Origin of the sequence: Pseudomonas sp. MF7453 (assembly GCF_016405455.1) — a bacterium.
Classification (GTDB): Bacteria; Pseudomonadota; Gammaproteobacteria; order Pseudomonadales; family Pseudomonadaceae; genus Aquipseudomonas; species Aquipseudomonas paralactis.
On record NZ_JAEKCN010000009.1, the window covers coordinates 229,214 to 281,585 of the forward strand.

A 52,372-nucleotide genomic window follows, 5' to 3' on the forward strand; every position below is an offset into this window, starting at 1 on the left:
GACGAGATCGATGCCGTTGGTCGCCACCGTGGCGCTGGCATGGGCGGTGGTCATGATGAGCGTGAGCAGACCCTCAACCAGTTGCTGGTAGAGATGGATGGTTTCGAGATGAATGACGGCATTATCGTCATCGCCGCGACCAACCGTCCGGACGTGCTCGACCCAGCCTTGCTGCGTCCGGGCCGTTTCGACCGTCAGGTCGTGGTTGGTCTGCCGGATATCCGCGGTCGTGAACAGATCCTCAAAGTTCACATGCGTAAAGTGCCAATGGGTGACGACGTAGCTCCGGCCGTGATCGCTCGTGGTACGCCTGGCTTCTCCGGTGCCGACCTGGCCAACCTGGTCAACGAGGCTTCGTTGTTTGCTGCCCGTACCGGCAAGCGCATCGTTGAAATGAAAGAGTTCGAATTGGCAAAAGACAAGATCATGATGGGCGCTGAGCGCAAATCCATGGTTATGTCCGAGAAAGAGAAGCAGAACACCGCTTATCACGAAGCCGGTCACGCCATTGTGGGTCGCGTTGTGCCTGAGCATGACCCGGTCTACAAGGTGTCGATCATTCCTCGTGGCCGGGCGCTGGGTGTGACCATGTTCCTGCCTGAAGAGGATCGCTACAGCCTTTCCAAGCGCGCACTGATCAGCCAGATCTGCTCGCTGTACGGTGGTCGAATTGCTGAAGAGATGACGTTGGGCTTCGACGGCGTTACCACAGGTGCTTCCAATGACATCATGCGTGCCAGCCAGATCGCACGAAATATGGTGACCAAGTGGGGCTTGTCGGAAAAACTCGGTCCTTTGATGTATGCAGAGGAAGAGGGTGAAGTGTTCCTGGGGCGCGGTGGTGGCGGGCAAAGTGCCAGCTTCTCCGGTGAAACAGCCAAGCTGATCGACTCTGAAGTTCGCAGCATCATTGATCAGTGCTACGGCACGGCCAAGCAGATCCTGACCGACAATCGTGACAAGCTGGATGCCATGGCTGATGCGTTGATGAAGTACGAGACGATCGATGCGGATCAGATCGACGACATCATGGCGGGCCGTGCGCCGCGTGAGCCTCGCGATTGGGAAGGTGGTTCAGGAACTTCGGGCACCCCGCCCGTCGTTCAGAATGAGCGTCCTGAGACCCCGATCGGCGGCCCGGCAGCTGACCACTAAGGTTTGAAATGACTTCTGCTTTGTCCTCTACCCGGTTGCCTTGCGGCAATCGGGTTCTTGATTTGGCCCATACGCACGTCATGGGCATTCTCAATGTAACCCCTGATTCCTTTTCCGATGGTGGCCGTTTCAGCCAGCAGGATGCCGCGTTGCGTCATGCCGAGGCGATGGTGGCTGCCGGCGCGACCTTGATCGACGTGGGTGGCGAGTCCACTCGGCCCGGGGCTCGTGTGGTTTCCCCGTTGGAAGAGCTTGAGCGGGTAGCGCCTATCGTCGAGCGTATCGCCCGTGAGCTGGATGTGATCATTTCGGTGGACACTTCAACTCCCGCGGTAATGCGTGAAACAGCGCGCTTGGGCGCGGGGCTCATCAATGACGTGCGTTCGTTGCGGCGTGATGGTGCTCTCGATGCAGCCGCAGCGACCGGCCTGCCGGTGTGCCTGATGCATATGCTGGGGGAGCCCGGCAACATGCAGGACAATCCTCACTACGACAATCTGATCGGTGAGGTCACGGGGTTCCTGGCAGACAGGATCGCTCAGTGTGTCGGGGTGGGCATCGCGAGCGAAAAGATCATCCTTGACCCGGGGTTTGGCTTTGCCAAGACCCTGCAACATAATTTAAGCCTGTTCAAGCATATGGAGGCGCTGCACGCCCTTGGTCGACCGCTGTTGGTCGGTGTGTCGCGCAAGAGCATGATAGGTCTGGCCTTGAATCGTCCGGTGGGCGAGCGCTTGTACGGCGGCCTTGCGCTTGCAGCGCTTGCCGTGACCAAGGGCGCGCGTATTTTGCGTGTGCATGACGTTGCCGAGACGGTGGACGTGGTGCGCATGGTTGCTGCTGTAGAATCAGCCGAATAAGAATGATGGAGTACTTATGACTAAAAAATATTTTGGTACCGACGGCATTCGTGGTCGGGTCGGCGAATTTCCGATTACCCCTGATTTCATGCTCAAGCTGGGTTGGGCGGCAGGCATGGCGTTCCGTAGCATGGGCGCGTGTCGCATCCTGGTGGGCAAGGACACCCGTATTTCGGGCTACATGTTTGAGTCCGCGCTGGAGGCCGGCTTGTCCGCCGCCGGAGCTGATGTGATGCTGCTGGGGCCTATGCCCACGCCGGCGATCGCTTACCTGACGCGTACCTTCCACGCTGAAGCTGGTATTGTGATCAGCGCGTCGCACAATCCCCATGACGACAACGGCATCAAGTTTTTCTCGGGGCAGGGCACCAAGCTGCCGGATGAGATCGAGTTGATGATCGAAGAGCTGCTGGATGCGCCGATGACGGTGGTTGAGTCCAGCAAGCTGGGCAAGGTGTCGCGTATTAACGACGCGTCAGGTCGCTATATCGAATTCTGCAAAAGCAGCGTGCCTAGCAGCACCAATTTTGCCGGGCTGAAGATCGTTGTCGATTGTGCCCACGGTGCGACCTACAAGGTGGCGCCAAGCGTTTTCAAGGAGTTGGGTGCCCAGGTTACCGTGCTGTCGGCTCAGCCTAACGGTTTGAACATCAACGACAACTGCGGTTCCACGCACATGGAGCAACTGCAGGCGGCGGTTCTGGCCGAACATGCGGATCTGGGTATTGCGTTCGATGGCGACGGCGATCGTGTGCTGATGGTGGATCACACCGGCATGATTGTGGATGGTGATGATTTGTTGTTCATCATTGCCCGTGATCTGCATGAGCGTAACAAGCTGCAAGGCGGCGTCGTGGGTACCCTGATGAGCAATCTGGGGCTTGAATTGGCGTTGGCTGAGTTGGGTATTCCGTTTATCCGCGCCAATGTCGGCGACCGTTATGTGATCGCTGAGCTTCTGGAGCGTAACTGGCTGGTAGGCGGCGAGAACTCGGGGCACGTTGTCTGCTTCCAGCACACCACCACGGGGGACGCCATCATCGCTGCGCTGCAGGTGCTTCTGGCCCTGCGTCGCCGCGAGGAGAGCCTGGCCCAGGCGCGCCAAGCTCTGCGCAAGTGCCCGCAAGTGCTGCTCAATGTACGTTTTGCCGGTGGCGAAAATCCGATTGAGCACCCAGCCGTCAAAGAGGCTTGTGAGCGTGTCACCCAGGCAATGGCCGGGCGTGGGCGCGTGTTGTTGCGCAAGTCGGGCACCGAGCCTCTGGTGCGTGTCATGGTCGAAGGCGAGGACGAAACCCAGGTTCGCGGCCATGCCGAAGACCTGGCAAAACTGGTAACTGAAGTTTGCGCCTGAATTCGGCTTGCCAGTGATGGTGTGGTTGGGTAACATCTGCGCCCACTTTGACCGACGGGGTACAGCATGCGTCGCACTATGGTAGCTGGTAACTGGAAGATGCACGGTACCCGCGCCAGTGTCGCTGAGCTGATCAATGGCCTTCGTCACTTGGCCTTGCCTAGCGGTGTTGATGTCGCGGTTTTCCCGCCTTGCTTGCATATCAACCAAGTGGTTGATGGCTTGAAGGGTAAGTCGATCCAGGTCGGCGCGCAGAATTCTGCGGTGGAGCCCATGCAAGGTGCGTTGACCGGTGAGATTTCGCCGAGTCAGCTGGTTGATGCGGGTTGTGCCTATGTACTTGTCGGGCACTCCGAGCGCCGTCAGATGATGGGCGAGCGGGATGCAACGCTCAACCGCAAATTCGCCGCAGCACAGGCTTGTGGTCTGGTTCCAGTGTTGTGCATAGGGGAAACCCTTGAGCAGCGTGAATCGGGCAAGACTCTTGAAGTTGTCTCGCGTCAGCTGGGCAGCATCATCGAGGAGTTGGGTGTTGGTGCGTTTGCAAAGGCGGTTATTGCTTACGAGCCGGTCTGGGCCATTGGCACCGGGCTGACTGCTACACCGCAACAGGCGCAGGATGTGCACGCAGCCATCCGCGCGCAGTTGGCGGCAGAGAATTCTGAAGTCGCGCAAGGTGTGCGGCTTCTATACGGCGGCAGCGTGAAGGCGGCCAATGCGGTCGAACTGTTCGGCATGCCGGATATCGATGGGGGGCTCATTGGTGGAGCTTCCCTGAATGCAGATGAGTTCGGTGCGATCTGTCGCGCCGCGGGAAACTGAAAAAATGCTGGAAACAGTCGTAGTCGTTTTTCATCTGTTGGCTGCCCTGAGCGTAGTTGCTCTGGTTTTGTTACAACAGGGTAAAGGTGCGGATGCTGGTGCGTCTTTCGGTGCAGGTGCTTCAAATACTGTGTTCGGAAGCCAAGGTTCCTCTACCTTTCTTAGTAAGTTTACTGCTATACTTGCCGCAGGTTTCTTCATAACCAGCTTAGGGTTAGGTTACTTTGCTAAAGAGAAAGCTCATGTGCTGACTCAAGTAGGTTTGCCAAACCCAGCAGTGTTGGAAGTTCCAAAAGCAAAACCGGCTTCTGATGATGTCCCGGTGCTTCAAGAGCAAAAGTCGGCTACTCCAGCGACTGACGTACCTCCAGCTCAAGAGCAAAAGTAAGAAGGGTTGTAAGCGCTGTATTGCCGAGGTGGTGGAATTGGTAGACACGCAACCTTGAGGTGGTTGTGCCCATAGGGTGTAGGGGTTCGAGTCCCCTTCTCGGTACCAATTATCAGGAGAGCCCGCTGTTGCGGGCTTTCTTGTAGGTGGAAGGTTACATTGACCCTGTAAGGGATCGGTCGTATACTTCCGCCCCAGCTTTGTCGCGGGGTGGAGCAGTCTGGTAGCTCGTCGGGCTCATAACCCGAAGGTCGTCGGTTCAAATCCGGCCCCCGCAACCAGTTTTAGCGGAGCCCCTTTTAAGGGGCTTTTTGTTAGCTGGACACTTTCAACGCCGCTGTTCGACGGCGTTTCAAGGATGGGCGTTTCGCCCATTTTTTTATTTTGCACAGCATGCACATACATGCACGAGGGGGTTCAGGTGTCGAGCAAGCTAGAAGAGTTGCAGGCCTTGCTGGCCCCGGTGGTCGTGGCCCTAGGCTATGAATGCTGGGGTATTGAGTTTTCGGCTCAAGGTCGCCACTCAATGTTGCGCGTTTATATCGATAAAGAGGGCGGCGTGCTGGTGGACGATTGTGCCATTGTCAGCCGTCAGATCAGCGGTGTGCTGGATGTTGAAGATCCAATCTCCGTTGAATACACCCTTGAAGTTTCCTCGCCAGGCATGGAACGCCCACTGTTCACTATCGAGCAGTTTGCTAAATATGCCGGTGAACAAGTGAAGATCAAGCTGCGCTCCCCCTTTGAAGGGCGACGCAACTTTCAGGGCCTTCTGCGCGGTGTAGAAGAGCAGGATGTCGTGGTGCAGGTAGAAGACCATGAGTTCCTGTTGCCGATCGATATGATCGACAAGGCCAACATTATTCCCAGTTTTGACTGAGACGCGGATCCCGCGGATCCAATGGCTTGCGAAAGGCGAGGCGTACGATGAGCAAAGAAGTACTGCTGGTTGTGGAGTCGGTATCCAATGAAAAGGGTGTACCGGCAAGCGTGATTTTTGAAGCGTTGGAGCTGGCCCTGGCCACTGCTACCAAGAAACGTTTTGAAGACGAAGTAGATCTGCGTGTGGAAATCAACCGCCACACCGGTGCCTATGAGACTTTCCGTCGTTGGACGGTGGTCGAAGAGGACGATCTTGATGATCCGGCCATCGAAACCTGGCCAAGCAAGGTTGCGCAAACGCATCCGGGCGCCCAGGTTGGCGATGTTGTCGAAGAAAAGATCGAGTCGATCGAATTCGGCCGTATTGCTGCACAGACCGCCAAGCAGGTCATCGTGCAGAAGGTTCGCGAAGCCGAGCGCGCTCAAGTCGTTGACGCCTATCGCGAACGCCTGGGTGAAATCATCTCCGGCACCGTGAAAAAAGTTACCCGCGACAACGTGATCGTCGACCTGGGCAACAACGCCGAAGCGTTGCTGGCCCGCGAAGACATCATCTCTCGCGAAACCTTCCGTGTCGGCGTGCGTCTGCGTGCGCTGCTCAAGGAAATCCGCACCGAGAACCGCGGCCCTCAGTTGATCCTGTCGCGTACAGCGCCGGAAATGCTGATCGAGCTGTTCCGCATCGAAGTGCCGGAAATTGCCGAAGGTCTGATCGAAGTCATGGCTGCGTCCCGCGACCCGGGTTCGCGCGCCAAGATCGCGGTTCGCTCCAAGGACAAACGCATCGACCCGCAAGGCGCTTGCATCGGTATGCGCGGTTCGCGCGTCCAGGCAGTGTCGGGCGAATTGGGCGGTGAGCGTGTGGACATCGTCCTGTGGGACGATAACCCGGCGCAGTTCGTGATCAACGCCATGTCGCCGGCTGAAGTGGCGGCAATTATCGTTGACGAAGATGCCCATGCAATGGACATCGCCGTTGGCGCAGACAATCTGGCTCAGGCCATTGGTCGTGGTGGTCAGAACGTGCGTCTGGCCAGCCAACTGACCGGCTGGACCCTGAACGTGATGACCGAATCGGACATCCAGGCTAAGCAGCAAGCTGAAACCGGCGACATCCTGCGCAACTTCATCGAAGAGTTGGAAGTCGATGAAGACCTGGCACAGGTACTGGTTGATGAAGGCTTCACCAGCCTGGAAGAGATTGCCTACGTACCGTTGGAAGAAATGCTCAACATCGACGGCTTTGACGAAGACACCGTCAACGAGCTTCGCGCTCGGGCCAAGGATCGTTTGTTGACTAAAGCCATCGCTACTGAGGAAAAGCTGGCAGACGCCCATCCGGCCGAAGACCTGCTCTCGCTTGAGGGTATGGACAAGGATTTGGCGATGGAACTGGCGGTGCGCGGCGTAATTACCCGCGAAGACCTGGCCGAGCAGTCTATTGACGATCTGCTCGACATCGACGGCATTGACGAAGATCGTGCCGGCAAGTTGATCATGGCCGCCCGAGCCCATTGGTTCGAGTAATTAGGCGCGGCCTGAGGAGAGAAGTGCATGACGCAAGTCACGGTGAAACAACTGGCCGATGAGGTCAAAACACCGGTAGAGCGCCTGTTGCAGCAGATGCGTGAGGCAGGTCTGCCGCACACCGCCGCCGATGAAGGTGTGAGCGATAGTGAGAAGCAGTCTTTGCTGACTCACTTGAAGAGCAGCCACAAGGCGAAAGTGGAAGAACCGCGCAAGATTACATTGCAGCGCAAAACCACCAGCACCCTGCGTGTTGCGGGTAGCAAGAGCATCAGCGTAGAAGTACGCAAGAAGAAAGTCTTCGTACAGCGCAGCCCGGAAGAAATCGAAGCCGAGCGCAAACGCGAGCTGGATGAACGTCGCGCAGTAGAAAATGCTGCTCGCCAGAAGGCTGAAGAAGAAGCCAAGCGTCGCGCCGAAGAAGAAGCGCGTCGCCAGCCTGCTGCTGCGCAACCTGCTGCCACTGACGCGGTCGCCGCCCCTGTTGAAGCTGTGCGTGAGGCCGCCCCGGTTGCCGCCGCACCAGCTCCTGCAGCAGACGCCCGCAAGCGCGACGAGCCTCGTCGTCCGGACAAACCACGTGCCGACGATAACAATCGTCGCGGTGGTGGTGGCGATGGCGAGCGTAAAAACGCTCCGCATCGTGCCTCGGTCAAAGAGAAAGCGCCTGCTCCACGCGTTGCCCCACGTACTACCGACGAAGAAAGCGATGGCTTCCGTCGCGGTGGTCGCGGCAAGGCCAAGCTGAAAAAACGCAACGCCCACGGTTTCCAGAGCCCAACCGGCCCTGTCGTGCGTGAAGTGAAGATCGGCGAGACCATCACTGTGGGCGATCTGGCTCAGCAGATGTCGGTCAAGGCTGCTGAAATCATCAAGTTCATGTTCAAGCTGGGCACTCCGGCCACCATCAACCAGGTACTGGATCAGGAAACTGCCCAACTGGTTGCTGAAGAGCTGGGCCACAAAGTGACCCTGGTCAGCGACACCGCCCTGGAAGATTCCCTGGCCGAGTCCCTGAAGTTTGAAGGTGAAGCGGTTTCCCGTGCGCCGGTCGTGACCGTAATGGGCCACGTTGACCACGGTAAAACTTCCCTGCTCGACTACATCCGTCGTGCCAAGGTTGCCGCAGGCGAAGCCGGTGGTATTACCCAGCACATCGGTGCATACCACGTTGAAACCGAACGCGGCATGGTCACCTTCCTCGACACCCCAGGTCACGCCGCGTTTACCGCAATGCGTGCCCGTGGTGCCAAGGCGACCGACATCGTGATCCTGGTGGTTGCAGCGGACGACGGCGTAATGCCGCAGACCATTGAAGCTGTCCAGCACGCCAAGGCTGCCGGTGTTCCTCTGGTTGTAGCCGTGAACAAAATCGACAAGCCGGGCGCCGATCTTGATCGCATCCGTAGCGAACTGTCGGTTCACGGTGTGACGTCCGAGGAATGGGGTGGCGAGACGCCATTCGTATCGGTCTCGGCGAAAATGGGTACCGGCGTTGACGAACTGCTCGAAGCCGTCCTGTTGCAAGCTGAAGTCCTGGAACTGACCGCTACGCCTTCGGCCCCAGGCCGTGGTGTTGTGGTTGAGTCCCGCCTCGACAAGGGCCGTGGCCCAGTCGCGACCGTGCTGGTTCAAGACGGTACCCTGCGCCAAGGCGACATGGTACTGGTCGGTTCGAACTACGGCCGTGTACGTGCCATGCTCGACGAGAACGGCAAGCCAATCAAGGAAGCAGGTCCTGCTATCCCGGTCGAGATCCTCGGCCTGGACGGTACGCCGGACGCTGGCGACGAGATGAGCGTAGTTGCCGACGAGAAGAAAGCCCGTGAAGTGGCTCTGTTCCGTCAAGGCAAGTTCCGCGAAGTCAAGCTGGCCCGTGCTCACGCCGGTAAGCTGGAAAACATCTTCGAGAACATGGGCCAGGAAGAGAAGAAGACGCTTAACATCGTCCTCAAGTCTGACGTTCGTGGTTCCCTCGAAGCGTTGAACGGCGCCTTGAATGGCCTGGGTAACGACGAAGTGCAAGTGCGCGTTGTCGGTGGCGGTGTCGGTGGTATCACCGAGTCCGACGCCAACCTGGCACTGGCTTCCAACGCTGTACTGTTCGGCTTCAACGTGCGTGCCGATGCCGGCGCTCGCAAGATCGTCGAGCAGGAAGGCCTGGACATGCGTTACTACAACGTCATCTACGACATCATCGAAGACGTCAAGAAAGCCCTTACCGGTATGCTTGGCAGCGACGTCCGGGAGAACATCCTGGGTATCGCCGAGGTGCGTGACGTGTTCCGCTCGCCGAAATTCGGCGCGATTGCCGGTTGCATGGTTGTTGAAGGCACCGTGTACCGTAACCGTCCAATCCGTGTACTGCGTGAAGACATCGTTATCTTCGAAGGCGAGCTGGAATCCCTGCGCCGCTTCAAGGATGACGCTGCCGAAGTACGTGCCGGCATGGAATGCGGTATCGGCGTCAAGAGCTACAACGACGTCAAGGTTGGCGACAAGATCGAAGTCTTCGAGAAGGTTCAGGTTGCTCGCAGCCTCTAACTCGCGCACTTCAGGAGCCACACAGCGCGTGGGCATGTACATGCCTCGCGCCGTGTCCGGACTCTAAACGCAACGCCCGGTCTGGCTTTTGTCAGGCCGGGCGTTTGCCGCTTTCAGACCCCACGGGTTTCACCGTGTGGCAGTAACAGGTAACAAGACATGGCAAAAGAATACAGCCGTACCCAGCGTATCGGCGATCAGATGCAGCGCGAGCTGGCCCAACTGATCCGTCGCGAAGTCAAAGACCCGCGCGTTGGCCTGGTCACCATCACCGCCGTTGAAGTGAGCCGTGACGTGGGTCATGCCAAAATCTTCATCACCGTGATGGGGCAGGACAACAGCGAAGAAATCGCGCAAAGCATCAAGGTGCTCAACTCCGCCGCAGGTTTCCTGCGGATGCAGCTGGCCCGTGAAATGAAGCTGCGCAGCGTTCCGCAGTTGCACTTCCATTACGACGAAAGCGTCGTGCGTGGCGCGCACCTGTCAGCACTGATCGAACGCGCCGTGGCTGAAGACAGCCAGCATCCGTCTACACCTGAAGACGCCAAGGAGTAAGCGGTGGCTCAGGTCAAACGTATCCGTCGCAACGTCAGTGGCATCATTCTGCTCGACAAGCCCATTGGTTTTACCTCCAATGCGGCACTGCAGAAGGTCCGCTGGCTGCTTAACGCCGAGAAGGCGGGGCACACCGGCAGTCTGGATCCACTGGCCACCGGCGTACTGCCGTTGTGCTTTGGTGAGGCCACCAAGTTCTCGCAATACCTGCTTGATTCGGACAAGGGTTATGAAACCCTCATGCAACTGGGCAAGACAACCACCACGGCCGACGCCGAAGGTGATGTTTTGCAGGTTCGCGACGTGACCGTTGGTCGTGCGGATATCGAAGCTGCCTTACCCGCTTTTCGTGGGCAAATCAGTCAGATACCGCCGATGTACTCGGCGCTCAAGCGCGATGGGCAACCTCTTTATAAGCTGGCACGTGCGGGCGAAGTGGTGGAGCGCGAACCGCGTTCTGTTACTATTGCCCGGCTGGAGCTGCTCGCCTGTGAAGGTGACACTGCTCGATTGGCGGTGGACTGCAGCAAAGGCACCTATATCCGTACCCTGGTGGAAGATATTGGTGAAAAGCTCGGTTGCGGCGCGTACGTTGCAGAACTGCGACGCACCCAGGCCGGGCCTTTCAGCCTGGCCCAGACGGTCACGCTGGAAGAGTTGGAAGCGGTACACGCCGAGGGCGGCAATGAAGCGGTTGATCGCTTCCTGATGCCATCGGACAGCGGTTTGCTCGATTGGCCGCTGCTGCACTTCTCGGAGCACAGCGCGTTCTACTGGCTCAACGGCCAGCCGGTACGCGCCCCGGATGCCCCGAAGTTCGGCATGGTGCGAGTACAGGATCATAACGGTCGCTTTATCGGTATCGGTGAAGTGAGCGAAGACGGGCGCATCGCGCCGCGTCGACTGATTCGGTCAGAATGACCGAACGAGGGTGGCTGTTAATAGGCATGGTCACTTCTCATTTATAGATACGGGGGTATGCCCTCGGCCTATTGAGATCACCCCTTGGGTGGTTTCCTGAAAAAAGGATTGCCTCATGGCTCTCGACGTTCAAGAAAAAGCACAAATCGTAGCTGACTATCAGCAAGCTGTTGGTGACACTGGTTCGCCAGAAGTGCAAGTTGCACTGCTGACCCACAACATCAACAAACTGCAAGGTCACTTCAAGGCCAACGGTAAAGATCACCACTCCCGTCGTGGTCTGATCCGCATGGTAAACCAGCGCCGTAAGCTGCTGGACTACCTGAAAGGCAAGGATCTGGGTCGTTATCAGACTCTGATCGGTCGCCTGGGTCTGCGTCGCTAATCAGCGATTGCGCTAGAGGTTGGTTGTCTGCCGTGTGTCAGTGGGATTCCCGCTGGCCCATGGTAGGCTCCCAGCCTCAAGTTTTATCTGGATACACGTTTTACCCTGGACGAGCGTCGGGCCGATTCCCGTCATTGCCCAAGAATTTCGCAAGAAGACAAGTTCCCCCAAGAGCCACAAAGAAGGTAGGACACCGTGAACCCGGTTATCAAAAAATTCCAGTTCGGTCAGTCGACCGTTACCCTCGAGACAGGCCGTATCGCCCGTCAAGCCTCCGGCGCAGTGCTGGTTACCGTTGACGACGACGTGACCGTACTGGTGACCGTGGTTGGCGCCAAGACCGCTGACCCGAGCAAGGGCTTCTTCCCTCTGTCCGTTCACTACCAGGAAAAAACTTACGCTGCCGGTAAGATCCCTGGCGGTTTCTTCAAGCGCGAAGGCCGTCCTTCCGAGAAAGAAACCCTGACTTCCCGACTGATCGACCGTCCGATCCGTCCGCTGTTCCCAGAAGGCTTCATGAACGAAGTGCAGGTTGTCTGCACCGTCGTTTCCACCAGCAAAAAGACCGATCCGGACATCGCTGCGATGATCGGTACTTCGGCTGCGCTGGCTATTTCGGGCATTCCGTTCGACGGCCCTATCGGTGCCGCTCGCGTTGCTTTCCATGAAAGCACCGGTTACCTGCTGAACCCGTCCTACGAGCAACAGAAAGCTTCGAGCCTGGACATGGTCGTTGCCGGTACGTCCGAAGCCGTACTGATGGTTGAATCGGAAGCCAAAGAGCTGACCGAAGACCAGATGCTGGGCGCCGTGCTGTTTGCTCACGACGAGTTCCAGGTGGTAATCAACGCGGTCAAGGAATTGGCTGCCGAAGCTGCCAAGCCAACCTGGACCTGGGCTGCTGCCCCGGAAGCCACCGACCTGCTGGGCGCTATCCGCTCCGAGTTCGGCGCAGCCATCTCCGACGCTTACACCATCACCGTCAAGGCCGACCGTTACGCTCGCCTGGGCGAGTTGAAGGATCAGGTTGTCGCCAAGCTGTCCGGTGAAGAAGGCCAGCCTTCGGCCAGCGACGTTAAAGCTGCATTCGGTGAAATCGAATACCGCACCGTTCGCGAAAACATCGTTAACGGCAAGCCACGTATCGACGGTCGCGACACTCGCACCGTGCGCCCGCTGAACATCGAAGTTGGCGTGCTGCCCAAGACTCACGGTTCGGCGCTGTTCACCCGTGGCGAAACTCAGGCCCTGGTAGTCGCGACTCTGGGTACTGCCCGTGACGCCCAGCTGCTGGACACCCTGGAAGGCGAGAAAAAAGACCCGTTCATGCTGCACTACAACTTCCCTCCGTTCTCGGTGGGCGAGTGTGGCCGCATGGGTGGTGCTGGTCGTCGTGAAATCGGTCACGGCCGTCTGGCCCGTCGTTCGATTGCAGCGATGCTGCCGGCTGCCGACGTGTTCCCGTACACCATCCGTGTCGTGTCGGAAATCACCGAATCCAACGGTTCCAGCTCGATGGCTTCCGTTTGCGGTGCTTCCCTGGCGCTGATGGACGCTGGTGTGCCGATGAAGGCGCCGGTTGCCGGTATCGCCATGGGTCTGGTTAAAGAAGGCGAGAAGTTCGCCATCCTGACCGACATCCTGGGTGACGAAGATCACCTGGGCGACATGGACTTCAAAGTAGCCGGTACCGCTAAAGGTGTGACCGCGCTGCAGATGGACATCAAGATCAAGGGCATCACCGAAGAGATCATGGAAATCGCTCTGGGCCAAGCCCTGGAAGCGCGCCTGAACATCCTCGGCCAGATGAACCAGATCATTGGCCAGTCGCGTACCGAACTGTCGGAAAACGCTCCGACCATGATCGCGATGAAAATCGACACCGACAAAATCCGTGATGTTATCGGTAAAGGCGGCGCGACTATCCGTGCGATCTGTGAAGAGACCAAGGCTTCGATCGACATCGAAGACGACGGCTCGATCAAGATCTTCGGCGAAACCAAGGAAGCGGCTGAAGCTGCACGTCAGCGCGTCCTGGGCATCACCGCTGAAGCCGAGATCGGCAAGATCTACGTTGGTAAGGTTGAGCGCATCGTCGACTTCGGCGCATTCGTCAACATCCTGCCAGGCAAAGACGGTTTGGTTCACATCTCCATGCTGAGCGATGCTCGTGTTGAGAAAGTGACCGACATTCTTAAAGAAGGTCAGGAAGTGGAAGTACTGGTACTGGACGTGGACAACCGCGGCCGTATCAAGCTGTCCATCAAGGACGTAGCAGCAGCAAAGGCTTCGGGCGTTTAATCACCCCGCGCTCTAGCTGAAAAAAGGGACTCTTCGGAGTCCCTTTTTTATGGGAGAAGGAAAATCCCCTAAAATCAGTCGTTTAGTCGCCGGCAAAAAACCGCAACTTGCACGCAGACACGACCGGCTTCATGCAATTTGCATGATTTCAAAAATCACCATGTTTTTTAACTCGTTGTTTTATAACGTTTTTATCCTGTTTGGTGACTTGGCACGCCGCCTGCAATATCCCTGTTAGCGCTGCCGCATCAAGGTTCACACGCTGCAGTCTTTTAATAAAACAGGAGTTACTCGTATGAAGAAGTTCGCTCTCGCTACCGCAACTGCTACCGCTCTGACCCTGGCCATGGCTAACGCCGCCTTCGCTCAGCCAACCCAGGCGCCAATGACTCTGGCAGCTGGCGAAATGACCAAGGCTAAAGAATCCACCTCGGATACCTGGATCACCACCAAAGTCAAAGCAGACCTGCTGACTGAAAAAGGCATCCCAGGCTCCGACATCAAGGTAGAAACCAACAAAGGCGTGGTTTCCCTGTCTTCGGAAGTAGCTATCTCGGACTCGCAGAAAGCGACTGCTGTAGCCATCACCAAGAAAATCAAAGGTGTGACTGCTGTTTCGGCTGACGGCCTGTTGGCTGGCGGTGCTACCAAAGCTGACGGCATCGACAAGACCAAAGGTGCTGCACACGATGCTGGCGAGGCGACTAGCGATACCTGGATCACCACCAAAGTAAAAGCTGACCTGGTGACCGAGAAAGGTATTCCTGGTACCGATATCAAAGTCGAAACCAACAAGGGCGTAGTGTCCCTGTCGTCCCCGACTGCCGTGACTGCATCGCAGAAAGAAACTGCGGTCGCTATCACCAAGAAGATTAAAGGCGTTAAAGCTGTATCGGCCGATGGCCTGAAAGCAGAGTAACGTTAAAGGTTTCGTCTGAACGAAATAGCGGCGGCTTAGGGTGAGCCAGTTATCCACCCGATGCACCTCTGGAGTTCATGCGACCGACCACATGGATGTGGTCATTACAGGCCCCGGCACTTGTGTCGGGGCCTGTTCTATTTCCGAGGGTGCAATGAACGGAATGAAATGTGGGAGGGGGCTTGCCCCCGATGGCGGCCTCAGGGCTGACCAGGATGCTGGACTTTGATCGAGTGCATATCCGTTATTTGGGTCACGGCTGCTATTGGTTCCGCTTTTACAGCGGGTCACTTTGGAAAAGAGCCCCAAAGTAACCAAAGGGCTCTTGCCCCACCACTCGGCACCTCGCTTAGGCTCGGTGTGCCCGTAATCCGCCATGGATTTGTGGGGCCGCCGCCACGCGCCATCCATGGCGCGGGGCGGCTAAACCGGCATCCCTGCCGGTTTACCCCCCAAATCCATGGCGGATTACGGCCAGCGTGGTTTGACGGGGCGCCTAAGATCAAGATCAAAAGCAGAGCAAGAGCGGCTCGCTTCGCATCGTGGTTACCGTGGGGTCGGTAATGCGAACTACCGTTGTGTAGATAACCATGCCTCGATGACGGTAGCTCAGTCACTTACATATTGACTGCCACACCGCCATCGGGGGCAAGGCCCCTACCATATTTAGTAATGCGCCAGCTTTGGGTTATTCGGCATCCAGGTGCATCGGGGTGATGACCCGGCCATCTTTCTCGGCCTGGCCCAGCTGCGCATCAATGAAGTACACCCGCTCATCTTCCAGTTGGCCCTTGTCCACCAGGTAATCCTTGATGGTACTGGCGCGGTCCTGGCCCAGTTGGCGCAGCAGTACATCACTGCCACTCCAGAACTTGATCACCCCGTCCTTGAGCTTCGCCGAGCGTTCATCGCTGCCCAGGTCTTTCCATTCGGCGGGCGGTTGCTGTTTGAGGCGAGTGCGGTAGATACCTTCCAGCAACGGTGCCTTTTCCTTCTCGGGCACTTCAAGCAGCGAGGCTTGGGCGGGGACTTTGTCGCCACGGCGCTGGAGGATCTTGTAATAGTTGTATTGGTATTCACGTTCCAGTCGCTGTGCCGCCAGGAACGGCCCGTCGCTGCTGGCAGCCGCCGTGCCTTCAATTTCCAGGCGCAGGGTAGGGCGTTCTTTCAGCGCCTTGGCCAGAGTGTTCAGCGCGCCTTCTGCATCTTTGTTCAGTTCACTGGAGCCTGCGGCGAAGGACACATTACCCAAATCTTCCGAGCCACCGCCGGTGACCAGGCCGCCAATAAACTTGAAGGGCGCCGTCGCAGCGCGCACGACAAGGTTGCGCAGGGTTTGCCACACAATCGGCATCACGCTGAATTGCGGGTTATTCAGATCGCCGCTGACCGGCAGTTCGATGGAGATTTTGCCGTCGCTGTCCTTGAGCAGGGCGATGGCCAGGCGAATCGGCAAGTCCACCGCGTCGGAGCTGTCGACTTTTTCACCCAGTTGCAGCTGCTCGACCACGACTTTGTTGTCGGCCTTCAACTGGCCTTTGGTGATCACATAGTGCAAGTCGAGATTCAGCCGGCCCTTGCGGATACGGAAGCCTGCAAACTTGCCCGAGTAAGGCGTCAGGTTGGTCAATTCGACACGTTTGAAGCTGGTCGCGATATCCAGAGCTGCCATCGGGTCAAACGGGTTCACGCTGCCCTTGATGGTCACCGGTGCGTAACGGTCCACCTTACCCTTGATATCAACGCTGGCCGGTTTGGCCTGGCGACTGTCGATGGTGCCAATCTGGCCGTTGAGCTGTTGAATCGCGGTGGCGAAGTTCGGGGTCAGGCTGAAATCGGCAAAGTTGGCCGAACCATCATTGATCGCGATCTGCCCAATGTGGATGCCCAAGGGCTTGTCCTTGCTGGCCGCCGGCTTGGCGGCTGACTTGGCGCCACTGTCGGCAGGCTGGGGAATCAGCAAGTCATCGATATTGGTGGTGCGGTCGTCGTTGATCATGAAGCGCGCATAGGGCTGCAGCAGGTTGACCTTGTCGATCGACAGGCTTTGGCCGTGCTGATAGTTCACACCTTCCAGTACCAGGCGCTGCCACTTGAGGAAGTCGCGGGTCTTGAGGGTGTCCAGTGTGTGCAACTGATCGACCTGAGCGCGGCCGGTGACTTGCAGGGCCAACGGCTCGGTGCTTTTGAGGTTCACATCCAGGTTACTGCCCAACATGCCGCTGCGCAGTTCCAGGCGAATAAAGGGGCTGATATACGACTGGGCAACGCGCAGGTCGATGTCCTGGGTATTGACCTTCAGCTTGGCGCTGATCGGGTTGAGGTTAACTTCACCGGTTGCCTGAAGCTTGCCTTGTTTGCCCACGCCGCTATCGACTTTCAAGGTGAAGGGGCTTTGGTTGAGGCTGTCGAAGTTTTGTACATCGACGTTCAGCGGGCCCAGCTCCAGTGCGACTGCGGGTTTGGCCTGACGGTCGGCCAGGTGCACCTGATAGTTACGCAGTTGTACATCCTTGAGCAGCACTTGCCAGGGTTTGCCCGGGGCTGCCGGTTGCGCTTCGGGCGCGTTGGCAGTCGCCGCTTCCGGCGCTTTGGCGGGCTTGTTCGGTTGGCTGGCGAACAGTTTCTGCCAGTCGAGTTGGCCATCGGCTTCAAGGGCTGCCCAGGTTTCCAGCTTGTTGCTGCGGATCTTGCCGACAACCACCTGCTGCTTGGCCAGGTCTACCGTGGTTTCGCTGACGTCCAGGCGTTCCAGGCGCACCAATGGCCGGCCATCCGGCGCCTTGATCGCGAAGGGCGCAATGCTCGCAGCAGTGTTGGTCAGGTTCAGTTCGGTCTCTTTGGCCAGGCTGAACTTGTAGTGGGTGCTGAAGTTGAGCACACCGTCTTCGAGCACCAATGGCAGGGCGTCACGTACATACGGCCACCAGGCTTTCATCTTGCCGTCGGTGACCTTCAAGGTACCTTCGGAGGTGATCGGCACCAGGCTGAAATTGCCTTTCCAGTCGATCTGCCCGCCGTCAGGGCCGGCGGCCACCAGGGTCATGTCGGCGTTGTCCTCGGGCAATGTGCTGAGGTTTTTCAGCTCAAAGTCGAGTTCGTCGTAGAGGAATTCGATCGGTTCGCTGGGGCGCAAGTCCTGGAAATGCAGGTTGCCGCCCGCCAGCTTGATGCTGTCGATACGCAGCGGGAACGGTTTGGCATCGGGATCTGTGGGAGTTGGCTCGCTCGGCGGCAGTTTGAACAACTGCGCCAGGTTCAACTGGCCGGATTTATCGAACAGCAGTTCGGTCTTGGGCTGATCCAGTTGCACATCGGCCAAGTGCAGGGCGCGGGTCCAGAGACTGTCGGCCTGCAGGTTGGCGTAGAAGCGCTCGAAGCCCACTTGTTCTTTGCCCGGCTCACCGATCTTCAGGCCCCACAGCGTGAGTTCCAGGCTGAACGGGTTGAGCTCGATGCGCTCGATTCGCGCCGGCACCGTGGCGTAATTGGCCAACTGTTGGTTGGCAATCCGAAGAGCGATGCCGGGTAAAATCAGAAAGCCCAGCAAGCTGTACAAAGCAAGGGCGGTCAACAAGGCGCCTACGGCGCGGATCAATCCTTTGGGCATGGGTGACGCCATCTGTGTCGAACGAGAGTGCCTTGGAGTATGGCACGGTAATTCGGTTCCGAAGAACAGTGGCTGTTGGGAAACTTCCTACAAATGCAGGATCAAGGTCTTTAACGGAGGCTGCTGATCGGTGGATGGAAAGTCCGCCCCGGGTGTCATGACCTGCCAGTCGCGCACAGGGCGACCGGCTTTTTCCGCACAGCGCAGCACCTGTTCACGCCAGTCATCCATGCTGACTTTTGCCAGGTTGTTGCAGCAGATCAGCACGCCGTTGTCAGCGGTGGCCAGCAGCGCAGGTTTGAGCAAACTCTGATAGTCGCGCAGCAGGTCGACGGTACCGAACGCGCTTTTGGCCCAGGCGGGCGGATCAAGCAGCACCAGGTCATACTGGCGCTGCTCCAGGCGCGGATAGCTCGGCAGCTTCTGGCCGCGACGCTGGGTGATCGGCAGGCCGGCCAGTTGGCGAATGGCCGGGAAGTAATCGGACTGTACAAACTCCATGCTCGGCAATTGCGGGTTGAGCTGGCCGTTTTCACGCCCAACCGCCAGGTTCCCCTCGGCAAAATCCAGGTTACAGACTTCACGTGCGCCGCCGGCGGCCGCGCTCAAGCCCACGCCGCAGGTGTAGGCGAACAGGTTCAGCACGCTTTTGCCGGCGCTGTGCTCCTTCACCCAGCCACGGGTGTTACGCAGGTCGAGAAACAATAACGGGTCTTGCCCGGCATGGCGCCCGCGTACACGGTAGCTCAGGCCCCATTCATGGCCGACCAGGTCTTCCAGCGCCGCAGGCTCTGCGCGGTACACCGTGTCTTCACGATCGATACGCGAGTTGCCTCGGGCGCGGTCGTTGTACACCAGCAGCAACTCCAGACCCATGTATTGGTTGATCAGTTGATGCAGGTCCAGCAGGTCTGCGCTATCCAGCGAATGGTGGAAGCTCTGCACCAGCAATTGCGGGCCGTAGCGGTCGATGGTCAGGCCCCCGGCACCTTCCTGGCTGCCGTGAAACAGCCGATAGCAGTCCGTGCCCTGGGCGTGCAGTTCGTTGATCAGGTCTTGACGATGATCGAGTGCGGCGCGCAGCGCCTGATTCAGGGGAGTCATGGAGCGCGCCTTGCTTGCAGATAAATAAGAAAATCGGGGGCGCGCAGTTTAACAGTTAACCCCGGCCTGCACAGGCCGGGGATTATCCTGAGTGCTATCGGTTCAGGCGTTTGTCGATCAAGCCGTCTACGACGCTTGGGTCAGCCAGAGTCGAGGTATCGCCCAGGCTGTCCAGTTCGTTGCAGGCGATCTTGCGCAAGATGCGGCGCATGATCTTGCCGGAGCGGGTTTTCGGCAGGGCAGGCGCCCATTGGATCAGCTCCGGCTTGGCAAAGCTGCCGATTTCCTTGCTGACCAGGTCCAGCAAGTGCTTTTTCAGCGTATCGCTGGGCTCGACGCCGTTCATTGGCGTTACAAAGGCATAGATACCCTGGCCCTTGACGTCATGGGGGTAGCCGACCACAGCGGCTTCAGCGACCTGGTCATGCAGCACCAGGGCGCTTTCCACCTCGGCGGTGCCGATGCGATGGCCGGATACGTTGATCACATCATCAATGCGCCCGGTGATCCAGTAGTCGCCATCTTCATCGCGGCGCGCGCCGTCGCCGGTGAAATAATAGCCGGGGTAGGGTTTGAAATAGGTGTCGATCATGCGCTGCGGGTCGCCGTAGACGCTGCGAATCTGCCCCGGCCAGCTTGATTTGATAGCGAGCACGCCACTGCCGGGGCCGTTGATTTCCTTGCCTTGCTCATCGAGCAGTACCGGCTGTATGCCGAACATCGGCTGTGTCGCGCAGCCCGGCTTGATGCGCTGGGCGCTGACCAGCGGGCTGAGCATGATGCCGCCGGTTTCGGTCTGCCACCAGGTATCGACGATGGGACAGCGCTGTTCGCCCACCGCATTGAAGTACCAGTCCCAGGCCTCCGGGTTGATCGGCTCACCGACGCTGCCCAGCAGGCGCAGGCTGGCGCGGGAGGTGCTCGCCAATGGGCCTTGGCCTTCACGCATCAGGGCGCGCAAGGCAGTGGGCGCGGTGTAGAAAATATTCACCTGATGTTTATCTATCACCCGCCAGAAGCGCGAACTGTCCGGATAGCTCGGCACGCCCTCGAACATCAGTGAAGTGGCGCCATTGGCCAGCGGGCCGTAGACGATGTAACTGTGCCCGGTGACCCAGCCCACATCGGCGGTGCACCAGAACACTTCACCCTCTTGGTAATCAAGCACGTATTTGAAGGTCATCGCCGCTTGCAGCAGGTAGCCACCGGTGGTGTGTAGCACGCCTTTGGGTTTGCCGGTGCTGCCGGAGGTGTAGAGGATGAACAAGGGATCTTCGGCGTCCATTGGTTCAGGCGGGCAGTTGTCACTGGCGGCGTCCAGGGCCGCTTGATACTTGAGGTCGCGCCCCTCGGTCCAGTTCACGCTCGCTCCGGTGCGCTCGACCACCAACACCGTGCTGACATTGGGGCAACTGGTCAGGGCTTTATCGACATTCTGTTTCAATGCCACGGGCTTGCCGCCGCGCACGCCTTCATCGGCAGTGATCACGGTGCGGCAATCGGCATCGAGAATACGGTCACGCAGGGCATCAGGCGAAAAGCCGCCGAACACCACCGAGTGCACCGCGCCAATTCGCGTGCAGGCCAGCATGGCGTACGCTGCTTCCGGGATCATCGGCATGTAGATACACACGCGGTCGCCTTTCTTCACGCCACGGCTTTTCAACACGTTGGCCAGGCGGCTGACGTTTTGATGCAGTTGGCGGTAAGTGATCCTGGAGGATTTTGATGGATCATCGCCTTCCCAAATGAAGGCCGTCTGATCGGCGCGTTGCGCCAGGTGACGGTCAATGCAGTTGTAACTGACGTTCAGTTGACCGCCGGCAAACCACTGAGCGGCTCCGGTGTAGATGTCTGACTGCTGAACGGTGTGCCAGGGAGTTATCCAGTCGAGAAAGCCCTTGGCCTGTTCGGCCCAGAAGGCATCTGGCTGTTCAATGGATTGGCGATAGAGGCGCTGATAGTCCTCTTGACTGAGTTGCGCAGCCCGGCGGACGGCATCGGCGGTGGGAAACGTGCTGATATCGAACATGAGCGATCCTTATTCTTGTTTTTGCGACAAGTCATAAAGATGCACCCTGTGATGGGAGGGTTCAAGGCCAACGTCCAAACGGACGTTGGCCTTGAGTGATCAGCATCAGCCGCGGTGACGACCGCGGAAATAGTTGATCAGGCCCTGGGTCGAAGCGTCCTCGGCTGAGGTTTCTTCGGCGCCCGTCAGGCGGTTATACACGCCTTTGCCCAGTTCCTTGCCCAGTTCAACGCCCCATTGGTCGAAGGCGTTGATACCCCAGACCACGCTCTGTACGAACACCTTGTGTTCATACATCGCTACCAGTGCGCCCAGGCGACGCGGGCTGATGCGCTCCACCACGATAGTGTTGCTCGGGCGGTTGCCCGGGATCACCTTGTGCGGGGCCAGCTTCTGCACTTCGGCTTCCGGCAGGCCCTTCTCGCGCAGCTCGGCTTCGGCCTCGCTACGGGTTTTGCCGAGCATCAGGGCCTGGCTCTGGGACAGGCAGTTGGCGTACAGCCACTGGTGATGATCAGAGACCGGGTTGAAGCTGACGATCGGCACGATGAAGTCAGCCGGGATCAGTTGGGTCCCTTGGTGCAGCAGCTGGTGGTAAGCGTGCTGCCCGTTGCAGCCTACGCCGCCCCAGATCACCGGGCCGGTATCGGTGGATACCGGCGTGCCGTCCTGGCGCACGCTTTTGCCGTTGGATTCCATGTCCAGCTGTTGCAAGTGCTTGGTGATGTTGCGCAGGTAATGGTCGTACGGCAGGATCGCATGGCTCTGCGCACCCCAGAAGTTGCCGTACCACACACCCAGCAAACCCAGCAGCACAGGCATGTTGGCTTCGAACGGCGCGTTCAGGAAGTGCTGGTCCATGGTGTAGGCACCCGACAGCAATTCCTTGAAGTTGGACATGCCGATGGCCAGGGCGATTGGCAAGCCAATGGCCGACCACAGCGAGTAACGCCCGCCTACCCAGTCCCACATCGGGAAAATGTTCTCTTCACGAATACCGAAGGCCACGGCCGCAGCGTTGTTGCTCGATACGGCGATGAAGTGGCGATACAACTCAGCTTCCGAACCACCCTGGGCCAGGTACCAGGCGCGGGCGGCCTGGGCGTTCTTCAGGGTTTCGAGGGTGTTGAAGGATTTGGACGAGACAATGAACAGCGTGGTCTCGGCGCGCAGCTTCATGGTCAGCTCGTGGAACTCGCTGCCGTCGATATTGGCCAGGTAGTGGCAGCGCACGCCTTTGTGGGCGTAGGACAACAGCGCTTCGGAGACCAGTTCCGGGCCGAGGAACGAGCCACCGATGCCGATGTTCACCACGTCGGTGATCGGCTTTTCGGTGTAGCCGCGCCACAGGCCGTCGTGAATGCGGCCGACCAGGTCAGTGATCTGGTTCAGTACCTTGTGCACGTCCGGCATGATGTTCACGCCGTTGACCGACAGCTTGTCACCCACCGGACGGCGCAGCGCGGTATGCAGCGCCGGGCGGCCTTCGGAAGAGTTGACAGGCTCGCCGGCGTACAGCGCATCAATGGCGCCTTTAAGGTTCACTTCCTTGGCCAGGCCCACCAGCAAGTCGCGGGTTTCGCTGGTGATCAGGTTTTTCGAGTAATCGAGGAAAAGTCCGCAGCTGCTCAAGGTGAATTGGGAAAAACGCTGAGGATCGGCATTGAACGCCTCGCGCATGCTGAAATCCTGCATGGCTTGGCGATGTTGAACAAGCGCTTGCCAGGCGGGCAGAGCGGTAACGTCATGAGGGGTGCGGTAGTACGCCATCGCTGCGGGTTTCCTTTTATTACAGGGACTGCCTTTAGGACACTTAAAAGCCCGGAACATCCATTCTTGTCTCAACGACTGGGTTCCAGACAGCGCTAACCATAGCGCAGGGCGATTACATTAAACCTAGCGTGTGGATATGTCTTGGCTTTGTCTGCGCTGTGGCCGGTACTTTTTTATACCGGCACAGCCCTCGGGGCAACAGGTTGGGGATTAAAGATGGATCAGGCGAGGTTCAGGTGCAGGTTATCGATCAGGCGTGTGGTGCCCAGATAAGCGGCGATCAGGATCACCAGATCCTGATCTTGCGCGGTGGCCGGGCGCAAATTCACGCCGTGGCGCACTTCCAGATAGTCCATGCGCAGGCCGGCGGCCTCGATGTGCCGGACCTGCTCGGCGCGCAGCTGGGCGAAATCGCGCTCGCCGCCCTTGATGGCCGTGGCGATCTGGCTGAGGGCCCGGTACAGGATCGGCGCAACGGCGCGTTGCTCCTCGGTGAGGTAGCCGTTGCGCGATGACAGCGCCAGGCCGTCCTCGGCGCGCACGGTAGGCTCGCCGATGATCTGGATCGGCATGTTCAGGTCATGGACCATGGCGCGGATCACCGCCAGCTGTTGGTAATCCTTCTGGCCGAACACGGCCATGTCCGGCTGGACCATGTTGAACAGCTTGCTGACTACTGTCGCCACGCCTTCGAAATGGCCCGGGCGGCTGGCACCGCACAACCCTTCGGACAACTCGGGAACAATAACGCGGGTTTGGCCGGTCATGCCGCCGGGGTACATCTCCTCGACGGTAGGGGCGAACAGCAGGTTGCAGCCGGCTTGCAGGAGTTTTTCCTGATCGGCCGCCAGTGTGCGCGGGTACTTGTCCAGATCTTCGCCGGCGCCGAATTGCAGCGGGTTCACGAAAATGCTCGCCACTACGAAATCCGCCTGCTGCGCGGCCTTGGTCACCAGCGTGGCGTGGCCGCTGTGCAGATTGCCCATGGTGGGCACAAAGCCAATGCGTTTGCCGGCGCTGCGGGCGTGAGTAACGGCAGCGCGCAGTTCGCGCAGGGTTTTAACCGTGTTCATGCAGAGAATCCGTGTTCGATGCCGGGGAAAGTAACGGCTTTGACTTCGCTGACGTAAGCGCTCAGTGCTGCATGGATGCTGCCCTGGCCGGCCATGAAGTTCTTCACGAACTTCGGCACGTGACCGCTGATCGACAGGCCGAGCATGTCGTGCAGTACCAGCACCTGGCCGTCAGTGGCAGAGCCGGCACCAATGCCGATCACTGGCACTTTGACGGCCTGGGTAATTTCTGCGGCCAGTTCGCTCGGCACGCATTCGAGCAGAATCATCGCCGCACCGGCTTGTTCCAGGGCAATGGCATCGGCGCGCATCTGGCGGGCCTGGGCTTCATTGCGGCCCTGTACCTTGTAGCCGCCGAGGATGTTCACCGACTGTGGCGTCAGGCCCATGTGTGCGCACACTGGCACGCCGCGCTCAGCCAAAAGGCGGATCGACTCGGCAAGCCACACGGCACCTTCGACTTTGACCATGTGCGCGCCAGCCTGCATCAGTTTGCCTGCGTTCTGGAAGGTTTGCTCCAGAGTGGCGTAACCCATGAACGGCAGGTCGGCGATGATCAGCGCACCGTCGTTGCCACGCTTGACGCTGGCGGTGTGGTAGGCCAGTTCATCCGTGGTCACGGGCAGCGTACTGTCATTCCCTTGAAGAACCATGCCCAGGGAGTCGCCCACCAGCAACACCTCGACCCCTGCCTGGCAGCTGGCGTGGGCGAAAGTGGCGTCGTAGCAGGTCAGCATGGTGATTTTTTCACCTTTGAGCTTGAGGCTCTGCAAGGTGGTCAGGGTAATGTCTGGCATGAAAAGGGTCCTCGTTCAGGCGCTTGGAAACAGCGAGTAACGCGCGTGAGTCTTCGTTTATACAGGCGCACTGTCTTGAAAGCAGTGCTTATAAGGCCTGGATTGCGCCCTGTAGCGCCGGGTTGGCGGCAGCGGGACGCCTATAGTCGTGAGGAGGACACGGGAAGTCAATTGGATGTGTTACCGCATTGTTACGATGGCGGTGTTACCGCTGTTACTGACGCGATTCAGCAAGATGGGCACAGGTTTGGGGGGCACTGAATATCTAATGTGGGAGCTGGCTTGCCTGCGATGGCATCACCTCGGTGTGGCTGATACACCGTGTCGCTTGCATCGCAGGCAAGCCAGCTCCCACATTGACCGGGTCATTCTTGAGGGAGGCGTTCCAGGCCGACGAACGGGCAGGCGGTGAGCAGGTCGCTTAAACGCTGGCCGTCAGGCAACTGCAGGTCGGCTGGCGCCAACTCAGCCAACGGATACAGCACAAACGCGCGCAGATGCATCTGGTAGTGCGGCACCTTGAGGCGCGGCTCATCGATCAGGCGATCGCCGAACAGCAGGATATCCAGATCCAGGGTGCGCGGGCCCCACCGTTCGAGGCGTTCGCGGCCCTGATCGTTTTCTATAGCTTGTAGTGCATCGAGCAAGTCCAGGGGCACCAGGTGACTGTCCAGTGCCGCAACTGCGTTGGTGTAGCGCGGCTGGCCTGGCAGCAGTGAATCGCTTTGATAGAAGGCGGACACTCCGGCGAGGTGGGTGCCAGGCAATTGCGCCAACGCTTTGATCGCGTTGCGCAATTGCTGTTCCGGCGCTGCCAGGTTACTGCCCAGGCCTACGTAGATGCGCTCCACGTTTATTCGCCCGCGTTGCCCGAGGCATCGGCAGCGCTGCGTTTGCGCTTGCTGCCGCTGCGGCGACGCTTTTTCGGCCCTTCACTGGCGCCATCGCCTTTGCTGCCAAGCTCACGAATCATTTCGCGACGCTGGCTGTCGTTGGCGTCCTGATAGTCGGTCCACCATTCGCCCAGGCCATCGGTCTGCTCACCGGCGCTTTCGCGCAGCAGCAGGAAGTCGTAGCCGGCACGGAAGCGCGGGTTGTCCAGCAACAGGTCGGCGCGCTTACCGCTGCGACGCGGCAGGCGCTCCTGCATGTCCCAGATCTCGCGGATCGGCATGGTGAAGCGTTTCGGGATGGCGATGCGCTGGCACTGCTCGGCGATCAGCTCGTGAGCCGCTTCCTGCATGGCCGGGATCGGCGGCATGCCACGGTCCTGCAGGCGCAGTACGCGCTTGGGCAGGGCCGGCCACAGCAGTGCGGCAAACAGGAACGCCGGGGTTACCGGTTTGTTCTGCTTGATGCGCAGGTCGGTGTTGATCAACGCTTCGCTGATCAGTGTGTGCGTGTACGTCGGGTTGTATTCGAGCGCCTCGGCGCTGGCCGGGAACAGCGGGTCGAACAACTGCAGGTCGACGAGCATTTCGAAGGTGTCGGCGGCGTAGCCCGAGAGGAACAGCTTGAGCACTTCTTCGAACAGGCGTGCCGAGGGGATTTCGCGCAGCATGGGTGCCAGCTCGCGAATCGGCGCGGCGGTGTGCTTCTCGATGCCGAAGTTGAGCTTGGCGGCAAACCGCACGGCACGCAGCATACGTACCGGGTCTTCCTGGTAGCGTTGCGTCGGGTCGCCGATCAGACGGATCAGGTTGTTGCGAATGTCGTGTACGCCATTGGCGTAATCGAGGATGCGCTCGCTGACAGGGTCATAGTAAAGAGCATTGATGGTGAAGTCGCGACGTTGCGCGTCCTCCTCCAGAGTGCCGTAGACGTTATCGCGCAGGATGCGCCCGCTCTCGTTGCGGGAAGACTGGTTGGTGTCTTCCTCTTCGTCGTTTTGCGGGTGACCGGCGCGAAAGGTCGCGACCTCAATGATTTCGCGACCAAAGTGGATATGCACCAGCTTGAAGCGCCGGCCGATGATTCGTGCGTTACGAAACTCGGCGCGCACTTGTTCAGGCGTGGCGCTGGTGGCGACGTCGAAATCCTTGGGCGTGATATTGAGCAGCATGTCGCGTACGCAACCACCCACCAGATAAGCCTGGTAGCCGGCGTTCTGCAAACGTTCGACGATGTTCACTGCATAACGGCTGAATTGAGCGCGCTGCAACGAATGCTGGCTGCTGTTGAGCACTTCAGGCGTGCTGCGTTTGTGTTGCGTACGACGCAAGGGAGAACGGAATGACTGGAACAACTTCTTCAGCATGGGATGCACTGTTTGAAGGAATGTTCGGCCATAACGAAGAATGACCGCATGATGGGCGGGGATTCTAGCATTTAGTCAGGGGATGGTGTAGGAACAAGCTACAGGCATTGCGCCATAAGCGTTTGGAGGTCAAATTCCGGAAACTACAAGGGGAGCCGAAGCTCCCCCAGAAGTAGTTGCGTGCTCTATTTTTATTATTGATGTCGGGCTTCTTGTTTTTGTTGATCGCCCTCGCCATGAAGCTTCACCTTCATGACACTCCCAATCGAGAGTCAAGAGCAAACGGATTGCTTTGGTCGCTGTGTTGCTGATCTACGATCCAACCAGTTCAGGCTCTGCCTTAGGGCAGTTTTTGTTGTTCTCGGCCTGGTTGCGGGGCAAGCCCCAAATGCAACGCCTCTCCAAAAGAATCAGTTAGCTGCGCCTCCGCCGTGTTGTTTTTGTTATGCGTGAGTCGATTCGTCTTATTTTTATTGTCGTGTACAAAGCTTGTTATTGTTTTTGTACTAAGCATATAGCAGGGTGCGTGCCAACTTTTGCGCCGGCCAGCAAAATCAGGGGGTTGAGGTGGTTTTGCAGTTTTCGGGGCCAAAAAAAAGCCGGGGCTTCGTTACCTTAAGCCCCGGCTTTTGTTACGTGAAAAGTCAGCGGTAACAGTTTTTTCACATCCACAGGTGTTACCTGTGGGCGCGCCGCCTCAGCTTTCGCTGGCGACTCCGGTCTTGCGCCGCGGAATACCCAGGCGCTGGCGCCGTTCCCACAGGCACTTGCGACTTACACCCAGCTTGCGGGCCAGTTCGGTCTCGGTCATATGGTCCTGATGCTCCAGGACGAAATGCTGGAAGTAATCTTCCAGTGACAAATCCTCCGTCGGCTCATGGCTGGTATTGCTACCGCCGCCCTGTTGTGGGGCCAGGCCGATGAAGTCGTCGTCTTCCAGGTCGCTGAGCTCGATATCAATGCCCAAAAGCTCGGCGGAAATCTCCGGGCTCTCCGACAGAATCACCGCACGCTCCACGGCGTTCTCCAGTTCCCGCACGTTACCCGGCCACGAGTAATGCCGGATGGCCTGCTCGGCGTCCGCGGCAAACTTCAGGTCGGTACGGTTGATACGCGCGCTCTGTCGTAACAGGAAGGCATTGGCGATCTCGTTTACGTCGGCGCCGCGCTCGCGCAGCGCTGGCAATTTCAAGGCGATCACGTGCAGGCGGTAATACAAGTCTTCCCGGAACTGGCCGATCTTGGCCAGGCTCTTGAGGTCACGGTGCGTTGCTGCAATAAGCCGCACATCAACCTTTTGCGATTGCACCGAACCGACCCGGCGAATCTCGCCTTCCTGCAACACGCGCAGCAGGCGCGCCTGGGCTTCCAGCGGCAGCTCGCCGATTTCATCGAGGAACAAGGTGCCGCCGTCCGCCGCTTCGACCAGGCCGGCACGCCCGGCGCTGGCGCCGGTGAACGCGCCTTTCTCGTGGCCGAACAGTTCGGACTCGATCAGCGATTCAGGGATAGCTGCGCAGTTCACCGAGATCATCGGTGCCTTGGCGCGCTTGGACAGGTTGTGCAGGGCGCGAGCGACCAGCTCCTTGCCGGTGCCCGACTCGCCCTGGATCAATACATTGGAGTCGGTCGGCGCCACTTTGCGGATCTTGCTGTACAGGTCCTGCATGGGTGGGCAGGAGCCGATGATGCCGATCTCGCCGTTGCTGTTGTCCACGCCGGGCTTGTCGGCGCTGCTGGCCGCTTTGCCGACCGGGCGCTGTTCGGCAGGCGCGCTGCTGGCGGACGAACGGTCACGCAGAATGCGGGCGACGGCCTGGAGCATCTCATCGTGATCAAAAGGCTTGGCGATGTAGTCCACCGCGCCCATCTTCATCGAGTCGACGGCCGAGCGCAGGCTGGCGTAGCTGGTCATGATCAGCACCGGGGTGCCTTGGCCCAGCTTGATCAGCTCGGTGCCCGGCGCTCCGGGCAGGCGCAGGTCGCTGACAATCAGGTCGAACGTGGGAATGCTGAACCGCTCCTGGGCTTCCTGCACCGAGCCGGCTTCGCTGACCTGGTACTGATTTCGTTCAAGCAGGCGACGCAAGGCAGAGCGGATAATGGTTTCGTCTTCGACGATCAAAATGTGCGGCATTGATTCAATTCTCTCGACGGTCTCAGTTCACAGCGGACGTCGCTTCGACATGACGCGGCAAGGTCACCCGTATACGGGTGCCGCGTTGGCTTTGTGTGTCAGCCGGGCTGTCGATGGTGATTTGTCCATAATGCTCTTCAACGATGGAATAGACCAGTGCAAGGCCCAGACCGGTACCTTCACCGGGGTCCTTGGTGGTGAAGAAGGGTTCGAATAATCGGTCCATGATGTTCTGCGGGATGCCGCTGCCTTCGTCCTCCACGATCAGGTCGACCGTGTGCTCGAAAGCCTCGCTCTTGACGCGTACCGCACTGTGGGGCGGAGAGGCATCGCGGGCGTTGGACAACAGGTTTATCAATACCTGTGCCAGGCGTTGTGAGTCGCCGTCGACCCAATGGTCCGGATCACACAAATTAAAGAACTGTACTTCGAAATTGCGCCGGTTCAAGGCCAAAAGCCCAATCGCGTCCTGCGCGACTTCGGCCAGGCACACCGCTTCGTCCTGATTTTGATGCGCGCCGGAGTGGGCGAAGCTCATCAGTGACTGCACGATGCGGGACACCCGCTTGGTCTGTTCGAGGATTTGCCCGCTGATTTCGGTGATTTCACCGTCTTCCTCGCGCTCTTCGCGCAGGTTCTGCGCCAGGCAGGCGATACCGGTGATCGGGTTGCCAATTTCATGGGCCACGCCAGCCGCCAGGCGGCCAATACTGGCCAGGCGCTCGGAATGCACCAGCTTGTCTTCGAGCATCTGCGTGTCGGTGAGGTCTTCTACCAGCAAAACCAGGCCGCTGTTACCGGGGGCCAGGGGCTCATCGATGGCGGCTTTGTGCAGGTTGAGCCAGCGAGTCTGGCCATCGAGGGCCAGGTGCTGCTTGTGCAAGTGCTCGTCGGGCAGGTTGATGAAACCCTGCAGCAGTTCTTTCCACGGATCGGCGAGGGTGTTGAGCCGCGAGCCCACCACCCGTTGCGCGGCGATGCCGGTGAGTTCTTCCATGGCCTTGTTCCACATCAGGATTTCCTGGTCCTTGGCCAGGGAGCAGACGCCCATCGGCAGTTCCTGCAAGGTCTGGCGGTGGTAACGGCGCAAGGCGTCGAGTTCGGCAGCCAGGCCGGTCAGGCGTGAGTGGTAATCCTCCAGCCGGCTTTCGATGAAATGGATGTCTTCGGTCACGTAGTTTTCGCCGCCCGCCTTATAGGGCAGGAAGGTTTCGACCATGTCCTGGGACACGCTGGGGCCCATCAGGCCGGAGAGGTTGGCCTCGATCCGGTCACGCAGGCGGCGCAGGGCATAAGGACGGCGCTCGTCGAACGGCAGGTAGAGGTCACGCAGCGCTTGTTCGACTTCCTTTTGCGCCGCCTTGGCGCCCAGTGGCTTGGCCAGCTGCGTGGCAAACTCCTGGGGCGAGGCGGCGTGCAGTTCGCGGCGTTGCGGGCGGCGCACGTTGTCCACTGCGCAGGCTTCGGCGGCGCTGGTTTCTTCGGCACTGGCATTGGTGAACAGTGAGATCAGGGTAAACATCAGTACGTTGGCGGCCAGCGAGGCAATGGCCGCCATGTGCCAGCTGGTGTCGTCGAGCACGTAAATCATGTTCAGCAACGGAATGTAGAAGCCCTGCAAGTTGCCGACCAGCGGTAGCAGCATGGTGACGACCCACACCAGGATCCCCGCCAGCAGCCCGGCGATAAACCCACGGCGGTTGGCGGTCGGCCAGTACAGCACCGACAACACCCCCGGCAAGAACTGCAAGGTGGCCACAAACGCGACAATGCCGAGGTTGGCCAGGTCTTGCCCGGCGCCGAGCAGCAGATAGAACCCGTAGCCTGCGGTAATGATCGCGACGATCAGCGCACGGCGGGTCCATTTCAGCCAGCGGTAGATATTGCCCTCAGCCGGCGGCTGGTACAGCGGCAGCACCAAGTGGTTGAGTGCCATGCCCGATAGCGCCAGCGTGGTGACAATGATCAAGCCGCTGGCCGCCGACAAACCGCCGACATACGCCAGCAGTGCCAACGCCGGGCTGTTGGCGGCAATGCCGATACCCAGGGTGAAGTACTCAGGGTTGGTGGTGGCCCCCAGTTTCAGGCCGGCCCACAGGATTAACGGCACCGCCAGGCTCATCAGCAACAGGAACAGCGGCAAACCCCAGCTCGCGCTCACCAGCGAGCGTGGGTTGAGATTTTCGGTGAAGGTCATGTGGTACATGTGCGGCATCACGATCGCTGAGGCGAAAAACACCAACAGCAGCGTGCGCCAGGGGCCTTCCTGCAAGGGCGTGTGCAGCGCGGCGAGGGCGGTCTGGTTTTGCAGCAGCCACAGCTCCAGTTGTTGCGGGCCGTCGAACACCCCATAGAGCGCATACAGTCCAACGCCGCCAATGGCGATCAGCTTGATAACCGACTCAAAGGCAATCGCGAACACCAGCCCTTCGTGCTTCTCGCGGGTAGCAATATGGCGCGAGCCGAAGAAAATCGTGAACAGGCTGATCAGTGCGCAAAACGCCAGCGCGACGCGGTGCTGCACCGGTTCGCGGGTGAGGATGCTGATGGAGTCGGCTACCGCTTGAATCTGCAGGGCCAGCAATGGCAATACGCCGATCAGCATGAAAATCGTGGTCAGCGCACCGGCCCAGGTACTGCGAAAGCGAAAGGCGAACAGGTCTGCCAGGGACGATAACTGGTAGGTGCGAGTAATTTTCAGAATCGGGTACAGCAACACCGGCGCCAGCAGGAACGCGCCGGACACCCCCAGGTAACTGGACAGAAACCCGTAGCCGTATTGATAGGCCAGGCCCACCGTTCCGTAGAACGCCCAGGCGCTGGCGTACACGCCCAGGGACAAGGTGTAAGTCAGCGGATGGCGAATGATCGCCCGCGGAATCATTCCGCGCTCACTGATCCAGGCCACGCCGAACAACGCAGCCAGGTAGGCGGCGCTGATCAGCAGCATCTGGGTGAGGCTAAAGCTCATCGGCATCTTTTTGGCTCTGCAGGATGAAGGTCACAACGATCAGGATCAGCCACAGCAGATAAGGGCGGTACCAGGCGCCCGTGGCGTCGATCCACCAGTCCATGATGGCGGGGGAAAACAGGTAGATCCCGACGACCAGCAGCAGGACCAATCGATAGATGTACATATTGGCCTCTGATTAAAAATCTGCGGCGATGGTAACGGATGGCTGGCAACCTGCAAGCGCCTTCAACTCAATTGCGCTTCGGCCAGCGTGAGTGTGCGCGGGATCTGCGTAGCGTCCCAGTGCGCAATGCCCCAATCCAGCAGTTCGCGTGGGCTTGCGTAAAGCAGTTCGTCACCGGCTGGCTGGCCGAGGGCGCGCAGGGCTCTGAGCAGCAAAGGCGTGGCCTGGTCGGCGGTCAATGGTGGGGAGCGGTAGGACTTGCCCAGTTTGTTGCCGTCCGGCTGCACAATCAGCGGTACGTGCAGGTAACGAGGCTGGCGCAGGCCGAGCAGCTCTTGCAAGTAAAGCTGGCGCGGCGTGGAGTCCAGCAGGTCGGCGCCGCGCACAATATCGGTGATACCTTGCCAGGCATCGTCGAGGACCACGGCCAACTGATAAGCGTAGAGACCGTCGCGGCGCCGGATGATGAAGTCGCCGGCGTCGCGGCCCAGATGCTGTCGGAACTCGCCCTGCACGCGGTCGGTAAAGTGATATTCCAGTTCGGGAACACGCAGGCGGATCGCGGCATCCTGCTGTTCGTGGCCGGCATTGCGGCACAAGCCTGGGTAAATCCCGTGGTAGGGCTCCAATTGCTTGCGCGAGCAGGTACAGGCGTAGGCCAGGCCGTGGTTGAACAGGTCATTCAGCACTTTGGCGTAGGCGTCATGCCGATCGCTCTGCCGGACCAGTTCGCCATCCCATTCAAAGCCGTAGCTTTGCAGGGCATGCAGGATCGCTGCCTGGGCGCCGGGTTCTTCACGGGGAGGGTCGAGGTCTTCCATACGCATCAACCAGCGGCCATGGTGGGCGCGTGCGTCGAGGTAGGAGGCGAGGGCGGCAACCAGGGAGCCGAAGTGCAAATGGCCGCTGGGCGTGGGGGCGAAACGCCCGATATAGGTAGAGGCTGTCATGGGCGGATACTACTGCAAAACCGGTAAACGCCAGAAACAAAAATGGGGCGTTTGCACGCCCCATTTGTTCAGACCGGCAAGGTTACTTGCCGACCTGTTTTTCCTTGATTTCAGCCAAGGTCTTGCAGTCTACGCACAGGTCCGCGGTCGGGCGGGCTTCAAGGCGGCGAATACCGATCTCGACGCCGCAGGATTCGCACCAGCCATACTCTTCGTCTTCGATCAATTGCAGGGTCTTGTCGATCTTTTTGATCAACTTGCGCTCGCGATCACGGGCACGCAGTTCCAGAGCGAATTCCTCTTCCTGGCTGGCACGGTCTGCCGGGTCCGGGAAGTTGGCTGCTTCGTCCTTCATATGGTCAACCGTGCGGTCGACTTCCTGCATCAAGTCCTGCTTCCACTTCTTCAGAATATTGGAGAAATGCTTACGCATGGACTCGCTCATATACTCCTCACCCTTTGTCTCGACGTAGGGTGTGAAGCCGCTGAGGGCTGAGGATTGTTGTTGCTTTGCTTGGGTGGACATGAATAGACCGCCTCTCACTCTTCTAATCCATTGCGCAGGATTGCAACGTCACCGACACCTGCCGGCCCTGCGGCTGCAAGCGGGCGAACTTACCAGATAGATTCAGGGTGCGCTACTCCCGGTTGTCGAGCTCCAGGGCAAAGGGGTTGCAAACTGCAGCAGCCCGCCATGACTGGGTATGTATCGCCTCGAATGTTGATTTTAGCTGTTTTACGAGCGTGCGCAGGGTGCACTTGCAGCCCCAATCAGGCAATAGAGCATGTTTTACCGCGAGGGTTCGGTAGAATCCTGATTTTGTCCTAACCGTTAAGGAAGGCTAATGGCTCAGCCCTACAGTTCGCGCAGTCGCGCCATCGAACCTTTTCATGTCATGGCGTTGCTGGCCCGCGCCAATGAGCTGCAGGCTGCCGGCCATGACGTGATTCATCTGGAAATCGGCGAACCGGACTTCACTACCGCCGAGCCGATCATCCAGGCCGGCCAGGCTGCGCTGGCCAACGGCAAAACCCGCTACACCGCTGCCCGTGGGGTGCCCGAGTTGCGCGAAGCCATCAGCGGGTTTTACCAGCAGCGCTACGGTTTGAGCGTCGATCCCGAGCGTATCTTGATTACGCCCGGTGGCTCCGGTGCGTTGTTATTGGCCAGCAGCTTGCTGGTCGACCCTGGCAAGCACTGGCTGCTGGCTGACCCAGGCTACCCCTGCAATCGACACTTTCTGCGACTGGTCGAGGGCGCGGCGCAACTGGTGCCGGTGGGCCCCGAGGTCCGCTATCAGTTGACCGCCGATCTGGTCGCCAGGCACTGGGACCAGGACAGCGTGGGCGCGCTGGTTGCATCCCCGGCCAATCCTACCGGCACAGTCCTCACACGGGATGAGCTGGCAGGCTTGTCGAGTGCAGTCAAAGCGCGTAACGGCCACTTGGTGGTGGACGAGATCTACCACGGTCTCACCTACGGCACTGATGCGGCCAGCGTGCTGGAGGTCGACGATGACGCCTTCGTCTTGAATAGTTTTTCGAAGTATTTCGGCATGACCGGCTGGCGCCTCGGTTGGCTGATAGCGCCTACCGCTGCGATCAGCGAATTGGAGAAACTGGCGCAGAACCTCTACATCAGTGCGCCGAGCATGGCTCAGTACGCTGCCTTGGCCTGTTTTACCCCGCAGACCCTGAGCATTCTTGAAGAGCGTCGAGCCGAATTCGGTCGGCGTCGTGACTTTTTGCTGCCAGCCTTGCGTGAGCTTGGATTCGGCATCGCCGTGGAGCCAGAAGGCGCGTTCTACTTGTACGCCGATATCAGCGCGTTCGGCGGCGATGCCTTCGCGTTCTGCCGTCACTTTCTGGAAACCGAGCACGTGGCGTTTACACCCGGGCTGGATTTCGGCCGTTATCAAGCGGGCCATCATGTGCGTTTTGCCTACACGCAAAATATTGACCGGCTGCAACAAGCGGTGGAGCGCATCGCTCGTGGCCTGCGGAGCTGGCAAGGCTGATGCGCTTTCATCCTCACCTCGAAGAAGGGCGGCTGATCCGCCGCTACAAGCGCTTTCTTACCGATATCGAAACCGTTACCGGCGAGTTGCTCACCATTCATTGCCCGAACACCGGCTCGATGCTCAATTGCATGGTCGAAGGTGGCCAGGTCTGGTTCAGTCGCTCCTCGGACCCCAAGCGCAAGTTGCCGGGCACCTGGGAAATCGCCGAGACGCCGCAGGGGCGGCTGGCGTGCGTCAACACCGCACGGGCCAATCAGTTGGTGGAAGAGGCGCTGCAGGCTGGCGTGATCACTGAACTCAAGGGCTTTACGGCGCTCAAGCGTGAAGTGCCGTACGGTCAGGAGAAGAGTCGCATCGACTTTCGCCTGGATTACCCGCAGGGTGCCGCTTTCGTTGAGGTCAAGAGCGTCACCCTGGGCTTCGATGGAACGTCGGTGGCGGCTTTTCCTGATGCGGTGACGCAGCGCGGTGCCAAGCACTTGCGTGAACTGGCTCATCTGGCGCGTGAAGGTGTGCGGGCGGTGCAGTTGTATTGCGTGTGTCTATCGGGTGTTGATGCGGTGCGCCCAGCGGTGGAAATTGACGCCGGTTACGCTGCGGCATTACGCGAGGCCAAGGCCGCGGGTGTCGAGGTGTTGGCATACGGCGTGCGGGTCACGCCGCAAGAGATGTACGTCGAGCACCGCCTGAAGGTTTTGCTGGGCGACTAGAGTTCTACCCACAAGCCTTGTTCATCCTCATGGCCGGGCAGGGCGGTGAGACTTTGGCCTGCGCAAGGGCCGGCAATACACTCGCCGCTCTCGATCAGGAACAGAGCGCCATGGGTCGCGCATTGGATCAGACTGGCGCTGGCGTCGAGGAAACTGTCGGGCTGCCATTCCAGCGGGATGCCGCGATGGGGGCAGCGGTTACGATAGAAGTAGGCAATGCCGTCCCGGCGCACTGCCAGCAGTTTGTGGCCGTCGATATCAAAACCACGGCTGCTGTTGGGTGCGAGGTCGCTTGAGGGGCAGAGAAACTTCATTTCAATCCTTAAGTGCCTTGACGTGCAAATGCAAACAATTATCAAATGCCCGCTTCGCCCGTCAGCTGACTGGGTGCTCATTACGATGTTCGGCAGCGGTTCTCTGTCACATTGATGAGTACCTGAGTGGCCCTGCCCTAGGAAGGAAACCCTGTTATGCGCCTGAGTACCAGCGCTATTGCGCTTGTTGCCTCATTGCTGGTCAACCACGGGGCACAAGCCTCTGAACTGCCACAACGCTGGGTCAGTGCAGGAGGGGCGCTATCGGAATGGGTGACGGCTTTGGGTGGCGAATCTAAATTGGTCGGGGTCGACACCACCAGCCAGCATCCGCAGTCGCTCAAGGCGTTGCCGAGCATTGGCTACCAGCGGCAGCTGTCGGCTGAAGGCATTCTCAGCCTGCGCCCGCAAATTCTTGTGGGCACTGAGGAAATGGGGCCGCCGCCGGTACTGGCGCAGATTCGCAATGCCGGCGTGCAGGTTGAGCTGTTTTCGGCCCAGCCGGATTTGCCGACATTGAAAGGCAACCTTGAACATTTGGGAAAACTGCTGGGCAGTGAGGACCAGGCAGATGCGCTCTTTGCCCAATACGGTCAGGCGCTGGAGCAGCAAAAAACCTGGGTGACCAAGGCCCAGGCGACGCAAAAGGCTCCGGGCGTACTGTTGCTGCTGGGCCATGCTGGTGGCAAGCCGCTGATTGCCGGCAAGGACACGGCCGCCGATTGGATATTGCGGCAGGCAGGCGGACGAAACCTGGCCACGCACTCGGGCTATAAGCCTTTTTCAGTCGAGTCTTTGGCGGGGTTGAGCCCTGATGTATTGGTGTTTGCCGATCGTGCGCTGACCGGTGATGCGGCGCGTGCAGCCTTGTTCAAGGAAAACCCGATTCTCGCGTCGACACCGGCAGCCAAGGGTGGGCGCGTGTTTGAGTTGGACCCGACCTTGCTGGTAGGTGGCCTGGGGCCGCGGTTACCGGAAAGCCTGGTGAAACTTTCCGCCGGGTTTTATCCGTCCCAGGCTAAATCGGCTCCATGACTACTCTGCTTAAGCCCAAGACGCTTTTTATTGGTCTGTCGCTGCTGTGTGTCTTGGCGATCTGGCTTTCATTGGCTCTCGGCCCGGTCAGCTTGCCATTGATCGATACGCTCAGGGCCGCATTAAGGCTTGTGGGCGTGCCGATTGAGGCCGCGGGGCTGGAGCAGGCGGAATTGATCCTGGGGCAGATTCGCCTGCCGCGCACCCTATTGGGGCTGGCGGTCGGTGGTGTGCTTGCGTTGTCGGGTGTGGCGATGCAGGGGTTGTTTCGCAACCCGCTGGCCGATCCCGGGTTGGTGGGGGTGTCCAGCGGTGCCGCGTTGGGGGCGGCGGTGGCGATTGTCGGCGGGTCGTTGTTGGGTGGGCTGCCGGATGCGTTCGGCCCCTATTTGTTGTCGCTGTGCGCATTTCTGGGTGGCCTGGGCGTTACCGCACTGGTGTACCGGTTGGGACGTCGCAATGGCCAAACCAATGTCGCAACAATGCTGCTTGCCGGTATCGCGCTGACGGCCCTGGCCAGTTCAACGGTGGGGCTGTTTACCTATCTGGCCGACGATGCCACCTTGCGCACCCTGACGTTCTGGAACCTGGGTAGCCTCAATGGCGCGAGCTATTCGCGGTTGTGGCCCTTGCTGCTGGTGAGCGCGGGTGTGGCGCTGTGGTTGCCGCGCCGCGCGAAGGCGCTGAACGCATTGTTGCTGGGTGAGTCGGAGGCCAATCATCTGGGGGTTGATGTTGAAGGGCTCAAGCGTGAGTTGGTGCTCTGCACGGCCCTGGGTGTTGGCGCAGCCGTGGCGGCGGCGGGCATGATTGGTTTTGTCGGTTTGGTGGTGCCACATCTGGTGCGGCTGCTGGCGGGGCCGGATCATCGGGTGTTGTTACCGGCGTCAGTGCTGGCAGGTGCGAGCCTGCTGTTGTTTGCTGATCTGGTGGCGCGCTTGGCGTTGGCGCCGGCGGAACTGCCGATCGGTATTGTCACTGCGTTTATCGGTGCGCCATTTTTCCTCTATTTATTGTTACGAGGGCGCGCCTGATGCTGCGGGTAGAAGCGTTGCAGATTCGGCGCGGTGCTGAAACCGTGTTGTCCGATGTCACCCTGGACCTGGTACCGGGTGAAGTGCTGGGCGTGTTGGGCCCCAATGGCGCGGGCAAAAGTACCTTGCTCGGAGCGCTGTGCGGAGAGTTGTTGCCTGATCAGGGCAAGATCTGGCTGGACCAGCAAGAGCTGAAGAACCTGGGAGGGGCGCAACGTGCCCAGCGCCTGGCGGTATTGCCACAGACCTCCACCCTGGACTTTGCCTTTCGTGTCGAAGAGGTAGTGGGCATGGGGCGCTTGCCTCATCAGTCCGGGCGAGTGCGCGATGATGAAATCATCTGCGCGGCGCTGCACGCGGCGGATGTGGGCCACCTGAGTGGTCGCAGTTACCTGGCCCTGTCGGGCGGCGAGCGACAGCGGGTGCACCTGGCGCGGGTGTTAGCGCAGTTATGGCCGGGTGAGGCGGGGCAAACGCTGTTGCTGGACGAGCCAACGTCGATGCTCGATCCCCTGCACCAGCACACCACCTTGCAGGCGATTCGCCGCTTTGCCGACAGAGGCGCTGCGGTGCTGGTGATCCTGCATGACTTGAACCTGGCGGCGCGTTACTGCGACCGGATTCTGCTGTTGGAGAGCGGACGCCCCCATGCCCTGGATACGCCCGCAAAAGTCCTGCAACCTGAGCCGCTCAAGGCCGTGTTTGGCCTGGATGTGCTGGTACAGCCGCATCCGGAGCGTGGGCATCCGTTGATCATTGCGCGCTGAGTCAGTAATTCGCAGGCAAAAAAAGACCCGGCAAGAGCCGGGTCAAATAACCGTGATTAGCCTGATGAGGAGATAATCTGAGAGTCCGAACCAATGGTCTTTCAGTTATCGGCTGATCTCGCGACCAGTTGTGATAATCATAACGATTCTCATTTGAGAGTCAACTATTGTTTTATCAGCTCATCGAATTTTCTCAAACGCTCGTTTGTAATACGGGTAAACATTGGGCTTGAGGGAAGATCTAGTTTTTCTGGCGCGCTGACAGAGCGTCCAACTGGCGGTTCAGCGCCTCCTTGCGTTCAGAGGGAAGGTCGTTCCAGTGCACATCCATCAACGCGCCTTCAATTGCGTACAACAGGACTTTCGAAGCTCGGAAGCCGCGAGTCCGTACGGCTCGGTAAGCATCGACCGCGCCCAGGCGGCGCAAGTCAGACGCGCTGTGGATACCCACCGCATGCAGCCACTGCGCTGACGTCTTGCCGAGGTTTTTCAGGTGTTGCAGCTCATCGTTCATCAAGCCTCCTTGCGACGGCCGAATGGTGCGGTGGGTATCGTGACCAGGCAGCCTGAAAATGAGTGTAGCGCTCAGTAGGAAAAACGCAGTTCTTTGGGCAGGAGCGGCTGAAAAGCTTATAAGAATGTGGCGATGCTTTAGCTGAAGGGCAGGCGGGAAACGCCCGGCTCGCTTTAGGCGAAGCCGGGGCTCAGAAGGGGGGTTACTTGATGCGGTAGCGCAGGCGAGTGCCGAAGTTGACTGACATCAGGATCTCGTCAGCCGTGAGCTCGGGTGGGAAGTAAGTGCCGGAAATCTGCGCGTGAGCCAGGCTGGCGCCTTCCAGCGAACAGTCGCGTAAGTCCAGGCCGCGCAAGTCGGCAGAGCGAAAATAGGCGTCGGTGAAGTCAACACCTGCGGCGTTCAGGTCTCGCAGGTCCAGCCCTCGGAAGTCGCCACCGCGCATGTCGATGGGGCCGTCTTGAGGGCGCTGCTGGTTGAAGCCTCGGATGTCGTCCTTGTGCAGGAGCGCATAGAGCGGGGTATCAAGAAGCTTGGGCTGACTCACGATAGCGACTCCTGTTGGGGATGATGTCATTATAGTGGCTCTATTGCTCGGTCGTGCGCCAATGTAGGCGACACGACCAAGAAATATTTCTTACAGGCCCGGCAGGCGCTGGCGAATCTGCGCGACCAACGCATCGAGAGTCCCGCTTTCATTGGTCTCCACACGCTTGCTCAACAGCAGCTCTTGCGCCGTCAGCGGCTCACGACTGGCTTGCTGCTCTTGGATAACGCTCAGCGTTGCGTCGGACGGATCGTTTAGATCCGCCTGACGTTGTGCCAGCCAACTGGTAATAACCGCTTGAGGTGCGTTGCAATCGAGGATCAGGAATGGCGCACCGGTGGCTTCGGCGATCTGGGCTGCCGCGTCACGTTGTGCCTGTTTCAAGAAGGTTGCATCCAGCACCACCGGGTAACCGGCGCGCAGTACGGTCTCGGCAATTTCATTCAGACGTGCGTAAGTCGCAGTGCTCGCGTCCTGATTGTAGATGCCGGCCTGTGGCGTGTTTTCGACTTGTTGCTCGCCAAACAGGCGCTTGCGCTCCACATCCGAACGCAGGCGTACGGCGCCCAGGGCTTCGACCAGGCGCATGGCAACATGGCTCTTGCCCACCGCCGAAACACCATGGGTGATTGCCAAAAAGCGCGACGGGATGGTGCTGTAGCTTTCCGCGAGGTTGGCGTAGTTGCGGTACTGGCGCAGGGTAGTGGCGCGCTGCACCGGGCTTGCCTCGCTCGGCATGCTGAACAGCGCAACTTTTGCACGTACCAGCGCACGGTAGGCTTTATAGAAATTCAGCACCTCCAGGCCTTGATAGTCACCGGTCAGTTCCAGGTACTGGCTGATGAAGCGGCGCGCCAGGGACTTGAGCCCACGGTCTTCAAGGTCCATGGCGAGGAAGGCGGTATCGGCGTACACATCGGTAAAGCGGAAAGGCTCGTTGAACTCGATGCAGTCGAAGATCACGACGTGGCCGTCAATCAGGGTGGCATTGCCCAAGTGGATATCACCGTGGCATTCGCGAGTGAAACCATTGAGCTTGCGTTGCTCCAGCAGCGGTTTGAGGCGCTCGAAGCTGCTTTCGGCCCAGGCTTGCAAGGCCTCAAGTTGCGTCAGGTCGGCTTTGTCGCTGAGGAATGGACGAATCTGGTCGAAGTTCTGGCGTACCGGCGCCATGACTTCATCCGGCGTGCCGGCCGGGTGCTCTTGCGGGACTTTGGGCGCGGTGAGGTGAAAGTGCGCAATCTGCCTGGCCATCTCGTCGATGTGGCCATTGGTCAGTTCGCCGTTGGCTTGCAGGGTGCTCAGCATCTGGCTTTGCGGGAACTGGCGCATTTTCAGCGCGTACTCGATCACCGGGCCGTCGCCGCCCAACTGCGGCACGTCGGCAGTGCCGGTAATCGGCAACACTTCAAGATACAAGTCTTTGGTCAAGCGCTGGTTCAGACGCAGCTCCTCATTGCAGAAGTGGCCGCGTTTTTCCAGGTCGGTGAAATCCAGAAATCCGAAGTTCATCGGTTTCTTCAATTTATAAGCATAAGGACCTGTCAGTACCACCCAGGAAATATGGGTCTCGATAACTTGAAACGCTTCAACCGGATGAGGGTACAAAGCCGGGTTTTGCAGGGCAGCGATCAGGGACTGGCTCACGGGCGATCCTTCAAAGTCTGGGAGAAATCATGGCGGCCATTATGGCTGCTGATGCCAGTCGTGCAAACCGCTGTCCGGCTCATGTTGATCATCAATAAAGTGCGTATAATCCGCCGCCATGACTCGAACCCGATCTCCCCGTTCCCGTAAAAAACCTCCTTCCCGCAGCTTGCGCCCCTGGTTGGGCTGGGCGCTCAAGCTGGGCCTGGTTGGCCTTGTAGTGGTCGCCGGCTTTGCGGTGTACCTCGATGCCGTGGTGCAGGAAAAATTCTCCGGCAAGCGCTGGACGATTCCGGCCAAGGTGTATGCACGCCCGCTGGAACTGTTCTCCGGCCAGAAGCTGAGCAAAGAAGACTTCCTTACCGAGCTCGACGCACTGGGCTATCGCCGCGAACCTGTGAGCAATGGCCCCGGCGCCGCAGCCGTCAGCGGCAACACCGTCGACCTCAATACCCGTGGGTTCCAGTTCTACGAAGGCCTGGAAAAAGCTCAGCCGGTACGCGTGCGTTTCTCCGGCGACTATGTGGCTGAACTGTCCTCGCTCAATGGCTCCAAGCTGCCGGTAGTGCGCCTGGAACCGTTGATGATCGGCGGTATTTATCCGAAAAACCTTGAAGATCGCATCCTGATCAAGCTTGATCAGGTACCGCCTTATTTGCTGGAAACCCTGGTGGCGGTCGAAGACCGCGATTTCTACAGCCACTGGGGCGTCTCGCCGAAGTCGATTGCCCGCGCTGTCTGGGTCAACACCTCTGGCGGCAAGATGACCCAGGGCGGCAGTACGCTCACGCAGCAGTTGGTCAAGAACTTCTACCTGACCAACGAGCGCAGCCTCACCCGCAAACTTACCGAAGCCATGATGGCGATGTTGCTGGAGCTGCATTACAGCAAGCAGGAAATCCTTGAGGCGTACCTTAACGAGGTGTTCGTCGGTCAGGATGGCCAGCGCGCGGTGCACGGTTTCGGATTGGCCAGCCAGTTCTTCTTTGGGCAACCGTTGTCCGAGTTGAAGTTGCATCAGGTCGCGTTGCTGGTGGGGATGGTCAAGGGGCCGTCCTATTACAACCCGCGTCGCAACCCGGAGCGGGCGCTTGAGCGTCGCAACCTGGTCCTCGATGTACTGGAACAGCAGGGCGTCGCCACGGCTGAGCAGGTGGCCGCTGCGAAAAAAATGCCGCTGGGTGTGACCACTCGCGGCAAGTTGGCGGATAGCTCATTCCCCGGCTTTATCGATCTGGTCAAGCGCCAGTTGCGTGAAGACTACCGTGACGAAGACTTGACCGAAGAGGGCTTGCGGATTTTCACCAGCTTCGACCCGATCCTGCAGATGAAGGCCGAGGCGTCGGTCAACGACACCTTCAAGCGTCTGACCGGCCGTAAAGGCTCGGATGAAGTCGAAGCCGCCATGGTGGTGACCAACCCGGAAACCGGTGAAGTCCAGGCCATGATCGGCAGCCGCCAGGCCAGTTTCGCCGGCTTCAACCGGGCACTGGACGCCGTGCGGCCGATTGGCTCGCTGGTCAAGCCGGCGGTCTATCTGAGTGCGTTGGAAAAGCCCAGCAAGTACACGCTGACCAGTTGGCTGTCGGATGACCCGTTGTCGGTCAAGGGCGCGAATGGCCAGGTATGGACGCCCAAGAACTTCGATCGCCGCTCCCACGGTACGGTGTTTCTGTATCAGGGGCTGGCGCATTCCTACAATATTTCGACCTCACGCCTGGGGCTTGAAGTCGGCGTGCCGAATGTGCTGAAAACCATAGCGCGACTGGGGGTGGAACGTGAGTTCCCGGCATTCCCATCCATGCTTCTGGGCGCTGCGGCCATGACCCCGATGGAAGTGGCGACCATGTACCAGACCCTCGCCAACGGTGGTTTCAATACGCCGATGCGCGGGATCCGCAGTGTGCTGACCGCCGAAGGCGAACCGCTCAAGCGCTACCCGTTCCAGATCCAGCAGCGTTTCGATGCGGGTTCTATCTACCTGATCCAGAACGCCATGCAGCGCGTGATGCGTGAGGGTACGGGGCGCTCGGTCTACAGCGTGCTGCCGTCGAACCTGACGCTGGCAGGCAAGACCGGTACCAGTAACGACTCGCGTGACAGTTGGTTTGCAGGGTTCGGCCAGGATGTATTGGCGGTGGTGTGGCTGGGGCGTGACGATAACGGCAAGACACCGTTTACCGGCGCGACCGGCGCGCTGCAGGTGTGGACCAGTTTTATGCGTAAAGCTGACCCGTTGCCGCTCAACATGCCGCAGCCGGACAACATCGTGCAGGCCTGGATTGATCCGCACACGGGCCAAGGCTCGGATGCCAACTGTCCGGGCGCGGTGCAGATGCCGTATATTCGCGGCAGCGAACCACCACCCGGCGCCGCGTGCGGTGGCAGTGCCCCTGCTGATGCGGATTCGGTGATGGATTGGGTCAAGGGCTGGATGAATTAAGCAAAGAGGGTTTCAAGTGAACAAGTTGTGGATTCCAGCCATTACGGCTCTGGCTTTGCTCGGCGGTTGCTCCAGCGTGCAGCGCGGCTCCATCCCGGTGGTGGACTCAAGCACGTCCGTTTCCAATAACGACCGCATTTCGGCCAATGGTGGCTTCCGCCAGACCGTGGTCAAACGGCCTGCCCAAGCTGCAACCCAGGCAATTCCCCAGGATTCCGGCGTGGTGGTGATGGTGCCCGGCAGTGGTGCTGCGACCTCGGCGCCTATCAGTGCCGAGCCATGGACCCCAGGCCCAAGTACGTCCGGGCCGGTGAACTCCACACCGATTCAAACTGCACCGGTCAATCAGGGCACCTACAACATGCCTTCGACGCCGAGCGGTATTCCGTCATCGTCCAATTCCGGCGGGTTGTCGGCTGACGAACAGCTCGATGGCCCGGTGCTGGCGCTGCTGACCACCGCACAACAGCAGCAAGCGGGTGGCGATCTGAACGGCGCCTCGTCGAGCCTTGAACGTGCCCAGCGCGTGGCGCCTCGCGAGCCACAAGTGCTGTATCGCCTGGCCCAGGTGCGCATGGCTCAGGGCGATGCGCCACAGGCGGAACAATTCGCTCGGCGCGGCTTGAGCCTGGCCAATGGCCGACCAGACCTGCAAGCCAGCCTGTGGGCCTTGATCGGTGATGCGCGTGCCGCTCAGGGTGATGCTGCAGGTGCCGCCCAGGCGCGACAAAAAGCCAAGGTCAGCCTCTGATGGATGCGCGTTTTCCCGCGATTGCCGAACAGTTATTGCTGATCGAGCGAGAGCTGCGCGTGCAGGGCTGGTGGGACGAAGAGTCGCCGGGTGCTGAAGCGCTCAGCAGTGTCGAACCCTTTTCCGTCGATACTCTGGACTTCCACCAGTGGCTGCAGTGGATCTTCCTCGCGCGTATGAAGCAGATCCTGGAACAGGACCTGCCCTTGCCGAATGCGTCGGGGATCCTGGAAATGGCCGAGATGGTCTACGCCGACCGGCCGCGGGAGAGCCTCGGCTTGCGTAATGCGCTGAAAAAGTTCGACCAATTGATCGTCGACGCTCGTTAATTGCCTGACTGCCGGGTTTTCCGGCAGTCTTGCGCACATTTCTACCGCTTGACGACATTCAGGCGAGTTTTATCCCTCCTCACAGCCCTTTCTTCTACGTTCACATGCGCTTAGTTGGAAAAAAGCGCAATTATTGCTTGACTTGAAGGGCCTGAAACAGAAGAATCCAAAGTCCGCTGTATCGGGACTGCCAGAAGCAGGCCCGCTCAGCAGATCATGAGGCGCACATCCGCGCCGACCTGTAACACCCGCAACGCGTTACCTCGCGCTGGGTGGGAAAAGCCCGCAACACTTGGGACGATCCCAATACTTGCTCAGTCAGTGCTGACGTAGTCGGCGACCACCGTCGCTCATGCTCTGTTGAGAAGTAAACCTATTAAGACCCGTCGGTTTTTAACGGACGGTATTCTGGCGTTTTAGAGGTGAACAACGTGGAGCTTTTATCTGGCGGTGAGATGCTCGTCCGCTTTTTGCGTGACGAAGGCGTCGACTATATCTACGGGTACCCAGGTGGTGCTCTGCTGCATGTCTACGACGCACTGTTCAAGGAACCGGCTGTTACCCACATCCTGGTTCGCCACGAACAGGCCGCGACCCATATGGCTGACGGTTACGCCCGTGCCACCGGTAAAGCCGGCGTGGTGCTGGTAACGTCCGGCCCAGGCGCAACCAATGCCATTACCGGCATCGCGACTGCGTATATGGATTCCATCCCGATGGTGATCATCTCTGGCCAGGTGCCTAGCACCATGGTCGGCACCGACGCTTTCCAGGAAACCGACATGATCGGTATTTCCCGGCCGATCGTGAAACACAGCTTCATGATCAAGCACGCGTCGGAAATCCCGGAAGTCATGAAAAAGGCGTTCTACCTCGCACAGTCCGGTCGCCCCGGCCCTGTGGTGGTCGATATCCCGAAAGACATGACCAACCCGGCCGAAAAATTCGAATACGTTTTTCCCAAGAAAGCCAAGCTGCGTTCCTACAGTCCGGCCGTCCGTGGGCACTCGGGGCAGATCCGCAAGGCAGCAGAAATGCTCCTGGCGGCCAAGCGCCCCGTGTTGTACTCCGGCGGTGGCGTGATTCTGGGCGGCGGTTCCGCGCCACTGACCGAGCTGGCCAAGCTGCTCAACCTGCCGGTGACCAACACCCTGATGGGCCTCGGCGCATTCCCGGGTACGGACCGCCAGTTCGTCGGTATGCTCGGCATGCACGGCAGCTACACCGCCAACCTGACCATGCACCACGCTGACGTGATCCTGGCCGTGGGCGCGCGGTTCGATGACCGTGTGATCAACGGTGCGAGCAAATTCTGCCCGAATGCCAAGATCATCCATATCGACATCGACCCGGCGTCCATCTCCAAGACCATCAAGGCCGATGTGCCGATTGTTGGGCCGGTGGAAAGCGTGCTGACCGAGATGGTTGCCGCGCTCAAGGACATTGGCGAGGCGCCGAACAAGGAATCCGTTGCCAGCTGGTGGAAGCAGATTGACGAATGGCGCGGTGATCGCGGCCTGTTCCCTTATGACAAGGGTGACGGCAGCATCATCAAGCCACAAACCGTGATCGAAACCCTGTGCGAAGTGACCAAGGGCGACGCCTTTGTGACCTCCGACGTGGGCCAGCACCAGATGTTCGCGGCGCAGTACTACAAGTTCGACAAGCCTAACCGCTGGATCAACTCCGGTGGCCTGGGCACGATGGGCTTTGGTTTCCCTGCGGCCATGGGTGTGAAACTGAGCTTCCCGGATGCCGACGTTGCCTGCGTCACCGGTGAAGGCAGCATCCAGATGAACATCCAGGAACTGTCGACGTGCCTGCAATACGGCCTTCCAGTGAAGATCGTCTGCTTGAACAACGGCGTGCTCGGCATGGTTCGTCAATGGCAGGACATGAGCTACGGTAGCCGTCACTCCCATTCCTACATGGAATCGTTGCCGGATTTCATCAAGTTGGTTGAAGCCTATGGCCACGTCGGCATTCGCATCACTGATTTGAAAGATCTGAAGCCGAAGATGGAAGAAGCGTTTGCCATGAAGGACCGTCTGGTGTTCATCGATATTCAGGTCGATACCAGCGAGCACGTCTATCCGATGCAAATCAAAGACGGCTCTATGCGCGACATGTGGCTGAACAAGACGGAGCGTACTTAATCATGCGGCATATTATCTCCCTGCTTCTGGAGAACGAACCCGGCGCCTTGTCCCGTGTTGTCGGCCTGTTTTCGCAACGCAACTACAACATTGAAAGCCTGACCGTGGCCCCGACCGAAGACCCGACCCTGTCGCGCCTGACGTTGACCACCGTAGGCCACGATGAGGTGATCGAGCAGATCACCAAGAACCTCAACAAGCTGATCGAAGTGGTCAAGCTGGTCGACCTGTCGGAAAGCGCCCACATCGAGCGCGAACTGATGCTGGTCAAGGTCAAGGCCACAGGCGCCCAGCGTGCCGAGATCAAGCGCACTACCGATATTTATCGCGGGCAGATCGTCGATGTGAGCGCCAGCGTTTATACCGTTCAACTGACCGGTACAAGCGACAAGCTGGACAGCTTCATCCAGTCGATCGGGACGGCCTCGATTCTGGAAACCGTACGCAGTGGTGTCACCGGGATTGCCCGTGGCGACAAAGTACTCAGCATCTAACCCAAATTAGCGAATGGCCTTACGGCCTGGATATATAGAGGAACCTCATGAAAGTTTATTACGATAAAGATTGTGACCTGTCGATCATCCAGGGCAAGAAAGTCGCCATCATCGGCTACGGTTCCCAGGGCCACGCTCAAGCGTGCAACCTGAAAGACTCCGGCGTTGACGTGACCGTTGGCCTGCGTAAAGGCTCGCCCACTGTCGCCAAGGCTGAAGCCCATGGCCTGAAAGTGACTGACGTTGCTTCTGCTGTCGCGGCTGCCGACCTGGTCATGATCCTGACCCCGGACGAGTTCCAGTCCTCGCTGTACAAGAACGAAATCGAGCCGAACATCAAGAAGGGCGCTACCCTGGCCTTCTCCCACGGCTTCGCGATTCACTACAACCAGGTTGTGCCGCGCGCTGACCTCGACGTGATCATGATCGCGCCGAAAGCACCGGGCCACACAGTGCGTTCCGAGTTCGTCAAAGGCGGCGGTATCCCTGACCTGATCGCGATCTACCAGGACGCGTCGGGCAACGCCAAGAACGTAGCCCTGTCCTACGCTGCTGGCGTGGGTGGCGGTCGTACCGGCATCATCGAAACCACGTTCAAGGACGAGACCGAAACCGACCTGTTCGGCGAGCAAGCCGTTCTGTGCGGCGGTACCGTTGAGCTGGTAAAAGCTGGTTTCGAAACCCTGGTTGAAGCTGGCTACGCGCCGGAAATGGCCTACTTCGAATGCCTGCATGAACTCAAGCTGATCGTTGACCTCATGTATGAAGGCGGTATCGCCAACATGAACTACTCGATCTCCAACAACGCCGAGTACGGCGAGTACGTGACCGGCCCTGAAGTGATCAACGCCGAGTCCCGTCAGGCCATGCGCAACGCCCTGAAACGTATTCAGGACGGCGAATACGCCAAAATGTTCATCAGCGAAGGCGCTACCGGCTACCCTTCGATGACCGCCAAGCGTCGTAACAACGCCGCTCACGGTATCGAAGTCATCGGCGAGCAACTGCGCTCCATGATGCCGTGGATCGGTGCCAACAAGATCGTCGACAAAGCCAAGAACTAAGTCGTACGCATCAAGGGAAAACGCGGCTTAGGCCGCGTTTTTTCGTTTGAGGGGTTGGTTCTGGTATAAAGCTGCATCGTTTGCGGGCGAACACTCGCCGCAAGTATCTGTCGAATTTTTTTCACACCGTTGCAAGGTAAAGTCCATGAGCGAACGTCCCGAAGAGCCAAATCAGGCTTCCGACGCCGAAAGCATGCTGCCGATCGATGAACATGTCGAAGAAGGGCATGACGCCGAAGGCCGCAAGGTCCGGCATCGTGGCATCTATCTGCTGCCCAACCTGTTTACCACGGCAAACCTGTTTGCCGGCTTCTATTCCATCATCAACTCCATGAGTGCCCAGAGTGCGCTGGCGGCAGGTGATGCGGCGAGTGCCAGCAAATACTTCGGTTTTGCTGCTATCGCCATTTTCGTGGCCATGGTGCTCGACGGCCTGGATGGGCGCGTGGCGCGTATGACCAATACTCAAAGCGCTTTCGGCGCCGAGTACGACTCGCTGTCGGACATGGTCGCCTTCGGTGTTGCCCCCGCATTGCTGGCATTTGCCTGGGCATTGGGTGACATGGGCAAGGTTGGCTGGATGGTTGCCTTTATCTATGTCGCAGGTGCCGCGTTGCGACTGGCACGTTTCAATACGCAGGTGGGCACTGCCGACAAGCGTTACTTCATCGGGCTTGCCAGCCCGGCAGCAGCTGGCGTCGTTGCAGGTATCGTCTGGGCGTTCAGTGATTACGGCATCCAGGGGTCGAAGATGTCGTTCCTGGTAGCGTTGATGGTTGCAGCGGCCGGGATGCTGATGGTCAGCAATATCAAGTACAACAGCTTCAAGGAACTGGATCTCAAAGGCCGCGTGCCTTTCGTGGCGATCCTTGTGGTAGTGCTGGTGTTCGCAGTGGTGTTCAGCGATCCGCCGCGGATTCTGCTGCTGGCGTTCCTGGTTTACGCCGCTTCTGGTCCGATTCAGTATTTGCTGCGTCTGCGCCGGGACAAAACATTGCCTTAATGTAATTTCCCCCATACTCCGCAGTCTATTGGTGCATCAGTTCTCCAATGCTGCGGAGTTGCCATGTTAATCAAACTACCCAAAGCGTCCGATTGTCACGAATCGGATGTCACGCCTGAATCCCTCTATTTGTCTCGTCGCAGCTTGCTCGGCGGTGCGCTGGCCGGCATTGCCGCCAGTAGCTTGCCGCGTTGGGCCAGTGCGCAAGATGCAGCGCGTTATGCCGATGTCGAAGCGGGCAGGGCGCCCAACTGGTTTGCCGAGAAGCTTGCTGGTACGAAGTGGCAGGCGGTGACGGTCAAAGACGAGGCGATCACGCCGTTCAAGGACGCAACCCACTACAACAATTTCTATGAGTTCGGTACCGACAAGGGCGACCCGGCGGCGAATGCAGGTTCGCTCAAGACCGAGCCGTGGAGTGTTGTGATTGATGGTGAGGTAGCCAAGCCTGGGCGTTATGCCTTGGAAGACTTCATGAAGCCTTATGAGCTGGAAGAGCGGATCTATCGACTGCGCTGTGTTGAAGCCTGGTCGATGGTGATTCCGTGGATCGGTTTCCCGATCTCGGCCTTGCTCAAGCAGGTTGAACCTACCTCTAAAGCGAAGTACATCCGTTTCGAAACCCTCCAGGATCCGAAGAGCATGCCAGGGCAGCGCTCCAGTTTCGGTTTGATCGACTGGCCTTATGTAGAAGGACTGCGGCTGGATGAGGCGATGAACCCGCTGGCGATCCTCGCCGTGGGCATGTATGGACGCGAGCTGCCTAACCAGAATGGTGCGCCGTTGCGCTTGGTGGTGCCGTGGAAGTACGGCTTCAAAAGTGTCAAATCCATCGTGCGGATTAGTCTTGTCAGCGAGCAGCCGAAAACCACCTGGCAAAGCATTGCGGCAGATGAGTATGGGTTCTATGCAAACGTGAACCCCACGGTCGATCATCCACGATGGACTCAGGCGCGGGAGCGACGTCTACCCAGCGGCCTGTTCAGTCCGAACGTGCGCGATACGCAGATGTTCAATGGCTACTCGGAAGAGGTCGCCTCTCTATATACAGGCCTCGACCTGCGGAAGAACTACTGATGCGTTTTCCAATCTGGCGCATTGGGGTCTTTATCGCTGCGGCGGTTTGGCCTTTGCTCTGGCTATATGAGGCTTGGAGTTTTGCCCTGGGGCCTGATCCGGGCAAAGTGCTGGTCGATCGCCTGGGGCTGGGTACTTTGATCCTGCTGCTGATCACGCTTGGGATGACGCCGCTGCAGAAGTTGAGCGGTTGGGCGGGGTGGATAGCGGTACGGCGGCAACTGGGGTTGTGGTGCTTTGCCTATGTGGTGTTGCATTTGGCGGCATATTGCGTGTTCGTCCTTGGGCTCGATTGGTCCCAGCTCGGCGTAGAGCTGCGCAAGCGGCCTTACATAATTGTGGGGGCGTTGGGGTTTCTTGCTTTATTGGTGCTGGCCGTCACATCCAATCGCTACAGCCAGCGACGGCTGGGTAGTCGTTGGAAGAAGTTGCATCGCTTGGTCTATGTGATTCTGGGGTTGGGCTTGCTGCACATGCTCTGGATAGTTCGGGCAGATCTGAAAGAGTGGGCTGTCTATGCTTCCATTGGTGCGCTGCTGCTGCTGTTGCGGGTGCCGCCGGTGATGCGCCGAATCCCTCGCCTTATTGCTAAAAAAACGCCTTCTGCAACAAAAGTGTAATTAACCCTTGACGGCAGATTCTGGGAGCCTATAATTCGCCCCACTTCCGGCGCAGTCGAAACGGAAAACTCCTTGGTAAACAATGAGTTACGCAGTTCTCGACAGCAAGTTGCTTCAGTTCATCGAAGCCAAAAGGAAGTTGAAAAAGAGGTGTTGACAGCAGCGTGTAACGCTGTAGAATTCGCCTCCCGCTTCGGAGAGATCCTAAGCGCAAGTGGTTGAAGTTGTTGAAGAATTCTTCGAAAGCTTCTGAAAATAATCACTTGACAGCAAATGAGGCTGCTGTAGAATGCGCGCCTCGGTTGAGACGAAAGATCTTAACCAACCGCTCTTTAACAACTGAATCAAGCAATTCGTGTGGGT

The 52,372-nt window shown here is 58.9% G+C and carries 44 protein-coding genes and 2 tRNA genes (1 of these 46 only partly in view); 29 read left to right on the top strand and 17 right to left on the bottom strand.

Features of this window, described 5'->3' with window-relative positions; all coding sequences use genetic code 11:
- From ftsH to JFT63_RS16325, 15 genes are all read left to right on the top strand, one after another.
- Positions 1–1,155, top strand: partial view of an ATP-dependent zinc metalloprotease FtsH gene (gene ftsH, locus JFT63_RS16255; RefSeq protein ID WP_043205904.1) — the 3' portion only. The gene continues 756 nt to the left of window position 1, outside the view; 1,155 of the gene's 1,911 nt are visible here — the last part of the coding sequence; the start codon falls outside the window, past its left edge; its stop codon occupies positions 1,153–1,155.
- A gap of 8 nt (positions 1,156–1,163) precedes the next feature.
- Positions 1,164–2,015: a dihydropteroate synthase gene (gene folP / locus JFT63_RS16260; RefSeq protein ID WP_198707062.1), complete on the top strand. Its 852-nt coding sequence runs from the start codon at positions 1,164–1,166 to the stop codon at positions 2,013–2,015.
- Between the two features lie 16 nt (positions 2,016–2,031).
- Complete coding sequence (gene glmM, locus JFT63_RS16265) at positions 2,032–3,369, top strand: phosphoglucosamine mutase (RefSeq protein WP_054917976.1); 1,338 nt, start codon at positions 2,032–2,034, stop codon at positions 3,367–3,369.
- A gap of 66 nt (positions 3,370–3,435) precedes the next feature.
- Complete coding sequence (gene tpiA / locus JFT63_RS16270; RefSeq protein WP_005791483.1) at positions 3,436–4,191, top strand: triose-phosphate isomerase; 756 nt, start codon at positions 3,436–3,438, stop codon at positions 4,189–4,191.
- A gap of 4 nt (positions 4,192–4,195) precedes the next feature.
- Positions 4,196–4,579, top strand: coding sequence for a preprotein translocase subunit SecG (secG, locus tag JFT63_RS16275; protein WP_003194191.1), 384 nt, complete (start codon positions 4,196–4,198; stop codon positions 4,577–4,579).
- 22 nt (positions 4,580–4,601) lie between these two features.
- Positions 4,602–4,687: transfer RNA gene (locus JFT63_RS16280), tRNA-Leu, on the top strand.
- Positions 4,688–4,783: 96 nt separating this feature from the next.
- Positions 4,784–4,860: transfer RNA gene (locus tag JFT63_RS16285), tRNA-Met, on the top strand.
- A 140-nt stretch (positions 4,861–5,000) separates the two neighbouring features.
- A complete protein-coding gene (gene rimP / locus JFT63_RS16290) occupies positions 5,001–5,459 on the top strand; it encodes a ribosome maturation factor RimP (protein ID WP_032873230.1) in 459 nt (152 codons plus the stop codon).
- A gap of 47 nt (positions 5,460–5,506) precedes the next feature.
- Complete coding sequence (nusA, locus tag JFT63_RS16295) at positions 5,507–6,988, top strand: transcription termination factor NusA (protein ID WP_057703317.1); 1,482 nt, start codon at positions 5,507–5,509, stop codon at positions 6,986–6,988.
- A gap of 27 nt (positions 6,989–7,015) precedes the next feature.
- The gene (gene infB, locus JFT63_RS16300) at positions 7,016–9,532 is read left to right on the top strand and encodes a translation initiation factor IF-2 (protein WP_057703318.1); all 2,517 of its coding nucleotides are present in this window, start codon (positions 7,016–7,018) and stop codon (positions 9,530–9,532) included.
- 159 nt (positions 9,533–9,691) lie between these two features.
- Positions 9,692–10,087: a 30S ribosome-binding factor RbfA gene (rbfA, locus tag JFT63_RS16305; protein WP_003176137.1), complete on the top strand. Its 396-nt coding sequence runs from the start codon at positions 9,692–9,694 to the stop codon at positions 10,085–10,087.
- 3 nt (positions 10,088–10,090) lie between these two features.
- Positions 10,091–11,008, top strand: coding sequence for a tRNA pseudouridine(55) synthase TruB (gene truB / locus JFT63_RS16310; RefSeq protein ID WP_014719950.1), 918 nt, complete (start codon positions 10,091–10,093; stop codon positions 11,006–11,008).
- Positions 11,009–11,123: 115 nt separating this feature from the next.
- A complete protein-coding gene (gene rpsO, locus JFT63_RS16315) occupies positions 11,124–11,393 on the top strand; it encodes a 30S ribosomal protein S15 (RefSeq protein WP_003177875.1) in 270 nt (89 codons plus the stop codon).
- A 195-nt stretch (positions 11,394–11,588) separates the two neighbouring features.
- A complete protein-coding gene (gene pnp / locus JFT63_RS16320) occupies positions 11,589–13,694 on the top strand; it encodes a polyribonucleotide nucleotidyltransferase (protein ID WP_005791474.1) in 2,106 nt (701 codons plus the stop codon).
- 295 nt (positions 13,695–13,989) lie between these two features.
- Entirely contained in the window at positions 13,990–14,613 is a 624-nt protein-coding gene (locus JFT63_RS16325; RefSeq protein WP_057703319.1) for a BON domain-containing protein, read from the top strand.
- A 688-nt stretch (positions 14,614–15,301) separates the two neighbouring features.
- Here the strand turns inward: JFT63_RS16325 and JFT63_RS16330 are convergent.
- The 13 genes from JFT63_RS16330 to dksA all read right to left on the bottom strand — a co-directional run bounded on the left by JFT63_RS16330 (position 15,302) and on the right by dksA (position 34,009).
- A complete protein-coding gene (locus tag JFT63_RS16330; RefSeq protein ID WP_198844304.1) occupies positions 15,302–18,223 on the bottom strand; it encodes a DUF748 domain-containing protein in 2,922 nt (973 codons plus the stop codon).
- An 87-nt stretch (positions 18,224–18,310) separates the two neighbouring features.
- A complete protein-coding gene (locus JFT63_RS16335) occupies positions 18,311–19,327 on the bottom strand; it encodes a class I SAM-dependent rRNA methyltransferase (RefSeq protein ID WP_186562611.1) in 1,017 nt (338 codons plus the stop codon).
- A 94-nt stretch (positions 19,328–19,421) separates the two neighbouring features.
- On the bottom strand, positions 19,422–21,359 hold the full coding sequence (acs, locus tag JFT63_RS16340; protein WP_198844305.1) for an acetate--CoA ligase: 1,938 nt from the start codon (positions 21,357–21,359) through the stop codon (positions 19,422–19,424).
- A 105-nt stretch (positions 21,360–21,464) separates the two neighbouring features.
- Entirely contained in the window at positions 21,465–23,129 is a 1,665-nt protein-coding gene (gene pgi / locus JFT63_RS16345; RefSeq protein ID WP_057703323.1) for a glucose-6-phosphate isomerase, read from the bottom strand.
- A gap of 224 nt (positions 23,130–23,353) precedes the next feature.
- Positions 23,354–24,205: a pantoate--beta-alanine ligase gene (gene panC, locus JFT63_RS16350; RefSeq protein ID WP_198708551.1), complete on the bottom strand. Its 852-nt coding sequence runs from the start codon at positions 24,203–24,205 to the stop codon at positions 23,354–23,356.
- Positions 24,202–25,002 carry a 3-methyl-2-oxobutanoate hydroxymethyltransferase gene (panB, locus tag JFT63_RS16355; protein ID WP_057703325.1) on the bottom strand — a complete coding sequence of 267 codons (801 nt, stop codon included), beginning with the start codon at positions 25,000–25,002 and terminating at the stop codon, positions 24,202–24,204. The genes panC and panB overlap by 4 nt, the downstream gene beginning before the upstream one ends.
- A gap of 365 nt (positions 25,003–25,367) precedes the next feature.
- A complete protein-coding gene (gene folK / locus JFT63_RS16360; RefSeq protein ID WP_198844306.1) occupies positions 25,368–25,853 on the bottom strand; it encodes a 2-amino-4-hydroxy-6-hydroxymethyldihydropteridine diphosphokinase in 486 nt (161 codons plus the stop codon).
- Positions 25,854–25,855: 2 nt separating this feature from the next.
- Positions 25,856–27,259, bottom strand: coding sequence for a polynucleotide adenylyltransferase PcnB (locus tag JFT63_RS16365; protein ID WP_057703327.1), 1,404 nt, complete (start codon positions 27,257–27,259; stop codon positions 25,856–25,858).
- Between the two features lie 697 nt (positions 27,260–27,956).
- On the bottom strand, positions 27,957–29,396 hold the full coding sequence (locus JFT63_RS16370; protein ID WP_198844307.1) for a sigma-54-dependent transcriptional regulator: 1,440 nt from the start codon (positions 29,394–29,396) through the stop codon (positions 27,957–27,959).
- A 22-nt stretch (positions 29,397–29,418) separates the two neighbouring features.
- Complete coding sequence (locus JFT63_RS16375) at positions 29,419–32,373, bottom strand: sensor histidine kinase (protein ID WP_167346941.1); 2,955 nt, start codon at positions 32,371–32,373, stop codon at positions 29,419–29,421.
- Complete coding sequence (locus JFT63_RS16380) at positions 32,357–32,533, bottom strand: hypothetical protein (RefSeq protein WP_003176118.1); 177 nt, start codon at positions 32,531–32,533, stop codon at positions 32,357–32,359. Before JFT63_RS16380 ends, JFT63_RS16375 begins: the two co-directional genes overlap by 17 nt.
- A 62-nt stretch (positions 32,534–32,595) precedes the next feature.
- Positions 32,596–33,483, bottom strand: coding sequence for a tRNA glutamyl-Q(34) synthetase GluQRS (gene gluQRS, locus JFT63_RS16385; protein WP_186563140.1), 888 nt, complete (start codon positions 33,481–33,483; stop codon positions 32,596–32,598).
- Positions 33,484–33,565: 82 nt separating this feature from the next.
- On the bottom strand, positions 33,566–34,009 hold the full coding sequence (gene dksA / locus JFT63_RS16390; protein WP_057703331.1) for an RNA polymerase-binding protein DksA: 444 nt from the start codon (positions 34,007–34,009) through the stop codon (positions 33,566–33,568).
- 319 nt (positions 34,010–34,328) lie between these two features.
- Between dksA and JFT63_RS16395 the strand changes: the two genes are divergently transcribed.
- The gene (locus JFT63_RS16395; RefSeq protein ID WP_198844308.1) at positions 34,329–35,501 is read left to right on the top strand and encodes a pyridoxal phosphate-dependent aminotransferase; all 1,173 of its coding nucleotides are present in this window, start codon (positions 34,329–34,331) and stop codon (positions 35,499–35,501) included.
- A complete protein-coding gene (sfsA, locus tag JFT63_RS16400; RefSeq protein WP_186563136.1) occupies positions 35,501–36,214 on the top strand; it encodes a DNA/RNA nuclease SfsA in 714 nt (237 codons plus the stop codon). Before JFT63_RS16395 ends, sfsA begins: the two co-directional genes overlap by 1 nt.
- Here sfsA and JFT63_RS16405 read toward each other — a convergent pair.
- Positions 36,211–36,528: a Rieske (2Fe-2S) protein gene (locus JFT63_RS16405; RefSeq protein WP_057703334.1), complete on the bottom strand. Its 318-nt coding sequence runs from the start codon at positions 36,526–36,528 to the stop codon at positions 36,211–36,213. The genes sfsA and JFT63_RS16405 overlap by 4 nt on opposite strands.
- Before the next feature lie 156 nt (positions 36,529–36,684).
- Here JFT63_RS16405 and JFT63_RS16410 point away from each other — a divergent pair, with 156 nt between their 5' ends.
- Genes JFT63_RS16410 through JFT63_RS16420 form a run of 3 tightly spaced genes read left to right on the top strand, consistent with a single transcriptional unit; the run spans position 36,685 to position 39,364 of the window.
- A complete protein-coding gene (locus JFT63_RS16410) occupies positions 36,685–37,563 on the top strand; it encodes a heme/hemin ABC transporter substrate-binding protein (RefSeq protein ID WP_186563134.1) in 879 nt (292 codons plus the stop codon).
- Complete coding sequence (locus JFT63_RS16415) at positions 37,560–38,597, top strand: FecCD family ABC transporter permease (RefSeq protein WP_057703336.1); 1,038 nt, start codon at positions 37,560–37,562, stop codon at positions 38,595–38,597. Before JFT63_RS16410 ends, JFT63_RS16415 begins: the two co-directional genes overlap by 4 nt.
- Complete coding sequence (locus JFT63_RS16420) at positions 38,597–39,364, top strand: heme ABC transporter ATP-binding protein (RefSeq protein WP_198844309.1); 768 nt, start codon at positions 38,597–38,599, stop codon at positions 39,362–39,364. Before JFT63_RS16415 ends, JFT63_RS16420 begins: the two co-directional genes overlap by 1 nt.
- Before the next feature lie 241 nt (positions 39,365–39,605).
- On the opposite strand, the gene JFT63_RS16425 is transcribed toward JFT63_RS16420, so the two are convergent.
- From JFT63_RS16425 to JFT63_RS16435, 3 genes are all read right to left on the bottom strand, one after another.
- Positions 39,606–39,878 carry a TfoX/Sxy family protein gene (locus tag JFT63_RS16425; RefSeq protein WP_005791418.1) on the bottom strand — a complete coding sequence of 91 codons (273 nt, stop codon included), beginning with the start codon at positions 39,876–39,878 and terminating at the stop codon, positions 39,606–39,608.
- 202 nt (positions 39,879–40,080) lie between these two features.
- On the bottom strand, positions 40,081–40,425 hold the full coding sequence (locus JFT63_RS16430) for a pentapeptide repeat-containing protein (RefSeq protein WP_198844310.1): 345 nt from the start codon (positions 40,423–40,425) through the stop codon (positions 40,081–40,083).
- A gap of 90 nt (positions 40,426–40,515) precedes the next feature.
- Positions 40,516–42,072, bottom strand: a complete 1,557-nt coding sequence (locus JFT63_RS16435; RefSeq protein ID WP_198844311.1) for a bifunctional aminoglycoside phosphotransferase/ATP-binding protein — start codon at positions 42,070–42,072, stop codon at positions 40,516–40,518.
- Positions 42,073–42,190: 118 nt separating this feature from the next.
- Here JFT63_RS16435 and mrcB point away from each other — a divergent pair, with 118 nt between their 5' ends.
- The 9 genes from mrcB to msrQ all read left to right on the top strand — a co-directional run bounded on the left by mrcB (position 42,191) and on the right by msrQ (position 52,009).
- Complete coding sequence (mrcB, locus tag JFT63_RS16440) at positions 42,191–44,515, top strand: penicillin-binding protein 1B (protein WP_057703340.1); 2,325 nt, start codon at positions 42,191–42,193, stop codon at positions 44,513–44,515.
- Positions 44,516–44,531: 16 nt separating this feature from the next.
- Entirely contained in the window at positions 44,532–45,266 is a 735-nt protein-coding gene (locus JFT63_RS16445) for a tetratricopeptide repeat protein (RefSeq protein WP_057703341.1), read from the top strand.
- Positions 45,266–45,595, top strand: coding sequence for a YqcC family protein (locus tag JFT63_RS16450; RefSeq protein ID WP_186563122.1), 330 nt, complete (start codon positions 45,266–45,268; stop codon positions 45,593–45,595). The genes JFT63_RS16445 and JFT63_RS16450 overlap by 1 nt, the downstream gene beginning before the upstream one ends.
- A 431-nt stretch (positions 45,596–46,026) precedes the next feature.
- Positions 46,027–47,751 carry an acetolactate synthase 3 large subunit gene (locus tag JFT63_RS16455; protein WP_122734182.1) on the top strand — a complete coding sequence of 575 codons (1,725 nt, stop codon included), beginning with the start codon at positions 46,027–46,029 and terminating at the stop codon, positions 47,749–47,751.
- A gap of 2 nt (positions 47,752–47,753) precedes the next feature.
- On the top strand, positions 47,754–48,245 hold the full coding sequence (gene ilvN, locus JFT63_RS16460) for an acetolactate synthase small subunit (protein WP_003176102.1): 492 nt from the start codon (positions 47,754–47,756) through the stop codon (positions 48,243–48,245).
- A gap of 47 nt (positions 48,246–48,292) precedes the next feature.
- Positions 48,293–49,309 (top strand): ketol-acid reductoisomerase, encoded by a 1,017-nt coding sequence (gene ilvC, locus JFT63_RS16465; protein ID WP_057703342.1) that lies wholly within the window; start codon positions 48,293–48,295, stop codon positions 49,307–49,309.
- A gap of 145 nt (positions 49,310–49,454) precedes the next feature.
- Positions 49,455–50,312 carry a CDP-diacylglycerol--serine O-phosphatidyltransferase gene (gene pssA / locus JFT63_RS16470; protein ID WP_034100654.1) on the top strand — a complete coding sequence of 286 codons (858 nt, stop codon included), beginning with the start codon at positions 49,455–49,457 and terminating at the stop codon, positions 50,310–50,312.
- Between the two features lie 63 nt (positions 50,313–50,375).
- Positions 50,376–51,389: a protein-methionine-sulfoxide reductase catalytic subunit MsrP gene (gene msrP / locus JFT63_RS16475; RefSeq protein ID WP_057703343.1), complete on the top strand. Its 1,014-nt coding sequence runs from the start codon at positions 50,376–50,378 to the stop codon at positions 51,387–51,389.
- The gene (msrQ, locus tag JFT63_RS16480) at positions 51,389–52,009 is read left to right on the top strand and encodes a protein-methionine-sulfoxide reductase heme-binding subunit MsrQ (RefSeq protein ID WP_057703344.1); all 621 of its coding nucleotides are present in this window, start codon (positions 51,389–51,391) and stop codon (positions 52,007–52,009) included. The genes msrP and msrQ overlap by 1 nt, the downstream gene beginning before the upstream one ends.
- Positions 52,010–52,372: the final 363 nt, after the last annotated feature.

What these genes read in the sequence shown, in the direction of transcription:
- JFT63_RS16415 (WP_057703336.1), top strand. Translation starts at nt 37,560, where the DNA reads ATGACTACTCTGCTTAAGCCCAAGACGCTTTTTATTGGTCTGTCGCTG.
- nusA (WP_057703317.1), top strand. Translation starts at nt 5,507, where the DNA reads ATGAGCAAAGAAGTACTGCTGGTTGTGGAGTCGGTATCCAATGAAAAG.
- gluQRS (WP_186563140.1), bottom strand. Translation starts at nt 33,483, where the DNA reads ATGACAGCCTCTACCTATATCGGGCGTTTCGCCCCCACGCCCAGCGGC.
- JFT63_RS16425 (WP_005791418.1), bottom strand. Translation starts at nt 39,878, where the DNA reads ATGAACGATGAGCTGCAACACCTGAAAAACCTCGGCAAGACGTCAGCG.
- JFT63_RS16330 (WP_198844304.1), bottom strand. Translation starts at nt 18,223, where the DNA reads ATGCCCAAAGGATTGATCCGCGCCGTAGGCGCCTTGTTGACCGCCCTT.
- msrQ (WP_057703344.1), top strand. Translation starts at nt 51,389, where the DNA reads ATGCGTTTTCCAATCTGGCGCATTGGGGTCTTTATCGCTGCGGCGGTT.
- JFT63_RS16375 (WP_167346941.1), bottom strand. Translation starts at nt 32,373, where the DNA reads ATGCCGATGAGCTTTAGCCTCACCCAGATGCTGCTGATCAGCGCCGCC.
- rbfA (WP_003176137.1), top strand. Translation starts at nt 9,692, where the DNA reads ATGGCAAAAGAATACAGCCGTACCCAGCGTATCGGCGATCAGATGCAG.
- panB (WP_057703325.1), bottom strand. Translation starts at nt 25,002, where the DNA reads ATGCCAGACATTACCCTGACCACCTTGCAGAGCCTCAAGCTCAAAGGT.
- infB (WP_057703318.1), top strand. Translation starts at nt 7,016, where the DNA reads ATGACGCAAGTCACGGTGAAACAACTGGCCGATGAGGTCAAAACACCG.
- glmM (WP_054917976.1), top strand. Translation starts at nt 2,032, where the DNA reads ATGACTAAAAAATATTTTGGTACCGACGGCATTCGTGGTCGGGTCGGC.
- JFT63_RS16410 (WP_186563134.1), top strand. Translation starts at nt 36,685, where the DNA reads ATGCGCCTGAGTACCAGCGCTATTGCGCTTGTTGCCTCATTGCTGGTC.
- rpsO (WP_003177875.1), top strand. Translation starts at nt 11,124, where the DNA reads ATGGCTCTCGACGTTCAAGAAAAAGCACAAATCGTAGCTGACTATCAG.
- ilvN (WP_003176102.1), top strand. Translation starts at nt 47,754, where the DNA reads ATGCGGCATATTATCTCCCTGCTTCTGGAGAACGAACCCGGCGCCTTG.
- folP (WP_198707062.1), top strand. Translation starts at nt 1,164, where the DNA reads ATGACTTCTGCTTTGTCCTCTACCCGGTTGCCTTGCGGCAATCGGGTT.
- JFT63_RS16405 (WP_057703334.1), bottom strand. Translation starts at nt 36,528, where the DNA reads ATGAAGTTTCTCTGCCCCTCAAGCGACCTCGCACCCAACAGCAGCCGT.
- JFT63_RS16380 (WP_003176118.1), bottom strand. Translation starts at nt 32,533, where the DNA reads ATGTACATCTATCGATTGGTCCTGCTGCTGGTCGTCGGGATCTACCTG.
- panC (WP_198708551.1), bottom strand. Translation starts at nt 24,205, where the DNA reads ATGAACACGGTTAAAACCCTGCGCGAACTGCGCGCTGCCGTTACTCAC.
- JFT63_RS16420 (WP_198844309.1), top strand. Translation starts at nt 38,597, where the DNA reads ATGCTGCGGGTAGAAGCGTTGCAGATTCGGCGCGGTGCTGAAACCGTG.
- dksA (WP_057703331.1), bottom strand. Translation starts at nt 34,009, where the DNA reads ATGTCCACCCAAGCAAAGCAACAACAATCCTCAGCCCTCAGCGGCTTC.
- JFT63_RS16335 (WP_186562611.1), bottom strand. Translation starts at nt 19,327, where the DNA reads ATGACTCCCCTGAATCAGGCGCTGCGCGCCGCACTCGATCATCGTCAA.
- JFT63_RS16450 (WP_186563122.1), top strand. Translation starts at nt 45,266, where the DNA reads ATGGATGCGCGTTTTCCCGCGATTGCCGAACAGTTATTGCTGATCGAG.
- JFT63_RS16365 (WP_057703327.1), bottom strand. Translation starts at nt 27,259, where the DNA reads ATGCTGAAGAAGTTGTTCCAGTCATTCCGTTCTCCCTTGCGTCGTACG.
- ilvC (WP_057703342.1), top strand. Translation starts at nt 48,293, where the DNA reads ATGAAAGTTTATTACGATAAAGATTGTGACCTGTCGATCATCCAGGGC.
- secG (WP_003194191.1), top strand. Translation starts at nt 4,196, where the DNA reads ATGCTGGAAACAGTCGTAGTCGTTTTTCATCTGTTGGCTGCCCTGAGC.
- JFT63_RS16370 (WP_198844307.1), bottom strand. Translation starts at nt 29,396, where the DNA reads ATGCCGCACATTTTGATCGTCGAAGACGAAACCATTATCCGCTCTGCC.
- pgi (WP_057703323.1), bottom strand. Translation starts at nt 23,129, where the DNA reads ATGGCGTACTACCGCACCCCTCATGACGTTACCGCTCTGCCCGCCTGG.
- tpiA (WP_005791483.1), top strand. Translation starts at nt 3,436, where the DNA reads ATGCGTCGCACTATGGTAGCTGGTAACTGGAAGATGCACGGTACCCGC.
- msrP (WP_057703343.1), top strand. Translation starts at nt 50,376, where the DNA reads ATGTTAATCAAACTACCCAAAGCGTCCGATTGTCACGAATCGGATGTC.
- acs (WP_198844305.1), bottom strand. Translation starts at nt 21,359, where the DNA reads ATGTTCGATATCAGCACGTTTCCCACCGCCGATGCCGTCCGCCGGGCT.
- mrcB (WP_057703340.1), top strand. Translation starts at nt 42,191, where the DNA reads ATGACTCGAACCCGATCTCCCCGTTCCCGTAAAAAACCTCCTTCCCGC.
- sfsA (WP_186563136.1), top strand. Translation starts at nt 35,501, where the DNA reads ATGCGCTTTCATCCTCACCTCGAAGAAGGGCGGCTGATCCGCCGCTAC.
- JFT63_RS16325 (WP_057703319.1), top strand. Translation starts at nt 13,990, where the DNA reads ATGAAGAAGTTCGCTCTCGCTACCGCAACTGCTACCGCTCTGACCCTG.
- JFT63_RS16395 (WP_198844308.1), top strand. Translation starts at nt 34,329, where the DNA reads ATGGCTCAGCCCTACAGTTCGCGCAGTCGCGCCATCGAACCTTTTCAT.
- pssA (WP_034100654.1), top strand. Translation starts at nt 49,455, where the DNA reads ATGAGCGAACGTCCCGAAGAGCCAAATCAGGCTTCCGACGCCGAAAGC.